A 57,671-nucleotide genomic window follows, 5' to 3' on the forward strand; every position below is an offset into this window, starting at 1 on the left:
GGTGCTCAAAGTCTTCCTGCTCAATAGCCTCTGCTACCTCATAGGCCTCTTCAATCGTAGAGGGGACAATACTGGCAAAGTCCTGTTTCAGGTCCCAAGGGCAACCGCCCTCAGGGCTGCGAAGCTGAGCCATCAAGTGGAGGAGGTCCTCCACAGAGTAATTCTTTTCCACGTTATTCCTTACTCAACGTTCAGCGCAGAATTCGCCGCTTTGCAGCTGCCACATTGGGTAGTTGATTGATCCGATGTAAAACCTGGCTCAACTCTTCAAAGTTGTGGATCTCAGCAGTCACGATCATTTCTACCGTATGCTTGTTCTTATTAGAGCGGGTTTGCATAGCGGTAATATTAATTTTCTGACTGTCCAGCATCACCGTGACATCCCGCAACAGGCCCTGGCGATCGTAGGCTTCGATCATAATTTCAACGGCGTAAAGTTCGCGGGGTTTTTCCGCCCAACTTACCTGGAGTACCCTTTCAGACTCCTCAACCTGCATACGCAGCATATTTGCGCAGTCTTTACGATGTATAGAAACCCCGCGCCCAAGGGTGATATACCCCATAATTTCATCGCCTGGAACAGGGTTACAACAGCCGGCAATGTGGGTGAGCAAATTACCCACTCCGTCGATATAGACATCAGCCTTGCCTTCTCCCCGGGCAACTGGAGCCGTCAGTGATGGTACCCGAGGCACATTGTCGACCTTCACCATTCGCTGGGCTGCGTTGAGAACCTGACCCACGCCTATATCACCGGCACCCACTGCCGCATAGAGGTCCTCTAGGGAATGCATATTGAGCTTGGCTGCCAACTTATCGAAATCGAAATCACTCAGCGCCAGCTGCTTAAATTCCCGGTCGAGAATACTGCGGCCATCGGCGATATTCTGATCCCGAGCCTGCTGCTTAAACCAGTGAATAATCTTGGCTCGGGCACGGGAGGTAGTGATATAGGCCATGCCCGAAGAGAGCCAATCGCGACTCGGCGCTTCGAGTTTTCCTGTGAGGATTTCAACCTGATTGGCTGTCTCCAACCGGTGGTTGAGCGGCACGATTCGGCCATCTACTTTAGCCCCGCGACAACGATGACCAATTTCTGTATGAATCTTGTAGGCAAAATCTAATGGTGTTGCACCCCGAGGCAGGTCTACAACATGACCACCGGGGGTAAATACATAAATACGTGAATCTGCCTCACTGGAGCGCAAATCATCTTGTAGTGGGTTACCTCCCACCTCTTCATGCCAGTCGAGCACCTGACGCAACCAGGATATTTTTTGCTCGTAGCTATCTTTACTCTCGCTCTTAAGATCAGTGCCCTTGTAACGCCAGTGAGCACAAACACCGTATTCCGCTTCTTCATGCATAGCAAAAGTTCGGATCTGAACCTCGAGCACCTTTCGCTCGGGGCCAATTACAGCCGTGTGCAGAGAGCGATAACCGTTTTCTTTGGGGGAGGCGATATAATCATCGAATTCATTCGGTATGTTGCGCCAGAGGTTGTGCACTATACCCAGAACCGCATAGCAATCCCTTACTGTTGGGACAAGAATACGCACTGCGCGAATATCATAGACCTGGGAGAAGCCGATATTTTTTCGGCGCATTTTCCGCCAGATACTATAGATATGCTTTGCTCGCCCGTAAACATCACCTTCAATATGGGCGCGCTCGAGTTCAGAGCGCAATAGCTCCAATACCTCATCGATATACTGCTGCCGAGCCAGTCTTTTCTCATCCAGCAAGCGAGCAATCTGCTTGTAATCTTCCGGCTCAAGATAGCGAAAAGATAGATCTTCCAATTCCCATTTGATATGACCAATTCCCAGGCGGTGGGCCAGGGGTGCATAAACATCGGCCACTTCACGAGCAACTCTTTGGCGTTTAGCCGGCTCTGAGTTTTTTGCAGCACGAATGGCACAAGTGCGCTCAGCGAGTTTGATCAAAGCGACTCGCACGTCGTCGACCAATGCCACCAACATACGCCGGATATTCTCTGAATGTTCCTCTACCGCACCACTCGGGCTTTCTTCTCCGGTATCTGCGCTGCGACTGCGAATCGCAGCCATACGCAAAACGCCACGAATCAGCTTGGCAACTCGCTCACCAAATTCTTTTTCCACAGCTTCCAGTGGCAGGCGTTTCTCACGTACGGCACGGTACAGCACCGCCGCGACAAGTGCTTCCGAGTCTATTTGTAAGTCGGCGAGAATCTCAGCCATCTCAAGGCCAGTAGCAAAACTGCTAGCGCCCTCAGCCCAGATATTTTCTGCCTCAATTGCGCGCTGTTCTGCTTCGGCACTCACCTCAGCTGCGCGCCGCAAAGTTACTATCGCAGAACCATCCAGGCCCGCGAGTTTCTGTACATGGCGCAACCAGGATTCAAGGTCGAGTTCACCTTCTCCACCATAGGAATGATGCTTTCTTACTTGAACCATGTTTTAACAAGAGTCATTTGTGTTATTGGCATAATTTTGTCGTTACCTGGCTTAGCAGCACATTTACTCAGTGCTCATGCTGGATTAAGCGCTTCTCTATCATAGGTTTGAACTCACCAAAGTCCATGATTTTCTGTATACATTTCAATAAGCTGCGCGAAATTCAGCAGTTTTTCGTACCAATTTGAGTGGGAGGGTATAAGTCTTGTGCAGCTTGTTGACCTTTTAACCAACAGTAAACCTGCAAAACCAATGCCTATAGAAAACCAAAATTGTGATATTGGGGAAATCGATAGAAGTGAACAGGTTGCATTTATTACTTAAAAGTGAATTTTTCCACCTCTACGTGAACATGAAACAAGGCTTTACCGAACTTTACAAACTATCAGTTTTTTGTATTTACCAGCTTAGTTATTGCTTTTTGTAACTGGCAATGCACATATAGCAAGAGGATTAGAGGCTCTCCCCAAAAAAAGGGGCAAAAGAGATGATTGTAAATTGATTGGCGAATCACTTTAAAGAGCTGCGAATCTCACAACGTTTTTGCGAGTAGACATCAGGAACAATGCTGGAATTAAAGTACTTTATTTCCAGCATTGATCAATAAAATAAGATAAATTAGAGAATAAAAGTAAGAACTATTTTGGGGCGGCAAAAAGTCCTGAAGATAAATAACGATCTCCACGATCACAGACAATTGCAACAATCGTCGCTTTTTCTAGCTGCGCAGACAGCCTTAAAGCACCGGCTACCGCTCCTCCAGAGGAAACGCCACAAAAGATACCCTCTTCTTTCGCCAGCCTGCGAGTCATATCCTCAGCTTCTCGCTGGTCCATATCCATGACCATATCCACTTGCTCAGGAACAAAAATCTTAGGTAAGTATGCCTCCGGCCAACGGCGAATCCCCGGAATACTGGAGCCTTCAGTTGGCTGCAATCCAACGATTTGAATATCGGGATTTTGCTCCTTCAAGTAACGCCCGCATCCCATAATGGTACCGGTTGTACCCATTGAGGAGACAAAGTGAGTCACCGTTCCAGAGGTCTGCTGCCAAATCTCCGGACCGGTTCCCTCATAGTGAGCCAGGGGATTATCGCTATTGGCAAACTGGTTCAGTACCAATCCTTTCTTATCCTCCTGCATTTGCAAAGCTAAGTCCCGCGCACCCTCCATACCTTCTTCAGCGCTAACCAATATCAACTCAGCGCCATAAGCTGTCATTGAAGCCTTGCGCTCCTCGGTAGCACTGTCGGGCATAATCAATATCATTTGATAGCCCTTAATCGCTGCAGCCATTGCCAGGGCAATTCCCGTATTACCGCTGGTCGCTTCTATCAGGGTATCTCCCGGAGAAATATATCCTGCAGCTTCCGCATGGTTGATCATTGAAAGTGCCGGGCGGTCTTTTACCGAACCCGCAGGGTTATTGCCTTCCAGCTTGAGCAAAACAGTATTACTGGTATCACCTGGCAGGCGCTGTAGTTTAACCAGCGGGGTATTGCCTACGCAGTCAGCAATTGTTGGATAATCCATAATGCAATAAATTCCAGAAAAATCTCGCGGGATCCAAGTGTACAGCAAGCGGTACTACGCACTAAATACCGTCTACTTTGGTCTACTCCCTACCCTGGTTATTAAGGGAGTTATACCTGAAGCGGTATTATTCAGATGGCTATGCCGCGCTATCTAATCTTGGCAAAGTGAATCTTTGAGCCTCTAAAACGCGCATATTGTGACAAAAAAGAAGCGTTTTCTGATAAGTGAATGAGTGCGCTCAGATGTACATAACGGTAAAATGAGGGAAAAATAATCGTACAAGGCCCCTCTTAACATGGCCCCAGGCAACCCTATTCTCTCAATCGAGGAACCAGAGCAACCTCGATCCTTACGAACCCTGGTATTTCGCCTTACTGTAGCACCCGCACTAATTCTGTCCTTGCTCCTCGCTCTCGTTTTCACCCTGCAGCAAATGCACGATCGTCGCCAATTACTATTAAGCCACGGTCGAGCCAGCGCCGAACAGCTAGCTGAACTAATTGAGATGAGCGGGGGCCATCCAGCTGAACTTAGAATGGAATGGCTGCGTAAAAGTTTGCTGGCGCTAATGCTGGAAAAAGATATGGTCAGATCTGTTCATGTCTACTCCACCGAACCCAGCCCCAAGCTAGCCCTCAACCCCAGCACCAGACTCAGCTTGCTGGCCAGTGTCGGGCCGCGTCCACGCACCCCCATTAGCAGAGACACCCTTAACAAGCGCGAACCCTTTATTTTTGAAGATGATGAGACCCTTCAGGTTTTACAACCATTGAAAGGCGATATCACCACCTGCTGGATAAGTATTGAGCTACATCGCCCCTATTTCCTGGTGGGAACTTACCAAGTTTTACTCGTAGGCTTGGTGGGGTTGATTCTCTGTACCCTAGCCGCGCTGGCCTGGTCGGTCATCATGTCTGAGCGCTTTGCTCACAGCCTGATTAGAATGGGACATACTCTGGAGGCGATTGGCAGAGGTGAGTTTGATCGACGCACCCATGAAACGGAGAATCGAGAACTCGCTCAACTGGGAAACCAAATTAACGAGATGGCTGAAAACCTGTCCAGTTACCAACAGGAATACAAAGCCAACTTGCTCCAGTCTATGGATGACCTGCGCCAATCGCTGGACAGTATGGAAGAACAAAATATTGAGCTGGACTTAGCACGTAAAAGGGCGCAGGAAGCAAGCAGGATTAAATCGACGTTCCTAGCCAATACCAGTCACGAGATTCGCACACCTTTAAATGGAATTATCGGTTTTACCAACCTATTGTTAAAAACTGGAATTGATGAGCTACAGCAGGATTACCTGCAAACCATTTTACGTTCATCGGAAAACCTGTTGACTACCATCAACGACATCCTGGACTTTTCCCGCATTGAGTCCGGCAACCTGGTCCTTGACCATATCCCTATGGACCTTGGCTTACTACTTGAAGAGACCCTGCAAATACTGGCCCCAAACGCCTATGAGCACCATCTGGAACTGGTGCCCTTGATCGATTCTCAACTCCCTCCCACTTTAATCGGAGACCCGTTGCGAATTAAGCAAATACTTACAAACTTGGTGGGTAACGCGGTGCGCAGCTCGGCAAATGGCAATATCCCCGTGCGCTTGTCAGTACATAGCATTAATAACTCAGAACTTGTACTCCGTATTTCGGTTACCGGCCTGGGTAACCGTCTTGACGAGGCTGGTCGCCGTGAAATTGAGAACATCCTCACCAGCAAGTCCCCACAGCTCACCCAACAAATCAGCGCAAATGGTTTAGGGATGTCTATAGCCCGCAGCCTAGTTGAGAGGATGAGCGGCTGCACAGGTATTGAAGAAACAGCCAATGACGGCAGCACCTGTTGGGTGCAAATTTCCCTCCAGGCTGAACGCAATCGAGGCATGTATCCGCGTATTCAATATCCTGGCTGCCGAATTTTACTTGCAGACCCCAACCCAGTTACACGGACCCAGGTAGCTCAGCTACTCAGCCAATGGCAAGTGGAGCCCATAGAACTCGGCGATACTGATACTCTGCAACCGGCAATCGAGCAAATGTGGCGGCACGATGCCCTACCGGATGCGGTTATTATCGATACAGCTACTGCCAAAGGTGATTTTGATAATTTCAGTAGCAAAGTGCAGTCGCTGGTTGATACCTATCAGTGCCGCGTGATCGTACTGGGCCCACCCGCTGAATTGCGTCGCTGCTACGACCAACTACGCACCCGCACTCTCACTTTCCTTAGCAAACCCGTCACCCGAGACAATTTGCTGCGATCCCTGAAACGAGCAGTACCACAGCAGGGGCAGCAGCGGGTTAGTGGCGGGGTACAGGCACTACCGTGGCCCGCACCACCGCGCGTGCTGGCAGTGGATGACCACGCGGCAAACCGCCGACTGGTCGGCGAACTTCTGCGAGCACAAGATGTAGAAGTCGTTATTGCAGCAAGCGGCGAAGAAGCTCTACAGCTCTGGCAGCAGGGAGCTTTCGACCTGGTGTTTATGGATATTCAAATGCCCGAAATGGATGGTATCGAAGCTACACGTCTGATTCGTGAGCAGGAGACCGGCCGCCGTACTCCAATCATTGCCCTCACCGCCCACGCCGGCGCCGAAGAAAAAGCACGCCTGCTGTCTGCGGGACTGGACGACTACTTAAGCAAGCCTGTTAGCGAGGCCCAGCTCTCCCATATGATCAAGCGCTGGCTTAAGATCATCACTCCCCAGGCCGCAGAAAAAGTGAAGATTGAGGAGATGCGCCTGGTAGACATTGGCGAATGCCTGACCCTCGCCAACGGCGATGCCAAGCTGGCCAGGGACATGCTGCGCATGTTGATTGACGGTCTCAGTTCAGATGAGAGAGAACTGGAAAGGTTGTACAACCTTGGGGATTACAAGGGCATGTTCGAACTCACTCATCGCATGCACGGTGGCTGCTGCTATTGCGGAGTTTCACGCTTGAGAGAATCAACTTGCGTGTTACAAGAGGCATTGCGCACTATCCAAGGGTCCGATGCCCAAGCCTTTGACCAGCGCAAACTCAATGCTGTTCTCAGGGAGATCCGGGCCCTGCGCGAGTGGGCTTCTGAACAAGACTTGGATGCGCTCTTTGGCCTGGAGGTAGTTGCCTAGCAGGATTCAAATACCACGAATGCCACGGCCGAATCTTTTTCATCGGACAGGCTGAGGTGGATTCTGTCCACACCAAGTTTTTCGGCCCTCTCCTCAGCTGCGCCCGCCAGTACTACCTGCGGTGCAGCTCCCTTGCGGCGACGGACATCAATGTCCTGCCAGGAAACCCCTTCACCAATCCCAGTGCCCAAGGCCTTGGCTACAGCCTCCTTCGCCGCAAATCGCTTACACAAATATGCAGCGCGGATGGGCTCAGCCATAGAATAAAAGTCCTTCCTTTCCGCACTGCTAAGAACACGCTCAACAAAGCGATCACCAAAGCGCTGCCACGCAACCTCAATACGGTCGTAGTTACAAATATCGGTGCCAATACTAACTATCATTTTTTTCCGTAAACCTGTCGAAAAAGCTCTCTGCTCTGCAAAGGCTTATCCCCCAATACTTTCCTCAACAATAATCGTGTAAGGCGCTTTGCAGGTGCTAAAGCCTCACCTGACCAGACACCCCCATTCATAGCGCTGTCCATCCCCAATAGTTCGGCACCTGAAAAAAAATACTCTCCCAGACTCTCATCATTGGAGCGGTGAACAGGCATTAAACCCCACTCATCATCCAGGCGATAAACCCCGCCTTCATTTACAAGGTCTCCTTGCGGGCCGCAAATATTGAGGGATGGGCAGGTACCTAGCTCCAGGAGCAGTTGTAACTCAAAGCAACGAAGCGGACCTTCCAGTTCAGCATTGGAGAGTCCCTCCAGCTGGGACAGAGATTCCAGCAGGCTCTGATAAGCTGCAAACAGCGTGTAATGCGCCTCGCCCTCGGGAAGGAGCCTTACCATCAGTTCATTGGCATAAAGGCCCGCATAAACCGCTCGGCTTTTGAGCCATAGTGGTACACCAACATTTTCGACTGGACCGAGCATTTTAAGTGAACCCGCTCCCATCAATGTGACAAGCAACGGGGTGAAGGGCTGCAACGCTTGTTGGCGGCGCTGCTTGTCACGACGGGCCCCACGGGCGACACAGCCCAGCCGGCCGTAATCGGGCGTGAAAAGCTCCAGGATCAAACTGGAGTCTTTATAGGGCCGCGAATGGAGGATATATGCGGGTTGAGGCGGTTGAGGCGTTTTCATAGGTCCAGGGGAAATTGCCCTGATGATTACTCGTCTCTGTAACCGAGACTGCGCAGAGCCCGCTCATCATCAGACCAGCCAGATTTCACCTTCACCCACAAATTGAGCATTATCTTGCTATCAAACAAGCGCTCCATATCTTCTCTAGCCTGGCTGCCAATCTGTTTGATTCGCTCGCCCTTATTTCCAATGATGATACGTTTTTGGCCCGCCCGCTCAACCAAAATAGCAGCGCTGATATGCAAGACCTTACCCTCTTGGGCAAACTCCTCTACCTCCACAGTAACTTGGTAGGGAACCTCGGCACCCAATTGACGCATAATCTTTTCGCGAACAATTTCTGCTGCGAGAAAGCGCGAGCTGCGGTCGGTCACTTGATCTTCGGGGAAGAAATGCTGCCCCTCAGGCAAGTGCTTCAGAATAACCTCTTCCAGAGTATCCAGATTTACGTTGCGCAAGGCTGATATGGGAACAATTTCAGCTTTTGGATGCTCCTCAGCCAGGGCTTGTAGCTGGGGCAGTAGATCAGCTTTATCCTCGAGCTGATCCACCTTGTTCACGGCGATAATTAATGGGCATTTAATACCGCGCAGCTTCTCTGCCACCAACTGGTCTGCCTCACTCCAACGAGTGCGCTCTACAACAAACACCACTACATCCACATCCCGCGCAGCACTGGCGGCAGCTCGATTCATATAGCGGTTGATCGCTTTCTCTTGGTCGGAATGCAGGCCCGGAGTATCGACAAAAATAATCTGGTTTGGACCTTCGGTTTTAATACCGAGCATATTGTGACGAGTCGTCTGCGGCTTGCGCGAAGTAATCGCAAGCTTCTGCCCTAGCAAGTGGTTCAACAGTGTGGATTTTCCCACGTTGGGGCGGCCGACAATCGCGACATAGCCACAGCGAGAAGGTTGTTCGCTCAAGAATTTTCTCCGAAAGAGTTGGAGGTCTCCGGGAAGCCCGGAGCCAGAAGTGCCCCCAGTGATATCGAGGGCTGTCAGCGCGATGCGGGACACTAATCCGGCACAACGCCTCTATTGTAAGGTTAGTCCTGCCCGGTGAGGAGCTTGTAGGCTTCAACCGCCGCCGTCTTTTCAGCATTGCGACGACTGCTGGCTTCTCCCTTCACCGGCTGTGTAAGTCCACTGACACGACATTCCACTACGAAATGCTGGGCGTGCTCAGCACCAGAGACATCCACAACTTTATATTCAGGCAATGGTTTTTTACGTGCCTGTAACCACTCCTGCAAGCGGGTTTTAGGGTCCTTCATAGTCTCCAATGATAGCCCCTGCAAGCGCAGAGCAAACCATTCGAGTACCCGGGCTCGAGCTGCTTCCAAGCCAGCGTCCAGATAGATGGCGCCAATCAAGGCCTCCACAGCATCAGCGAGAATCGACGCCCGGCGAAAGCCGCCACTTTTCATTTCACCTTCACCAAGGCGCAAGCAATCTCCAATCTCCAGCTCCCGAGCCAGTTTTGCCAGCGTTTCTCCGCTAACTAATTGGGCCCTCAAACGGCTCAACTGCCCCTCGCGTCCATTGGGGAACTGCTCATAAAGGGCCGCGCCGATGGTGAACCCAAGGATAGAATCGCCCAGAAACTCCAAGCGCTCATTATTACGGCTGCCATGGGATCGGTGAGTAAGCGCCAACTCTAGCAGCTCAGCCTGATCAAAATCATGGCCGAGGCGCTTGCAAAGGCGTTCCAGTAAAAGATCAGTCACGTTTGCGGAATTGCTCCAAATCGATCAGCGCATCACAGCAAAGTTCTGGCTTTGCCGTGTCGAGCTGCTTATTAAACTTCATCACAACATCAACGTTGTACATCAATGGCTGGCGCAACTCGTAATTGATACTTACCACAGTACTCTTGGCCCCTCGAACTACTTGCACCGACTTGGTCGGCTCACCCCGAACATTATTTATCAGGAAAAAACGGCCCAATTCTTTCTTGATTTGACCACTAGTCATATTTTCAAGGTTGGGGTTCTGACCAAGGGTTTTTAACCCCTCATTAACGTAGCGAGCATCTACATAGGCCGGAGCCATCTTAGATACGCAAGTCAGAGCAAATCCCAATAGTGCCAGTGCCAGCAACCATCCCCAATAACCCATTCCCCGCTGCCCCTGCATTGAGAGGTTGAGCTTATTACCCATTACTTTGCCCTCTACCCTTTATAAATCACCGGACCACCGCCCGGTTGGTTTCATTATTGGATTGAGCCTACACGCTTAAAGCTGGGCAAACTGAGTAGCTTGTCCCAGTGCATCCAAATGGCGAAAGCTTTGCCAACGATATCTTTCTCTGGAACAAAACCCCACTCCCGGCTATCCAGGCTGTTATCGCGGTTGTCGCCCATCATGAAGTAATGCCCTTCAGGCACTACACCACTGAAATTGCTGTACTGCCTGGGATGGACACTTTTCTGCATCTCGTGGCGATAACCATCGAGATCTTCCCACATAACCTCAGTTTGTGGATTGCTCGGAGGAATAGCTCGGATCAATTCTTGGCGAGCCAGCTCACCGTTCACATAGAGCACATTGTTTTTCAGCTCTATTCTGTCACCGGGCAATCCGATCACCCGCTTGATGTAATAGGTATCGTTGTTGTGAGGTGGGAAAAACACCATAACATCGCCACGCTTGGGCTCGCCTACATCCATAACCTTGGTACGGGAAACTGGCAAGCGTACGCCGTAGGCATATTTGTTAACCAGGATAAAATCCCCGACTTCCAGCGTTGGAATCATTGAGCCCGAGGGAATTTGAAAGGGCTCAACGAGGAAAGAGCGCAGAACAAATACGATCGCCAGAATTGGGAAAAAAGACTTCGCATACTCAACGACGATTGGGTCGGCTTGCTGGTCCCCAACTTTCTTTTTCCGTTGACGGGCGAAAAACAGGCTGTCGACCAACCAGATTCCGCCACTAATCACAACTAACCAAAGCAGAATCAGAGGTAAATTGATATCCATTACTTTTCTCTACTATTCCTTATTTTTGTCGTGGCGCAGAGTCTAAACTCTACTGATCCACCTTCAGCACCGCCAAGAATGCTTCCTGAGGTACTTCAACACGACCCAGCTGCTTCATTCTGCGCTTGCCCGCTTTCTGTTTCTCAAGCAGCTTTTTCTTACGGGTAACATCACCACCGTAACATTTGGCCGTCACATTTTTACGCAACGCCTTCACCGTGGTTCTGGAGACTACTTGGCCACCAATGGCCGCCTGGATAGCCACATCAAACATCTGGCGAGGAATCAGCTCCTTCATCTTCTCCGCCATAGCACGGCCTTTCTGCTGCGCGTTATCGCGGTGGACGATCAAGGCCAGGGCATCTACACGGTCACCATTAATCAGGATATCCAGGCGCACTAACTTAGCCGCTTCAAAACGGACAAAGCTGTAATCCAAAGAGGCAAAGCCACGGCTTACAGACTTGAGGCGGTCGAAGAAGTCCATGACCACTTCACTCATCGGCAGTTCATAGCGCAGGGACACCTGGGAACCCACATACTGCATATCCTTTTGGATACCCCGCTTCTCTACGCACAGAGTAATTACATTACCCAAATACTCCTGTGGCACAAGAATATTCACCTCGGCAATCGGTTCCCTCATCTCTTCAATGGAACCTACATCCGGCAGACGCGATGGGTTGTCCACCATCACAGTCTCGCCATCTGACTGCTCAACCTCGTAAACCACCGTCGGCGCGGTAGTGATCAGGTCCAGGTCGTACTCACGCTCCAGGCGCTCCTGGATAATTTCCATGTGCAGCATACCGAGGAAGCCGCAGCGAAAACCAAAGCCCAGTGCATCGGATGTTTCCGGCTCATAGAACAGGGAAGCATCGTTCAGGGAAAGTTTCTCCAGCGCGTCCCGGAAGGCCTCATAGTCATCAGAACTGACCGGGAATAGGCCGGCATAGACCTGGGGCTTAACTTTCTGGAAGCCCGGCAGCATATCGATGTCATCGGCGCCCTTGGCATGGGTCAGGGTATCGCCCACCGGGGCACCGTGAATATCCTTGATGCCTGCCACTACAAAGCCCACTTCACCAGCGCGAAGTACACCGGTTTCATGGCGCTTGGGCGTGAAAATACCGACGCTGTCCACAACGTGGGCGCGACCGATAGACTTGGTGACAATCTTTTCCTTGGTCTTCAGCGTGCCCTGGACAACACGCACCAGAGAAACAACGCCCAGGTAACTATCGAACCACGAGTCGATAATCAGCGCCTGCAGAGGAGCACCCACATCGCCTTCGGGCGGCGGCACCAAGCGCACCAGATCTTCCAACACATCTTCGACACCCAGGCCGGATTTGGCGCTGCAACGGGTCGCTTCGGCGGCATCAATACCGATAATGTCCTCGATCTCTTCAGCAACCTTTTCTGGGTCTGCTTGCGGCAAGTCCATCTTGTTCAGGACCGGGATAACTTCTAGTCCCTGCTCAATGGCCGTATAACAGTTGGCAACCGACTGGGCTTCAACGCCCTGAGCAGCATCAACCACTAACAGTGCGCCTTCACAAGCAGCCAGAGAGCGGGATACCTCATAGGAGAAGTCCACGTGCCCCGGGGTATCAATAAAGTTCAGCTGATAGGTCTTACCATCGCGCGCGTTATAGTCGAGCGTCACACTCTGCGCCTTGATGGTAATCCCACGCTCGCGCTCGAGCTCCATGCTGTCCAGCACCTGTTCAGCCATCTCCCGATCGGAGAGGCCACCACAGTCCTGGATAAAGCGGTCAGCCAGGGTAGATTTCCCGTGGTCGATATGGGCAATAATGGAGAAATTGCGGATATGAGAGAGATCTGTGGCCACTGCGGAATAAAAACCCTTGCAAAATCAAATGATTAGCTGGCTATAGTGCCAACTGTGTGGCGCAAGTCTAACAGAACTCATGGACAGAGGTGAGAGCTAGGTGGCCCAATGGGCCACCAATCGCTGGAAAGCGGCTAGCTTTCGATCTTAATTGTACGGAAAGTGGACTGCCCGGCGCGGAAGAAGCGAATCGGCAATAGCTCATCTTCCGGCAGATCCTTGACGACAGTTTTGTAGTCACTAATGTCGCCAACTTCTTCAAAACCAAGTTGCGCGATGATATCGCCACTGCGCAAACCTGCTTTGGCACCGGGCTTGCCTGGAATCACTTGCTTCACCAGCACCCCAGTTTCCACATTCCATCGCTGCTTCAGGATATCGGGAATTTCCTCAACCACGACACCCAGGCGCCCACCCACTCCAGAGCTGGGATTGGCTGCCACTTGCCTCGCTTCATCTTCAGAACCCGGCAGGGTGCCGACAGTAACACTCAGGCGCTCGGGTTTACGATTGCGGATCAACTCCACCTGGGCCTGTGTACCCGGTCGAATCTGGCCTACAACGTGCGGCAGGTCACCAAAAACTCCTATCTTCTGACCATGGAAGCGCAAAATGATATCACCGGGCATAATTCCCGCTTGAGCCGCGGGCGACCCAGGGCTCACCTGATCGATCAGGGCGCCGGCGGGCTTACCAAGGCCCATGGCTTCCGCCATATTGCGGTCGACATTACTGATTCCCACTCCGAGCCATCCGCGATCCACCCGCCCTTTTTCCTTTAACTGGGCAACCACATCCTGGGCAAGGCTCGCGGGAATAGCGAAGGAGAGCCCGATAGATCCGCCACTGCGGGTATAGATCTGAGAGTTGATACCCACTACTTCGCCATCCAGGTTAAACAGCGGGCCTCCGGAATTTCCGGGGTTAATTGCAACATCTGTCTGGATAAAAGGAACGTAATTCTCGCGGCTCTCATTGGGGATACTGCGCCCCATCGCACTGACGATCCCGGCGCTTGCGGAGTAGTCCAAGCCGAAGGGAGAGCCAATAGCGACAACCCATTCTCCCACCTGCAGCTCTTCGGAATCCCCCCAGCGTACTGACGACAGGTCCTCCGCGTCGATCTTTAACAGGGCCAGGTCGGAGCGCACATCCTTGCCGATAACCTGCGCCTCGTATTCGCGACGATCAGTCAATGTAACGGTTACCTGGTCTGCACCATCGACCACGTGATTATTGGTTACGATATAACCGTCTTCAGAGATGATAAAGCCGGACCCCATACTCGCTACCGGGCGCTGCTGGCGCTGGCGCGGCTCGAAAAGGTGGCGGAAGATATCGGGAATTTCCTGTTGAAGCTGCGGCTGGCTACTGCGACTAGTGCGGTTGCGATCAACCGTGTTGATTTTGACGACTGCCGGTGAGTTATCTTCGATTAACTCCGTAAGTTCGGGTAGTCCGCGGGCACTGGCAGCCCCGGAAACCAACAGACAAAGAACCAGTAGATATTGTGTACAACGTTTAACCATAGGTTTGTTACCCCTAGTGATCCCTTCTAATATGAAACCATTGGATTTTCGAGTCCTTTCAAGGGCGAACCTTGGCTTGTCCAGCCCCTTAGGGACTCTCAGTAACGACTTAGTGGCGATCTAGTCACCAAAGTTCTACAACAGACTGTAAAACTGTGTAAAGAGTTAACGATGTCCGAAATGCGCCCGCGCCCAGAACGCGGTCAGTTTCACCTGCCCACCGAGCTCTACGGCCAAAGTGTTTTGGGCGCCCCTTTACTCTATTTTCCCGCGCAAACCGGCACCCACCACGGCCTCATAATGGCCGGCACCCACGGAGATGAAGTCGCCGCAGTCGTCGCTCTATCCTGCGCGTTGCGGGCCCTCGCCACCAACTCATTGAGACATCACGTAATCCTCGCTGCCAATCCGGATGGCTGCCAGCTGGGCACCAGGGCCAACGCACGCGGCGTAGATCTCAACCGCAACTTTGCCACTGCAAATTGGGATGGCAGTGGCAATGTCTACCGGTGGAACAGTGCTGCAGAAAAACGCGATGTTCGGCTAAGTACAGGTGATAGCGCCGCCTCTGAACCCGAGACCTCTGCACTTTGCCAGCTGTTTGCAAAGCTGGGACCGACCTGGACCGTTTCCATTCACGAGCCCCTTGCCTGTGTCGAGGACCCCAGCAACAGCCCTCTGGGCATGCAGCTTGCCAGCGATTTCAAGCTGCCTCTGGTTGGGGATGTGGGTTACCAGACCCCAGGATCATTCGGCACCTGGTGCGCAGAACAAACACTGCCCTGTATTACCCTTGAACTCCCCCCAATATCAGCTGATGCGGCAAGTGAAGATTATCTGCAAGCGCTAATCGATCTGCTGACTTACGACCAATAAACTCTACCCGCCTTGAAACGCAGAGGGGGCTCCACATCGCTGGCCAGCCAGGTGGGCCCATCCAGGTCCAGAAAGCTCGCTCGACTGCCCAATGGCCAGGCTGCTCGGATAGCCCGAGAGGTACACAGCATGCATCCCAGCATAATTTCCAGGCCGAGATCAGTCGCTTCATCTGCGAGTGCCAGGGCCTCGGTAATTCCGCCAGTTTTGTCCAACTTGATATTGACCATCTCATAGCGTTTGAGCAACTTCGGCAGATCTTCCCGAGTATGGCAACTCTCGTCTGCACAAATCGTCAGCGGGTGCTCAAAGCTCTCCAGAAATTCATCTTCACTCGCAGGAAGCGGCTGCTCAAGCATCGCCACCCCCAACTCGCTTAAATCATGACATCTCTGTAACAAGGTCTCTTTTCGCCATGCCTCATTGGCATCAATCACCAACCTGGCATCCGGTGCTGCAGAGCGTACTGCCGACACCCTTTCTTGCACATGTTGGTCATCAAGTTTCAACTTGAGAACCTCAGCTCCCGCCGTCACAGCAATTTTCGCAGCACTTGCCATTGCCTCGGGACTATCAACAACTAATGTCTGTACGGTAGGGAGAAAATCCGGAGCCGGATGTAGACGCCCCGCTTTTTTAGCCTCCCAATCTGCCAGCGCACAATCCAATGCATTTCGCGCCGCTCCGGCAGGCATACGCAGCTGTAATTGCTCTCGGGTCAACCCATCGCTCACCTCTTTGAGCATTGGCTGTAACTGGTGCAAAACAGAGGCAGCACTTTCTCCATAGCGAGCATAAGGCGTGCACTCACCGACGCCAGAGATTTCACCATCACTAAGCTCCGCCACCACAACCTGAGCCTCAGTGCGAGCGCCACGAGAGATGACAAATGCAGTACGTAGAGGCCAGCGCTCATCAAAACAGCGAGCCCTCATTGGCAGAGCCTCCAGGCAATAAATGGAACTCTCAGTTTAGGTCAGGGAGATTAGGGTTAGCTGGCGAAGACGGAGGCGGCGGACTATTTCTTTTGGGAGGGCTCAATCTGCAGCAGTACCGGGGTGTAGGTGGGGTTTTGCGACTGGGACCTACTGTACCAGCGAACGCCCAAAGCACCGAAGACCAGACCGATCAAGGCCCCAATTACAGCACCGGGCTCAGCGAAGAGCGAATCCCCAATCAGTGCAACTAGCACCAGGGACATCAAGGGGACGAGGTAAACCAGCAAAGCGCTACTGGTCAGGGCATTCTCGGTAATACCAATTACCGCCACATCATCGAGGTGGATTTTATCAGCAGAAAAACCGTTGAGAGCTACTTTAACGCGGGTCGAAGAAGAAAACAGATCGCCCAGCAACCCAGTCCCACAGCTGCTTTTGGTAGAACAGCCATTACAGGCGCTACTCTGGGTGGTCTCCACCCAGATAGCATCGGACTCTATGGCCACTACCCGGCCACGCTCTTGCAGCACCTATATGCTCACTTAGCTCTTTGCGGTAATTGAGCTGGCGACACGGCGAGCTGTAGTTTCGGGAATTTCACCCACCACTGTCACAGTGTAAGCAACACCTTCAATTTCCAATCGGTCCATATAGGCTGTTGTGGCTCCGCGGATTGCGCGACCTTTAAAGCCCTCAAGTTCTGGACCGAGGCGCTGAACAAATACAGAGAACACTCCCAGCCCATCGCTAAACACCATCATATCGCCATCAGATAACGGCTTGACGGACACTACCCGGAAACCGTCGGGCAACCAGCCCACCTGCCAACGGCTCTGTGAAGCCGTACACTCATTCCGATTATCGATGCGCCGGGCATTATTCGAGACCGCCTGAAGTGCGGCATCCTCTACAGGGGCGAGATCCAGTTGTACAAACTGGTAACGTTCCAATACGCGGCCCTGAGTGCTAACCAGCATGGTCTTCAACGGCAGTCCAGTCTGTTTATCGAGACTCACTACCAGTCCCAGGCGATAGCGATCCCTCGGTCGCGCCTCAATCACAACAGCATCGCGATCCGCGATTCGCTCCTCACCCCGCAAGATAAATTGGTAGGCGCGCTGAGCCTGTTGTTGGCCCGCCGAGTTCCATGCTGTAGCACGATTTCTTGGCGAAGCACTGACATCGCAATTTCCGGCACTGCCGTGGCTGATCAACTCTCTAGGCTCACCACTGAGGTAGCGCACGCGCTCTACCTGCTCACCTTCTCGAACCGCGTGAACAACCTGCAAGGTCTCCAGGAGGCCCGCATGCTCAAAGGTCACCAGACCACTGTATTCAAGCTCAGTTACTGCCTTTGCCAACTTGGCTAGCCAATGCTCAACCTCGTTGTTACTCACCACACCCGGGCTTACCAGGCCGCTCTGCCCTGCAGGGTTGAGATTCGCCGGATTAAGATTAACTACACCAGATGTCACCGCCTCTTGCGCCGGCACGGTACCAGCAGCACCTTCCGGGGCTACAGTTGCAGGATCGGACAGTGCTGCGGCAGGACTTTCCACCTCAGCCGAGCCCCCGTCTGTCATAGCAACTTCCACTACAGCTGGGGCCGCTGCAGGAGCAGTACTCATATCGAGATTTATGGTGGTGGGGGCACTGGGTTCAACCCCTGTGCCGACCTGGGCAAATGACATGGGAGCCAACAGCGAGGAGGCCAACAGTAGACCGTTGGCCTTGAGAATCCCACAGAGGATTCGGCGCCCCCTGGTTTCGACTTTCGTCACACTACATTCCAACTTGTTCGCCGTAAGTGGCGCGAGCAAAAGGCACCATGCCCTGACTGCCCACATGAGCGGCTTGTTCTGAGTGCTGAATCATTACGCGATTCAGGTGGCGCATCAACTCGGGGGTTGGTGCCTGCTGTATTACAGCCTGCCCCACAACACCTGTGCGCTGCTCGGGTACAAAGCGGGGAGCCGCAGTGCTCACAGAGCGCGTAGAGGGAGCGGGCACATAAAAACCGGAAGGCTGCGGAGCAGACTGAACCACTGGTTGGGCTTCACGCTCAACCGATGCTACTGGCTGGCTCCCACCCTGGATGGTGTTCTGCGGAGAATCAGTCATTTGCTGCACACCCAAAATGGCAGCAAAGGCCACCGTCGCAGCAACAGCACCACGGGACAGCGGGCGCCACCAGCGATTGTTAACCAGATTGCCAGCAACCGCAGCTCCCCCATTGCCGTTTTGGGACAGGGGCTCCTCCTCATCGATAGCGGCAGAAATACTCGCTGCAAGACCGGTGTCTACCGGTGCGACCTGTTCGCGGCGCATAACACTCGCCGCGAGCTGGTAGCGCGACCAGCGCTCACCCAACTCTTCAGAGGCCGCGCTGGCCTTCAGAAGCCGTTGCAGCTCCAGTTCGCTGACTTCGCCATCCATGAGCGCCGAGAGCGACTCGTTAAGACGTTCCTGATGATTCCCGTGGGACATAGGGGTTAACCCTCTTGTGCAATCATTTATTTGGTGCCCACAAGCACCATATTTGGTTACATGTTATGACCGGAGTCTGAGCAGTTGGTTTCCCCGACTGGGAAAATTTTCCGCAATTTTAACCCCTGTCACCCAGTGTTTCCGGCTCGCCGGCCATCACGGCCTGGACTGTCCGGTCTATCGCCTCCCGTGCGCGAAATATTCTAGAGCGCACGGTTCCCACCGGGCATCCCATAACCTCGGCGATTTCCTCGTAGCTAAGTCCCTCAAGCTCCCTCAGCGTTACCGCTGAGCGCAGATCCTCTGGCAGTGCGCGAATGGCGCGATGCACCGCCGCTTCCAGCTGGTCGCGAAACATCTGGCTCTCAGGTGTCTCGTTATCGCGCAGCAGATCAGCACCCGAGTAAAACTCAGCATCTTCCAGTTCAACATCAGAAGATGGCGGCCGACGACTGCGGGAAACCAGGTGGTTCTTGGCGGTATTAATCGCAATCCGATACATCCATGTGTAAAAAGCGCTCTCGCCACGAAAATTGGCAAGAGCACGATAAGCCTTGATAAAAGCCTCTTGGGTTACATCCTGTACTTCACTGTGGTCCTTAATGAACCGACTCACTACAGCAACAATTTTGTGTTGGTACTTGAGCACAAGAAGATCAAAAGCACGTTTGTCCCCTTTTTGTACCCGTTCCACCAACTCACGGTCACTCGTTGACGCCTGATGCGCTGTCATCCCCAACTCCCATATCCAGCCACACTGCGGGCGCCACAAAACTTGACTGCGGGGCCACCGGCGCAGGCGTTTCTTTTACTGTGTTGATGACAATGACAATAGGACATAAGTTCCACGTCAAATCGACGAATAATCAGGAGGCGCTATACTACGCGACCCTTAAACATAATTGAAATCTATGAATGCCCAGGCAAACTACGACGTTCTCGTAATTGGAAGCGGTGCAGCAGGCCTTACACTGGCACTGCATCTCGCCTCCCAGTATCGCGTGGCCCTGCTCTCCAAGCAGAGATTGCAAGATGGCTCCACCTGGTTCGCCCAGGGAGGCATCGCCGCAGTGCTGGATGAGATGGATTCGGTTGAGTCGCATATTGCAGACACATTAGACGCGGGTGCAGGACTCTGCCACCCCGCTTCAGTACGCTTTACCGTAGAAGAGAGCACCGCTGCAATCCGCTGGTTGATTGATCAGGGAGTGGACTTCACCCGAGAAGAAGAGGGCTACCACCTCACCAAAGAGGGGGGGCACAGCCACCGGCGCATTATCCATAGCGCCGATGCCACCGGCCGAGCGGTGCACAGCACACTGATCACCAAGGTACTGAACAGCCCAAATATCGACTGTTTTGAGCACCACGTCGCCATCGACTTGATTCGCCAGCCCGATCCGCAGAAAGGCCGATTCCGCTGCGCTGGCGCCTATGTGCTTGATAAAAACACCGATGAAGTTGAGCTGGTACAGGCAAAAGCTGTCGTTCTGGCCACCGGTGGTGCCAGCAAAGCATACCTCTATACCAGTAACCCAGACGGTGCTAGTGGCGATGGGATCGCGATGGCTTGGCGCGCCGGTTGCCGCGTGGCGAATATGGAGTTCAATCAATTCCACCCCACTTGCCTTTATCACCCCAAGGCCAAGGCCTTACTGGTCACAGAGGCTTTGCGCGGCGAAGGGGCGGTGCTCAAACTTCCAGACGGCAGCCGGTTTATGGACCGCTTCGACAAGCGGGGTGAGTTGGCACCAAGGGATATCGTCGCCCGCGCTATCGACCACGAGATGAAGCGACTGGGAGCAGACTGCCTTTACCTGGACATCTCCCACAAAGATCCTCAGTTTGTGCGCGATCACTTCCCAACGGTCTATAGCAACTGCCTTCGCTACGGTATTGATATCACCCGCGAGCCTATTCCTGTCGTACCTGCAGCCCACTACACCTGCGGCGGCATTATGGTCGACCGCCATGGGCGCACAGATCTGGATCAGCTCTACGCCATTGGCGAAACCACCTTTACTGGCCTCCATGGCGCCAACCGCCTCGCCAGCAACTCGCTATTAGAATGTCTGGTTTATGCACGCTCCGCAGCCCTGCATATCGACGAGCACCTGGGGATGGTACAAGCCCCTCGCCCATCACCTGGTTGGGATGCATCGCGAGTCACTGATTCTGATGAAGATGTGGTGATCTCCCACAACTGGGATGAACTGCGCCGCTTTATGTGGGACTACGTAGGTATCGTGCGCACCCGCAAGCGACTCTTGCGCGCTCAACACCGGGTGAAACTGCTACAGAAAGAAATTCGAGAGTTCTACGCCAATTACCGTATCAGCAACGACCTGGTTGAGTTGCGCAACCTCTCGCTGGTGTCCGAACTGATTATTCGTTCCGCATTGGATCGTCGCGAGAGCCGTGGACTGCACTACTCCCTCGACTACCCCCAGCTGCGTGAACTTGCTATGGACACGATTTTGGTGCCAGAGAACTTTGCCGGCCAACGTCAGTTTATTTAGGCAGCCTATGGACTGGCCTGCTACTTCGATCCCGAACAGCTAACGAGAATAGCGCAGTGCTACTTGTAGCCTGCGCCAGTCCTGCGGCGCCAGCATATCCTTGGCCAGCACCAAACGGAACCGGCGCCCAGCTCTGTCACGCCCGTTAATCACCACCAACCAGGACCACAACACCAGCTCATTTACAAACTGGAATTCGCGACTATCTGCCCCATCAGGGCGCCAAAACCACCTTCGCTCACGGGTCGATAAATGGCCTCTCCCAGCTCTTACCCGGCGCCACTCTATCCCCGCGTAAACCACAGCGAAAAAGCTCGCCAGCACAGATAACACTAAAGGCAAGTTACACAGCCAAATAAGCAGAATCGCCAGGAAGGTGATCAGCAAAAGGAGCAAATGCAAAAGAAAGGAAGGCGCAACGACGCAACTTAAGCGGGCGCTGCGCTCATAAAGCGGGGGTGTCGAGCTATTCCTGGAGTCCGGTGTTGTCACGGATGATCTGCACTATACGCTTCAAGTCCGGGTCAGCCGGATCTTCCCGACGCAAGAACCAGGCGAACAGATCCTGATCCTGCTCATCGAGCAGGCGGATATAGCGCTGCTGATCCTCTGGCTCCAGGGTCTCGTAAACATTATCCAGAAACGGCAGCAACACCAGATCCAATTCCAACATGCCACGGCGGCTGGCCCAAAACAGGCGGTTGCGATCCATACTTCTTTCCAACCAGCTAAAAAGCGCAGTATACCCCCTGCCCCACCAAACTTGAAAAGGGCGCGAAGGACCCCCAAATTATGCCCCGAATACAAATGCAGGTGGCAGGATTATGGATCAGCAACAGTGGCAGGATTTTCTCAGCAACGAGGGCGCCATTTGGGAGGGCAGCAAAGCTCACTTCCCTCTCACCAGTCGCGAAGACCCTCAGAGTTTGCACCTGCTGGACCTGGGCCCAATCGGAGCTATTTCCATTACTGGGCCCGACAGCCAGAAGTTCTTACAGGGGCAGCTCACCTGTGACTTGATCAACCTTCCCGATGAACACAGCACCCTGGGAGCTCACTGCAGCCCCAAGGGGCGTATGATCAGTGCTTTTAGTGCACTGAAACTTTCGCAAAGTGAGTTCATCTTCCGACTGCCAAAGGATTTGGCCCCCATCGCCCAGCAAGCGCTAGCCAAGTACGCCGTCTTTTTCAAAACAGAGCTGCGAGACATCAGTGATGAAACCCACTGGTTAGGCCTGCAGGGGCGCGATGTGGCAGAGCGCACCTCCAAACTGCTGGGCTTCGAGCAACCCTCTGTCGGCGAGGTGAAGCTATTTGACTTCGAAGGAGAGCGCTGCATTGCCCAATGTATTACCGACCTGCAGCTAGCCATCCTGGTACCCACCAGCAAGGTCCAGCAACTGTGGCAAAAGCTATCACCAGAGTGTGAAGCTACCGGCTATGACTGTTGGCAAATGCGCCAAATTGAAGCCGGCATCCCCCAGGTGGACGCAGCCACTACAGAGATGTTTATCCCGCAGATGACCAACCTGCACCTGCTCGGTGGCGTGAGCTTTAAAAAAGGCTGCTATACCGGCCAGGAAGTAATTGCCCGTATGCAATTCCGCGGCGCCGCCAAACGTCGCCTTTACCGGGCAAGCTGCGCTTCGGGGGATCTCCCTGAATCGGGCATGGAGATCTTTGGAAATGGGAAGCAAAGCATTGGCAATCTGGTAGAAGCCTGCCATAGCAAAGAAGGCGTTCAGCTACTCGCCGTACTCACCATCGCCAAAGTGGCCGCAGGTGAAACCTTACACCTGAAAGATGGCCGCACTTTGGATATCGAGGAACTTCCCTACGATGCAGACGCCGATCCGCTAGCCTAAACCGGAAAAGTACTTTTAATCAAAAAGGCGGCTTTTTAGTCGCCTTTTTTGTTTATGATTTAACAACCAGAAAAAACCTCTGGAAAGTAAAAAGGTTTGCACCACTCAAAACGCAGCTTACTACCGCTACTATATTTATGGATATTTCCCTGGGCTTCAAAATTTCAGCTAAATAAAGCAGTAGAGGGAGGCAATATTGAAAGAGTTAGACCAACTAATTGTCGTTCTTGAATGCTGCATTATTCTGGCAGGCTTTGCTGCAATAGTTGGCACACTCCAACCCAGAAAAGGCAGAAATCTTGGCAAAGGAAGAATTGTATCCCTCGCGATGATTATTTATATCAGTTTGATCAACGCATTACTGGCTGCCTTCACCCTGACTCTATCCAATTTTGATCTCGCTGATCGCACCCTGTGGTCAGTAAGCAGTTTTGCCATGAGTGTGGCTACGTCGTTTTCTATCGGCTACCTATGGATAAAGAAACGACTCAAATCTGTTTCAATTGTTGCCAAGGTTACCTATTTCCTTCTTTTCGGCATTGCCGGCTCAGTAGTTATTATCAATATCATGAATGCGCTAGGGATCGTTTTCAACAAGGAGTATGGACCGTATTTTTTATCCTTTGTTTGCAACCTATTTGTCGTCGGTTATGCATTTTCAAGACTGCTTATGCGCCCATTATGGGTAGCTGTTAAAGAAAATGAACTAGGCCGAACCGACAAGGAGAAAACGGCGGCGTCCAGCTGATTTTCAGCTAAAAGTGTGGCGTCAACCATTGGACACCTACACCTAACAACAATTATTAACCATATAGCAAGCGGGTTAAAATAAAGCTAATTGTGAGACGGGAAACAACTTACCAGTTCTCCATTTCACTCATATACTGTTATCAACTTTCCTATTTAACCTTTCTGCTTGGGACAATAGCGGAAGATGGAAAAACTGTCGGTACAAATCGATCAATTACTTGTCATTATTGAAATATCCATAGTGCTGGCAGGGTTTGCGGCAATGGTTGCCACTTTTCAGTCAAGGAGAATAGAGAGTATCTCTAGGGGTCATGTGGTGTCCCTGGCCATGATTGTCTATATCAGCCTATTCAGCGCACTGCTCGCCGCCTTTTCTTTGGCACTTTTGAACTTCCGTATCGATGCTGGCTATGTTTGGTCTACAAGCAGCTCCTTGATGGGAATAGCCACCACAGGCTTTATTGTCTATCTGTGGAAAAAAAGACACTTTAAATTTGTGTCTATTGTAATGAAAGTTACCTACTATGGGCTTTTCAGTATCGCTTCATCGGTAGTTATCGTCAGCACCCTCAACGCTACTGGCATATTTTTCGAAAGAGAGTTTGGCCCTTATTTTTTAGCCTATATCTGTAACTTGTTTTTTGTCGGCTTTGCGTTTGCCCGGCTGTTAATGCGACCTCTTTGGAAGGCCGTTGAAACCAAAAAGAGGCACCCTGTGAAGGGCCGCTAATCCAAAACAGAGAAGATTATTGAGCAATTAATATATCACCACTCAACTAGAAATACTTTCTGATTTACTCAAGCCCTATATCCACAGTCAATTCCAGCACGATTTTAGCGCCATTTTTTTACGCTCAAATGATTTTTACCTATAAATACTAATTTTCTCTATTTACAATCCGGGAGAGCTGAAAACTCTTCTTTTTTTGACTCGTACCACTTCTGCATCAATTCAGGATCCTTCATCAGTTCCTGCATTTTCTTCATAGCCAGTAAGTGCTATGCATCATTTTTTCGATACATCTCAATTCCGTGCATCTTGCTAAGCTCCGCCACCTCTTCAAAGTTATCCCCGCGAAACTCCACATCGCAGGCACCCCCCAACTCCTTGCAGGTCATCATTTTCATAGCAATATCACCTTAGATTTCATAAGTTATATTTTATCTGACAGATAAATAACTTCAAAAGAGCCAAAAATAGATAATAGCTCTTATTGGCTTTCAAGCCTCTAAAGACTCCCATCACAAAATACTGTCAAAGCAGAAAGTTGACGCATATAACCACTAAAAAATAGAAAGATTTTTTATCTGGAAGCCAAGAGAAGGATAACAGGAATAGAATTTTTGGCTCTCTGGATAAATACAAACCCGGATAGATAACACCTATCCGGGTCAAGCCACTAAATCTCCACAGCAACCCGCTTCAATTGACCCGCCTCTGGCAAAGCCCACTCAATAGGCTTTTCTCCACGCTGTTGCAACCAGTGATTTGCCTGGGAAAAAGGACGGGTACCAAAGAAACCCCGGTGCGCAGATAGAGGAGAGGGGTGTGGAGCACGCAACACTAAATGCTTATTGCGGTCGATAAAGCCTCCCTTCTTTTGGGCATAGCTCCCCCAAAGAACAAAGACTAACCCTTCACGCTGTTCCGCTAGCTTGTGAATCGCCGCATCCGTAAATTGCTCCCAACCCTGCCCTTGGTGGGCGCCGGCCTTGCTGTCCTCAACAGTAAGGGTGGCATTTAGCAAAAGCACGCCCTGCTCTGCCCATGGTTGCAGGCAACCGTGGTGTGCAGGAGGAATACCCATATCGGAGTGCAACTCTTTATAAATATTTTGCAGCGATGGGGGAATGCGTACTCCGGGCATCACAGAAAAGCACAGGCCATGGGCTTGGCCAACGCCATGGTATGGGTCCTGACCCAGGATAACGACTTTTACCTGATCAAAAGGTGTGGAGTTAAAGGCATTAAAGATCTGGCCACCGGCTGGGTAGATCTTCTTGCCGGCAGCCTTCTCCCCCTTTAAAAACTGACGCAATTGGGTCATATAGGGTTGGTCAAACTCCCCGCCCAAAACATCGTACCAAGAGGGGTGGATCTTTATTTTGTCCGGAACCGGCATTCTTAAACCTTCAATATCTTTTTAACATAGTGTTGTAACTCGGGCACAACTTCCTCCTCAAACCAGGGCCTGCGACGCAACCACAGGGTGTTGCGCGGGCTTGGATGCGGCAAGGGAAAGTATCCCGCTGGCAGTGCATCGCGGTAATGTCGAACATTCTCGGTAATACTGCCATACCAGTGCGGGAGGTAATGGCGCTGGGCGTATTGTCCCACCAACAGCGACAGTTGCAAGTTGGGTAATTGTGCCATTAGGCGCTGATGCCAGGTGGCGGCACACTCGGGTCGCGGCGGCAGGTCACCGCCCTTGCCGCGCCCAGGGTAACAGAAGCCCATGGGAATAATGGCAATCTGGGACTCGTCGTAAAAGGTGCTCCTATCAATCGCCAGCCAATCTCGCAAGCGATCTCCTGAGGGATCATTCCAGGGAATACTGGTCGCGTGGACCTTGGTGCCCGGGGCTTGGCCGACGATCAATAGGCGTGCAGACGCTGCAGCCCTCAAAACTGGATTCGGCCCTAGAGGAAGCTGTTCTTCACAGAGGCGACAAGCCCGTATTTCCTCCAGCAGTGCCGGTAACTTCTCAACTACCACCTACTATATGTCCCTATTGTTTACCGTCGGGGAAAGCCAAATGTAACAACCGCGCGCGGCGATCCTGGGGATCACGGGCACGACTGATATTATTGTTATTGAAAACCACAAATACCCCCTGGTTATTTACAGCAACTCCAGACCCCATCCCCCCCAACCGCGACACTTCATAGGCGTGCTCCGGGGATTCTTCAATCTCACGGTAAACCAAGCACCATTCAGCTTGCAAGCTCGGCAGAGCTCTTCTACATACCGCATATGCGTTGCTTTCAAGAGTAAAAAGAGCGCCGTCATGATAATCAAGTCCTCTCAGATTCTCCGGGTGGTCTCCAAAATCCAGCCCCACTACAGAAGGCAAGGAGAAAACTTGGAACTCTCCTTTATTTCCCACCTTTAACAATCCCCTGGGTTCCCGCTCTAAAGCTACCCACAAGTCATCGCCAACCTCAACTATTCCCTCCCCGCCATTATTGTATCTCAGCGAATACCCCAGGTGTTCTATTGCTGATGACCACTTGTTATTAATCCAGCGTGAACTCCCATCTGTGTCCACTTCTGCTATTCGATTGTGGCGTTCACTCAATAAAAATGTACCGTCGTCTCTACAACATATTCCACCAAAACGCATTGCGGTTTTAGGCCGCAATAAATCCATAACAAAGTGAGAAACATTATCGGCTACTCCCCTTTTGGGCGGAGGCAGGCCGCTAACTTTCAGGTATTTTTCTAATGTCGCACTCTGACCGTGTAAATTGATTCTATATATTTTTTCCGATTCTTTAGGAGAGATCGTTATTAATTGGCCACAAAAACTCAAACCAGATAGACCTACACTCGAGCTATTATCTATCCAGTAATCAGCAATATCTTTAGCCAAAAAAATCTCAGCAGCCATTCCCACGGATGCTAAAAATATGAAATTAATTGCGAGGAAAACTGTCTTGATCATTACATCCCCCTTTAAACACAACCCAACTATTCGAACCCCAATAATAGAAAGTCTCTATTGGTATTTAGTCAGATTGATCTGGTAGAGCCAGATGTAATAAGAGTGCTCTGCGATCCTGAGGGTCGTGAATACGGCTGATATTATCATTGTCAAACACAATAAAAACGCCCCGCTCTCCAATAGCCAAACCATCTCCCTTGCCACCGGTCCGCGATACCTCATAGCCGAGTTCAGAGGAGTTTTCATGTTCCCAGTAATCCAGGCACCACTCAGCTTTCAAGCTGGGTAATTCCCTGCGACAAACTGCATAGGCATTCGGTTCCAGGGTCCACAAAGCGCCATCATAGTAATAGAGGCCTGCCATATTTTCCGACTCATCACGAAAATCCAGCCCTTTTACTGGCGGCGGAGTAAAAATCTGTACACTTCCCTTGGGGCCGAGTTTTACCAGGGCACGGGGATCCCGCTCTATAGCCATCCAAAAGTCATCGCCCACCTTCTGTAGCCCTACACCGGAGAGGTTGTACCCGTGCATATAGCCTTGGGCTTTAGCCGTGGCCGACCACATATTTTCTAACCAATGCCCCTTTCCCTCCATATTTATTTCGGCTATCCGGTTGTAACGTTCACTCAACAAATAGAATTTATCATCGGCACAGGTGATGGCTTCAAAATCCATCGCTGCGGCTGGGCGGGTAAGTTCCAGTAGAAAATACCATAAATTAGTAGGCCTATCTTTTTTCGGAACCCGGAGCCCAGCCAGCTTGATATAAGGCTCCAAGGTTGCACTCCTATCTCCCAATACTATCTGGTAGATCTCCCTGGATTGCTTATCCGACACCGTAACCATTTTTCCATCGCAAAAACTCAGTCCAGATATGCTTAACCCGGCACTATCATCCACCCAGTAATGAGCTATTTTTTTGGCGGGAATAATTTCAGCTGCCAGCCCCAAGGATGACAAGAGTGCACATACGATAGTTAAAAAAATACGCTTAATCACGATCCTTCCAATTTATCGCCAAAGTGATTTAAGAACCGGGAGATTCCCTGCGGCCAACAGACACTACCAAGCTGTAAGGTCCCAATAGCTATTGGTACACAGCATAGTTACCCCAATTGCTCTAAACAATTTTAGCGCTAGTGACTAGAAGATATTTTAAAAATGGAGGGGCTTGTTGAACGGGAAAGAACTAAAGGGATGGGATTAGCGCCGACTCCCGGAAAGTACGGCGCCAGACAGAGTCAATTATTGCAGCCTACTGGCCTCATCTGGCATTGCCAGATGCAACAGCAGCGCGCGCTTGTCGTCAGGCGCCTGGGCACGGCCGATATTATTGTTGTCGAGGATAACGAAAATACCCTGCTCTCCGACTGCCAGCCCCTCGCCCTTTCCATAGCGGGTTTCTTCATAAACCCGCTCGGGAGATTCTTCAAGGGCGCGATAATCCAGGCACCACTCGGCTTCCAGGCTAGGAAGTGCCCTGCGGCACACAGCGTGGGCGTTGCGCTCCAAGGTAAAGAGTGCGCCGTCGTGGTAATCCAACCCCGCCAAGTCCTCTGAACGGCCAGCAAAGTCCAGGCCATCTACTTGAGGCAGAGTCAGTGTGCTGGCCTCGCCATCTGCATTAAGCCTCAACAAACCACGGGGTTCGCGCTCCATGGCTACCCAGAAAGTATCGTCGGCTTTCACCAACCCCTCGCTGGAAGCATTGGTCTTCTGTAGAAACCCCTGGGACCTGGCTAATGCGGACCAGCTATGCTCCTGCCAGCGTGCATTTCCCTCGATATCTACGATGGCAATACGATTGTAATGCTCACTGACCAGATAGACCTGGCCATCGCTACAGGTAACACCTTCAAAGTCCAGATCTTCTGCCGGGCGGAACAACTCCTTGAAGCCTTCCCAAGCGCTGACAGGCTCATCCTGCTCCGGTATCCCAAGGCCGCTTAAGCGAAGATGTGATACCAGGCCGGCACTGCCATCGCGAAGTTCAAGCGTGTAGATCTCTTCAGAATTCTTATCGGAGACTGCCAGCAGATCTCCAGAACAGAAACTTAAGCCGGAAATATCCAGGCCTGCACTACTATCCACCCAGTAGCTGGCCAGCAACCTAGCCGGGGTAATTTCTGCGGCTATTGCCAGTGGCGACAACAGCACCGATAGAACACTGAAGAGAGTACGCTTGATCACTGCAAAACCAATTAATCGCGGAAGTTATTAAACTGCAATGGCTGTTCCAGCTCTTTACCGCGCAACAAGGCGATCACCTGCTGCAAGTCATCGCGCTTTTTGCCAGTAACACGCACCTGCTCACCCTGAATGGCAGCCTGCACCTTGAGCTTTTCATCTTTGATCAGCTTAACAATCTTTTTTGACAGTTCTTTGTCAAGGCCATTTTTCAGGGTCACGTCCAATTTGACCTGCTTGCCAGATTGCTCTTTATCACCTACATCCATCGCCAGTGGATCGATATCGCATTTGATCAGTGCGCCGCGCAGCATATCCACCATCTGGTCTACCTGCATGTCCACTTCAGCGCGAACTACCAGGGAGAACTCACTCATCTCCACTTCCGCATCCACACCTTTAAAGTCGAAGCGGTTGGTAATAGTGCGATTCACCTGATCCACAGCGTTGGTGAGTTGGTGCTTATCCACTTCAGATACAATGTCAAAAGAAGGCATTAAGTTGTCTGCTCCTATTTCCAGGTTTCCGGAGTAATCTCCGCGTTGTTGTCACTATCAGCGAGCCAGATATGACCATCCTGAATGGTTGCACTCAGGTCCATATTGCGCTCAGCCATAGCCGCCAATTGCTCAGTGGCATCAGCGGCTAAATGGTAGACGGTAAGGTTATCAAAGCGCTCCAATTGGCTGGCCTGTTTCTGCCACCAGATTGGTGCTGCACGGCGCCCGTAACTGTATACGATAACGCGCTTCGAGCGGTTGCAGGCTTTGCGAATTCGTTCCTCAGTGGGCAGCCCCACTTCGATCCAGAGATCGATTTCACCGCTCAGGTTTTTTTGCCAGAGATCCGCTTCCTCATCGGAGGACAATCCCCGGGTAAACTCCAGCGTTTCCGCCGCATTGTGAGCAAAAGCCAGTAGGCGCACCATCATACGCTCATCTGTTTCCGAAGGATGTCGCGCCAAAGTGAGCGGATGTTCGGCGTAATAATCCCTGTCCATATCGGATATCTGGACTTTGGCCTTAAATATTGTTGCTTTTAACGCCATTTTGGCTCCATGGTGATGCCTTCTCCAGCGCCGGGAGTCAGGCGGACTATTCTTGATGGGTTCACGTGAGAATAAGGATATTCCGCATGACCTCTGCGCTCCCCAGCGGCTGGCCCTTTTGGCAGAGCTCACTGCTACTGCTGCTGGCAACCACCCTCAGCGGCTGTGGTGTCAACAATATCCCAACCTATGACGAGCAGGTTAAAGCCACCTGGGCCCAGGTTCAAAACCAATACCAGCGCCGTGCCGATCTGGTTCCCAATCTGGTGCAAACCGTAAAAGCTTACGCATCCCACGAACGGGAAACCCTACAAGCCGTCACTGAGGCTAGGGCCAAAGTCAGCTCTCTCCAGGTTGACGGCAACCTTCTCAATGACCCAGCCAAGCTGCAACAGTTCGAAGCAGCACAAGGCCAGTTAACCAGCGCGCTATCCCGCCTTATGTTGGTGGTAGAGCGATACCCCGACCTAAAAGCCAACCAGAACTTCCTCACACTGCAATCTCAGTTAGAGGGCACCGAAAACCGCATCAGTGTCGCGCGCCGGGATTATATCCAGGCTGTAGAGCGCTACAACCGCGAGATTCGCACTTTTCCAGGAAGAATCTGGCATACCGTGCTCTACAGGGATATGCCGCTTCGAGAAACTTTCGAAGCCACCAGTGAAGATGCCGATAAGGCACCTGAGGTTAAGGAGCCTCTGAATAACTCTATGATACCTCTGGCATGCAGAGCGGTTCACAATCAAGGCGCGGCTTCGCAGGAATGTCTAGATCTTTCAAGAAGTCGTAACGCGGAGTGTGAATCGCTCTGCAAGCCCCGAAGGGCGGGCCTTGAAGGCCACAGCTGCTGCGTTGCAGCTCTTGCAAAGGGCTACGGCCATTCGCGGCGAGCTGCGCCTAACATCTGCAGCCTTCAAGACCCGCAGAGGCATTACGGAGTTATTTAGAGGCTCCTCAACTTCCAATAGACAGGCGCCATCGACCCCAAAATGAACCGCCCCAGTCTTACCATAACCACCCTGATCGCTCTGGTCTGTGCCTTAACAGCCTGGGCCGATGTACAGTTTCCAGCGCTGTCCGGCCGGGTAGTAGATCAGGGAGAGTTGTTAAAGGCCGATGAGAGATACCAACTTACTGAGTTGATACAGCAGTATGAGCGCGACAGTGACAATCAGCTGGTTGTCGCCACCATCCCCGAGCTTCAGGGCATCACTATAGAGGAGTATGCCAACCAACTGGCACGCAAGTGGAAGCTAGGAAAAAAAGACAAAGACAATGGAGTGCTTTTCCTAATTGCGCCCAATGATAGAAAGGTCCGTATCGAAGTAGGCTACGGCCTGGAAGGAGCCCTAACCGATGCACTGGCGGCAAATATTATCCAAACCAAAGTACTGCCAGAGTTTCGTAATGGCGATTTTAGCGGCGGAATCAATGCAGGGGTTCGATCAATTATCGCCGCGACGAAAAATGAATATGTCGCTGAACCCGTAGAAACCAAAGAGGGACGCCGAATTGCTGTACTGGTCGGCCTGTTCCTTCTGCTGGTCATGCTACACCTCTTCGGCAGTGCCGCACTGGGTTCACCTGCACAGAGCCGCATTTTTAAGCGGGGGCGCTACGGCGGCTACTATGGTGGAGGTGGATTTGGCGGAGGTCTATCCGGCGGCAGCTCTGGGGGCGGGTTTAGCGGGGGCGGCGGAGGTTTTGGCGGAGGGGGCGCATCGGGAGGATGGTAATGCTCACCGATACTTATCAACGCCAGGTAGCAGAGGCAATCAAGGAAGTAGAGTCCCGCACCGACGCTGAAGTCATGGCTGTGGTCGCCAAGGAAGCGGACAACTACCTTTATATCTCTACCTTATGGGCCGCATTCCTAACACTGTTAGTATCCCCTCTGATCGAATTTCTGCCGTTCTGGATCAACCTTCAACAGGCGGTGACGCTTCAGTGGATTGTATTTATTGTCCTGGCAGTAATATTCCGCTGGCGCCCCATCACCATGCGCTTGGTACCAAAGAAAATAAAATTCTGGCGAGCTTCAAACTTAGCTCGCAGGCAATTTCTGGAGCAGGATTTACACGCAACCAAGGATCGACTCGGGCTACTGATATTTGTTTCAGAAGCCGAACACTATGTAGAAATACTGGCCGACAGAGGCATTGCTCAATACATCACCAATGACAACTGGCAGAGAGTAGTGGAAAATTTTGTGCAACAAATGAAGCGGGGAAAAGCAGGAGAGGCATTACTGGTTTGTATTGAGCAATGCGGAGATCTACTTCACGAAGCGATACCCACCAGCACCATTAAAGATGAACTACCGAATCATCTAGTCGTCATCAATTAAATCCCCGTATCCCCCAAAACTGGCAACACCAACTTACTCAAGTTTCAAAACGAAACTCCACGCCATACCAATCTACTCTCCTATTGTGACTTGAATCATCAACTAAGCTGCCTAAAGACATAAAACCCATAAGTAAACTCTATACAAGAAGATGATTCCGACTAAAACCCTATCGCAGCTTTTCAGTATTACTCTTCTGTTACTGGCATCCGGATTCAGTGACGCTCTCTGGTCTCAAGAACTACAAAAGAAAAATACGACTTCGGCAATCGGGGACGCTTACTTGCCCGGCACTCGTATAGCCTCCCCTCACCCAAAGCAAACCACGACCCGCTTCCCGCCAGCATTGAGCAACAGTGATAAATTAACTTTTCATGTCGAGCATTTGCGGAGCAACCACATTGGCGATCTCGACGCCCTCAGAGTGGAATGGGCCATCAGTAACTGGCAAGTGAAATTTCCGACCTGGGACCCCAGCAGTACCAAGCCGGGGTCCGAAAAGTTACCAGCTGCCCCTACTGAGGTTGTATTCGTACCTACTATTTATGGCGGAAAAGTAATTTATACAAAGCTGACTGGGAAAATCTATGGGGAAGTCAATATAGCCTTCGGTACTGATCTTGAAGTACCAGACTAAATTAACCCCCCTTCAAAAACGAATAATGTGCAACTGATCAACTCTGCTCAAGCAACACATGACTCCCAAAACGAAATTTTATTTATCATTCAAAAAAATACTAATCAGCCTGGTCCTGATATTATTCAGCAGTGCATTATCAACAACCAGCAAGGCTGATTTCATCAGTTTAAGTGGCGCTGAGACCGCCAACAACATCGCGGAGATCGATATACAAAAAAATATCCTAAACATTAGATTCGAGATATCAGCAAACGATGCCAAACTATTTTGGCCAGGAATTGAAGATACAGCAGACATTTATCGACTGGCACAATCAGCAAAAACCCAGCAATCTTTCGATTTTCAAGTACTCTCTGGAAATAAGAGCATTAAGCACAAACTCATCTCAATTCGAGTAGCCCAGAGAAAACCTAGAATTTCCCCTTTTGCTGGGCAAACCGATCCCCGCACCGGCATAAAAATGCCGGATTTCCCGGCAGATAAAAAGATTCTTTTAACTCAGCTGAAATATCCAATCGGTGGACTTTCAGTCCTGCAACTAAAACCACCCATCGGTAGTGATAAGCTGGCATCCGTGACAATTGGCTTTACCAGTCGCCACGGGCAAACACCTATCAGCGGCTTTCACTACCTATCCCAAGCTGAACCACTCATTATCGACTGGAAAGACCCATGGAATACACATTTTAAGAACACTAATATTAGTCGGCATAATCGCTACCCTCTAATGTCTTTCCTCTACGTAGAGCCCCGCCAGATACGTCATGAGATACTCGTGCGCACCAAGGACTTACTGGAGTGGACTAATCACCCTTTCGATGCCTGGCAACTATTAACACCAGAAAGTAAGGCCTTCCTGCACCACACAGTACGCAGCTATCTAAATAATAAAAATCCAACTTCTATTGATCAGTCGCCCTCACAGCCGAATAGCATTGAGACTGTTTTTCTTCGCGCAAATAATAGCGGGTACTCACAGATTTCAGAGAATGACACTATTGAAATAGGCTCAGTGATGATTGGCTACCGGGAAAAATTTTCCATCGATGCACTGCCCCAGAGTGTTACCGTAGACTGGAATCTATTTACCGATACGATCAACTCCGTTCCCACCCTTATTCAGGACCCCACAGGTCCATTCCCCACCCATGTAATTCCTTCATTTCCTGATATTCAGTGGCACAACTACCTATACGATTACCGCCCTCCAAATAGCGATCCACTCGTAATAGAAACCCCTAGCCTAGCGGTCCCTATGGCTATCCTATTTTCATTTCTTATTATTACGATAATTGTATTGACGCTATCCACCAAACACTCAATTTTAGGCCGCAAGGGTTCAACTATTATCTATACCGCCATAATAATCTCAGCTGTCGCTTTGTACCTCAATCTTCCAGAAGAATACCGGGTAAACCTCCCTGGAACCGCTAAAAAACGAGACTTGGGCCAAGTAACAGAACAGCTACTGTTAAAAGTTGCTGCCGCATTTAAAGAGCCTCTACCGATCAATCTGGAATTAAAGCTAAAAAACCTGATTACCAAGGAAGGATTCGAAAGTACCTATTCAAATCTGGCACAAATTTATCGCCCCCAAACAACAAGTGGTGGCTTGGGATCAATCAGTACTATTACAAATCTTAAAGTCGAGTACTCCAGCCAAATTAACCTGAATGGCAACAAAGGATTCCGGTTAATTACAAGTTGGCAGGCGGTAGTAGAGGACCGAAGCTGGGGACACTTTGAACAAAGACCGCAAGAGACCCGGGCCAATATCGCAATTATCCAGTCTGATAACCACTGGAAAATCGCTGGATTTACTCCTCTATCCGTACGGTAAGAATAAAATAGAGAAATAGCTAGAGCCATGAAAAACAGCACACTCAAGTTGCCCGCGATGATTGTTCTATATCTCCTCATATCCAGCATCAGCGGGCAAGCACAAGCGCATTTCCTTCTCAACCTCAATGTACGGATTTTCCATATAGAGCACACAGCCAGTGGTGCCAACCTATATATGAGAGTGCCTATGCCCTATTTACTGGCAGATAAAACAGGACTGGGGCGCGACCCCTATACAGGCAAACTCCCACAACCCGCCCCATATACCAAAAACTCCTTGGATCAAGGTGACTTGGTCCACTATGTTGACTTTCAACAGCTGGAGCTAGCGCCTCTAGGACTCGGTAATATTGCAGAGAGCGCCACTTTTCTCCGCAATACTGACATGCAAATAAAAGGCGATGTAAAAGCCGTGCGCTTGTATCGGATAGGAAGTGAACCGGACTTTGCAACGCTGGAGGAGGCACAGCAGGCATTTTTAAAGCAATATTTACCTGAAGATACCAATCAAAGGTTGTATGTGGGTGACACCTTGGTTGATATTCAGATCTACTACCCTCTGGAAGCTCCCCTTGGGGAATATCAACTATCCAGCTCTCTTAACCCAGGCCTCCCCAACCAGGAAGACACCGCCAACCTGGTACTGGATTACAATCCAGGTAGGACCCAGGTCTTTCGCTCACGCGGTCTTATGCAAGAGCCACTACTGATTACCCACTCCTCAATAGACGCTGTGAAGACTTTTCTGGCGGAGGGCATCGCCCATATCCTGAAGGGGTTGGACCACGTGTTGTTTGTACTCTGCCTAAGCCTCGGTGCACTCAGCCTACCGCTACTCTTATGGCGCGCTACCGGCTTTACCATCGGTCACAGTATCACCCTGTCAGCCGGATTCTTTGGCTTTGTTCCCACAGTCAGCTGGTTCGTACCTATGGTAGAAACCGGTATCGCCCTATCCATAATCTATATGGCCTGGATATCACTACACAGGGAAGACACTAAGATCACAGGCAGCGAAAGTACAATTTTTATCGGAACCTGCATGCTCGGCCTACTCCACGGCCTGGGTTTTTCATTTGTATTACATGAAATACTCCAAGTTGATTCCCCGAATATCTGGCAAAGCCTCTTGGCCTTCAACCTGGGGGTAGAAGCCGGGCAAGTACTCATAATTCTTGCCATATGGCCCCTTGCCTATTTAGCCAGGCTGTGGAAAAAGGAATGGGAAATCCGGATACGTTATTCTGTTGCTGGACTCTGCAGCGCAATTGCTTTTATTTGGACATTAGATAGAGGATATGAGCTTGTTTCGGCAATTTTCTGAACAGGAGAATGAGTTATCTCTCTGGCTATTACAGCCGAGATAATACACCTAAAAATTCCTTGTATTCTCAAGCTCCAGAGACAAAACTCACTCCAAAATTAACCTCCCTGTCACTACACACGTAATAGTGAGTAAAAATACAAAGCGCAATAAATCAGGACGTTAAATAATTTAAGATCCAAACCCCTTGGGATGCTGCTTCCCGGCGTCACCTATTACTTCCCAAGAAGCCTTTGAATCAACCCATAAGTGATGAACCACTTTTAGATTTTCGTTACCATCCACCAAACTTCCTGCAGGAATGTAAGTATTTAAAGAATCATTCTCTCCGGGCAGAGTCGAACCGCAAGTAGCGCAAAAATTTGTATGCCAATCATGCCCGGGCTTAGACCAATACTTAAGGTTCTCCTTACCTTTAACCCAACTAAACTTCTCGGTAGGCACAATAGCTACAGTAATAGCGCCACTCCCTGTGGAACGACGACAGATTGAACAGTGGCACATATATAAATCTGTGAGGGATTCTTGTATCTCATAAGCTATCTCTCCACAATTGCATTCACCTTTAGTCAAAAAGACACTCCTTTATTATTAATATAAAGTCTCGAAAACTGAGATATCTATATCACCTTTTATAATTTCTACACTGCTAAAGCAATATAATTTGGCTGTAGAAATAAGCTGATAACTCGTCCTTTTTAAATAAGGCATAGCCACTCCTAGATACATGACTTTGATCATCAGTGAAACGTCGGAGTACATCTCCCTCCTCATACAACAACCACATACACTCTATTTCAGGGCCCAAACCTGCTGTATTTTTAAGATAGTCAATTAAAATTGGTAAGTAATGCTCATCTGGGCCACTTAGCTTATAGTCCCAATTTGCAACTTTTGTAATTTTTTTAGCGTATTGAATAAGGTTTTCTTGAGCAACATCTTTTAAATTAGACTCCTCATGGAATTGAATATTTGAAAAATCCCCAAAATATTCACTGCTAAATTCAGAATTTGTACAGTTTTCAACTTCAGCTGCATTGATACCTAAGCAGATCATAAAGCAGCACACAAAAAGGATGGTTTTCATCATAATTTCACAGTTTATTTTTATAAAAGTTATGCCGTATCCAAAAGTATAAAATAAAGCATGAGTAAATAGTTACTTCCTGCAGAATTAACCTTACAAGTTGGGTTTATCGATATAGCCAATTGCGAACTTCCAGAAGCCCATACCCCAACACTCCAAGAAAGATTACCCAAAACAAGGAGACTCCCTTTTCAAGAACTGAGAACATTGGCAGGACTGGATTATAATATACAGTTCGCATTCGCCCTATCGTTGAGAGAGAGCCTATTTTCATCCAGGCTCCACTATATGACGATTTACCTACCGTATATTTGTATCTAAATAAAACAAAGTTTGTATTCCCTCCATTATTCTTCGCATAAGAACCAAACCTTCCGACCGGGTCAGTATACCCATTTTGATATAGTGTAATCTCCTTTATATTGACGTATACAGGCTTGACCTCCACATAAAACACAGAAACTAAACCTAAAATAAATAGGCAACCTGAAACTGTAAGGAGAACACGACTAAAATACTTAAGGAATCCATTCATACATTTTAAATCAACTCAAGTAATACAAGACAATCTCTATCATTGATAAATTTTAACCTACCATGGGGCCCCAATCTACTAACACTAACGATCTCCCGGACTAATTTTAACTCCGGCAATAGCTACATGTTCTACAACAAATATCTCAGGCTGAACTTCGGTTCCAAATAGAGAAATGGCTATCAGAAAGAACAGGTATTTTGTGGCGTGCATATTTATTGCGTATTCTAGTTGCACAAACCTTAATCCAACCTGATTTCTATCAACATTGTTTCAAGTTTTCGGTAGTTTGTGGCTAATAGAGGCTAACACATAAAGGTGAACGCTCACATACTTGGTGTGGTGCTCACCTTCTCACTTGGTGAAAGGATTCTATACAACTTAACAGGTTGCTGCGGGATCAACCGGGGCTTCATGTATCGTGAAGACCGGAAATATCGTTAAAGAATTTAAATTTAGCAAAATAATGATAGATACAGAGAACTAGGCGTAGCTTAGTGTAAATTTTATTTAGGTCTAAGGGCCTCAATAAACTTCGCATCTACCCACATTATTTCAAAATTCGGTGGAGTACAACGCCGACAGTAGAAAAGGTATTTCCCATCAGGTGTTACATATCCACCACCATCTTCCCCTTCTGTATTGATATTATCACCGAAGTTAATAGCCGCACCCCATGAGCCATCTTGTTGGCGAAAACTGATGTACATATCGCTATCACCATATCCACCCTCTCTTTCACTATCCCAGATAATATAGGACTCATCAGGGGCAATAAACGGATGAGCAGTCCACTTGCCTGTATTTATCTGCTCTCCAAAAGGTTTTGGCGCTTCACGCTTACCATCTAACAGACGCGAATATCGAAGAATACCATCTCCATTTGAACCCACTTCATCAAATACAAAGGTTCCTTTTGAAGAAGCCGTAAGGCGCATGATACGAAAGTCTTCAAATAGTGGCCCCAGGCTTTTAGGTTCTGACCAACCATTGTCAGTGCGCGCTCTATATCGATTTCTAGAATACATTGTTTGACCATCAGGTGAGATAGAGCCACCCCAGGCCACTTCCGATTCATACCAACGATTACCCTCAAGCTTGAATACAACTTTCGAAGACTCACCACTTTGGTGATATCTTCTTGTAACGTAGTACTCCTGCATATCAGGCGTGAAGTAGCCACCCCAATCCCGATACTCTTTCGAGGGATTAGGAGCGAATAACTTTGGAGTCAACCCAGGAGGTTTCTGTCCAAGATAGGGCCCTTCAAGAGCTGCCTGTGTATCCTGACTATAACTGTTAACACCCAGGGCTAGCAGTGAGAGTAGAGCCATTGAAATACAAAGGTTCCTCATGACATATCCTTGCTTAAATATGAAGTAATAAGCAATCAATGTATCTATTCAGGCTTTATAACACCTGACGTCCATATGAATTTTGCCTGATTCTTGTGGGAAGAGGTGTGATCCGCCAGCTATTTGTATGAAATATGCTCAAAAGTGGCTCTACAGCGAGGGTTCGGACCTCCCTTTTGCCCTCCATATATACTGACCTTGCGGCTCATTTTGTATTGCCAATCCACACCGAGCCCCCAATTACAGAGAGAGTTATCGGGAAACGACGATCTTAAACCTATAGAAATACTCCCTCAGATATTCACCTATTCGCTGTAAGTAAATCCACAAGTCTGCCCAAAAGAATAGATGCTGATGGAAACTATGAAGTAACGAGTACTATTTTCTAATATCAATCGAATGATCAATTTTTATTCTGCGGGATTAAGAATGAGCATACTTTAGCCCCAATAGCTGCTGCATTTTCTACCAGATAGACATCAATCTGGTAGAAAGTGCAGCTCAATTAGATACATTGCCTGAAATACACTTTCTTAGATCTCTACCGATTGAAGATAAGATATAGTCAAGCATATTGATTATCGTTAAGAAGTCGTAATTATCATAGATTGATTTATTCTAGATTATATACAGCTAGCACCAAGTTCCTGAACAGCTTTCAACCAGGAGCCCCGTTGATTCTTATCAGACAAAATCATTGAACCAAATAAATTGACCTCTGCTTTTGAAAAACCACAGTATTGAAGAGTAAATCGATCAAGCTGCTCTAATACTGGCTTTGCTTGTTCTTCTAAATATTCTGTAGGGGCATCCATTGTCAAAATTATTCTTGATGTTTTGCCTTTAAGAAGCTGTATCGGTTCTGTACTACCACTCTCAAATTTAAAGGTAATTCCGGGAAGAAAAGATCGATCAATCAAGCCTTTGAGCTTTCCTGGCAATCCGCCCCACCAAATAGGCGACACCACAACAATATGCTGTGCCCATTTAAGAGCCTCTTGAAATTCAGATAGACAATCCTCCAATACTTGATAGTCATCGTACCCAAACTCTAAATTCGAATTGAAGTCCATTTCCGACAGGTTATATCGTCGAACATTAGTCTGTCTCTTTGCTTCAGACTCATAGACATCGCTCAACTGCTTAACAAAACTGTTCTTCTTTGGATTGCCATTTATAAGTAGGATATTTTTCATCTCGTCATACTATTGCTTAAAGACATGATGAAAAGTCTACCGTCTCCCCTTAAGGGGAGGGTCAAGGCTTTTATGACAGGAATCTATAGACGCAATACATTGATCAACCTTTTCAGCTTTATTAGAAAGTGATTCCAATTCAGCCTCAATTTTTCTTTTTACTTTCTTCAGAAAGACACTGATTCGAGCCCAATCAACCTCTCCATTATGGTATCGAATAACATCCTTCAACTCAGCCAAAGTCACTCCAAGTGCTTTAGCTTCTGAGATCAAAGTAAGAATTTCAACATCTTCTGCCGTATAGACTCTATATCTGCCCTGCCTTTTAGGAACGGCAATGAGGCCTTTTTCCTCATAAAATCTTATCGCCTTTACAGTGAGATTCGTCCTTCTTGACACCTCTCCAATAAACATACAGACCTCCTACCTATGCACAATTTCCCAATGAGATTACAGCCTATGAAAAATATTCATCACATAAAAGGAGCCTTTCATGAGTTTGGGACCTTCGCCAGCTCTTACGGGCACCTAGTAGAAACCCATAAGAGCCGGGACTCACTTCTTACATTCTCATGCTTTCGGCACAAACATTACGTTGAAGAACGTAAATACGCAATACCGCAAATTAAGAAGAAAAGGCCCTCTAATTTCCTGTAATAAATTCAGACGGGGAACCTAACTACGTAAATAAACTACTACTAATGGCAGTAACACCTCTATGCCGCCTCATACGCATCTGGCAAGTATGGCTAGTATCTGGACTACCTCTTACTTGATTTTCAATGGTCAGTGAGAATGTCTATTCAGAGAAACCTTAGAGACTGGTAGATTTTAATTAGAGGTACTCTACTGTATACCAAAAAGCTCTAGCTAAGTAAGTCTGGAGTTGTACCGCTCGCTTTAAGCATGTGGCCTATCCCCATGTCTTTTTGTTTCAGGTTAACAAATAGCTTTGAAGTAAAAACACCAAAGGGCATTTGAGCTACACCAGTCTCTGTACCGGTCGGCGTAACAATGGCATAACTAGGTGTTTTATAAGGCTTAACCTTTTTACCTTTGGCTTGATTAATGATAACGCTCGCTAAGATGCCTCCTTGAACGTTTGCTATATAGCCGTGCTTATTTTTATCCAGAGTAGAGCAATCACCTATCGCATAAAGGTTAGAATAACCCCTAACCCGCATATATTCGTCCACTTTAATTAATCCCATCTTATCTAACACACCGGGTAATTCTGTTTTTAGAAACTCCGTATTTGGCGACATACCTACACATTCATAAACCAGGTCTGCCTTGAAGGTTTCTTGAGTATTTATAGAACGGTAAATTGCACCTTCCTTAACTAGCCGGGTATTGAGGTGTACGCTAACGCCTTTAGCCGTAAGCTGCTCTAGCGCCTTGTTCTGAGCTTTAGGCTTAAGATGGCCAAGTAGTACATCTTTAGAATGCACCAAAGTCACGGTTTTATTGGGAAAAGCGCTGCTAATTTCCCCAGCCAGCTCCACGCCAACGGTACCGCCTCCTACAATCAAAACTGACTGAGATTTCGCCAGTATTTTTTGCTCATTCCGCATTTCTTGCTCACGCTCGGAAATCGTATAAGCTGATGTGGATTTAGCTATCGGCAAGGTTGGGTAGCGACTGCCTGTCGCGATAACTGCCTGTTTAAAGTGGATCTCTAATCCATTTGATGACTTTGCTATCCGGTCATCCATGGAAACCACATCTGCTTGAACAAAATCGCTCTGAATAAAGTCACGATAATATTTACGTGGATTAGCAGTCAGTAAGTTAGGCGCTATCGCATTACGTAATGTGGCAAAGGTCACTTCAAAATGGTCCTTTCGGTCAACCAATACCACCTGCATACCCTGCTTAGCTAACTTTTGGGCCACAGAAACACCAGCAAAGCCTCCGCCAACGATTAACACGTCTGTCCGTTTGATCATAACTCACCTCAATATCGTTCAACTGTTCGGATAAAGCGCGGCCGTTCGCAATGCCTCACGAACAGGTCACTTCTTGATAGGGAGATAAGGTTAAAGTTAGACTTAGACTAATGATATTAACTATAATCTAAGTTCTTGTTAGCTTTTACCTAACAAGTTGATTTAGCTGATATCGGGTGATGATACCGCGCAGGCATGAAGTAAAAAGGTGCACGCAGACTCCCAGCTTCTGCTGGTAGAAGAAAAACAAATAGCTGGTTTACGTAAAAGCTGCTCATTCAAAATGATCAGCGGTGTTGATGCTGTCCAGTTTGCAAGCACTGGCAAATGGTATCGAGTGCAGATTACTCATGTTGTCAGCACAACAGAAAAGATGCTTCATAAAAGAAAGCCAGTTAATGGCTATTTTCAGTTTGAGATCCTCAAATATGCTGCATCAGAAACTTACCTATATTTTCTCTTAACTCACGCCACTATGACTTTGGAACAATTACGATATTTTAAGGCGATAGTTGAAGGGGGCTCGCTAAAAGCTGCTGCCCAGACACTTCACCGAACACAGCCCACTATAAGCGCCGCCATCAAGAAATTAGAGGCGGACCTCAATCTACAGCTATTTGATCGGGACCAATACAGGAGCACACTCACAGCTGACGGCAAAGCCCTGTATGAACAATCCAAATATGTACTAGCTGAAGCCCACTCGTTTGAGAGCTTAGCTAAACAGCTAGTCGCAGGAGAAGAACTGGAAGTAGGTATTGCGTTTACTTCCGCCATACCAGTCGGCCCAATACTCAGCGCAATCCGTCAGTGCAAAATTGAGTACCCAAAAACACGCTTGGAGGTCTATTCCGAAAATGGCCTTGGGCCACTGGACTTATTGAAGGGAGGCCAGGTTTCCATAGCTATCATTCCGTGGACTGAAACTTACGACCAGCTTGAATCCATTCATCTAATGAATATGAAATTCATTTCTGTGATCGCTGGCGACTCTCCCCTACTTACCCAATACGAGGAAATCCCAAGGCAGATTATGCTACACCATCCCCAGGTGATCATCAGTGGTAGGAAGTCATCCACTAAAACCTACGGGGTGCTTGAAGGGGGCGATCAATGGAGAGTCAACGATTTTCCGACTAAAAAAGAAATTATTCTTCAAGGTATGGGTTGGGGTACGCTACCAGAACATATGATAGAAGCGGAGCTTGAACAGGGCTTATTATCGCCCATAGCAGTGGAAGGGATACCAAAACCGCAAGAACTGGAAGTGCGGGTGGCTAGACAAGCATCTGATCCGATGGGTCCCGTAGCAAGTTACCTTTGGCAATTATTCCTAAACCTTCAAGGCTTTCATTAGAAAACACTTACGATATTTCTACCAAAATTTTTCAGATTCTTTATGTTTAAAATATAGATTCTAAGAATTTGAAGCTGACCTACCAGGTGTTTGTACTTTACGAGAGAAACTCTTTGGTTGAGCTTCATCACACTAGCACATAGGTAAATAAAAGGCGCTTAAATTATCCTATTAGAAACAATTAAGTTTGTTTCCATATCAAAGATGCGTAAAATCGATAGATCTCTATTAGTATTTTGTTATTTTTGGTTCGGCTTGATTCGGCTCTCACCTAAAGAGAAGTACCAGAATTTCCTAAACGATCCATTCCTTCAAAAGGAGAACGGTAGCGAGATATAAGAATAAGTAAAAGGCGCTGACCCAAGGTGCTACCAACACCCGGGGCCAGCTAACCAAATTGATACAGACACTATCAAAAGTCGAGTAGACCAAAGGAACTTCCCCTTCAGCCTCTCACAGAACCGTACGTGAACCTCTCAATTCATACGGCTCTTCGTATTCAGCACATTTTCAATCTTCCCATTCTCCAGTGTGCAAACAAGCCACGCATTTGTTGACGAACCTTTCCAATAAAGACCCAACTCTTGAAACAGCTTCGCTTCAGATGCTTAAACTTCTTCCTGGCCCAACGCATCAGCGTTTGGTCAAGATACTTCTGAAGTCGATAAACACCATATTTCCGCCCAAAGTGACCGTAGTAGTTCAGCCATCCTTGTATTGCTGGATTAAGTGCTTGTGCCATCTCCGACAGTGATCGATCCACCCAGTTAATCACACGCCATTGCCTAACCTTATCCTTGATCCTCTTGAAAGCTTTTGGGCTCATTGATGGACCAAAGGCAGTGAAGGTTTGTCCATGGCGATTCTTTGCTTTCCTGGGACCAAATCGATAACCCAGAAAGTCAAAATGGATCACAGGGTGGTTGTCTTTGCGGTTGCTGTTCTTGCAATAAACCTTGCGGGTTTTCTCTGGATGAGCTTCAAGCCCGCAGGTAGTCAGGCGTGCTTTTAGAGCCGCCAGTAAGCGATCCGCCTCTCGAGGATTACGACAATGGTAAACAGCATCATCCGCGTAACGCTCAAAAGGAATATCTCTGTGCGTTCTCACCATCCAGGCGTCCAGCGCGTAGTGCAAAAACAAGTTTGCCAGTAGCGGGCTGATTACACCCCCTTGTGGAGTACCTTGTGTTCGCTCTTCAAGCTGTCCGTCCCGATGTTGTACTGGAGCCGTTAACCAGCGCTGTACATAGAGTCTGACCCACCGATGATTATTATGTTTATCTAATGCCCTCAGCAGGAGTTCGTGATTAATATTGTCAAAGAAACCTTTGATATCTAAATCAACTACCCAGATTCTATCCCAGCATCGTTGTCGAGCTCGACGCACTGCGTCTATAGCAGATCTGCCTGGCCGATAGCCGTAGGAGTCGGGGTGAAATACCTTCTCCAATTCTGGCTCCAGCAGTTGCTTAGCCACCATTTGTGCAATGCGATCTTCGATTGTGGGGATACCCAGTGGTCGCAGGCTGCCATCGAGTTTCGGAATATCCACTCGTTTGACGGCTGATGGAAAATAGCTGCCAGATGACATCCGATTCCATAGCTTGTACAGGTTTTTGGCGAGATTCGATTCATATTGCTCTATCGTTATCTCATCAATCCCCGCTCCGCCGCCATTGGCCTTGATCTGCTTCCACGCTTCCCAAACCGCTCGCTTGGGAATATTGAATGGCTTTGCGCTAATCGTTAATTCCTCCCCATCTGGGTTGATTACACGGTTAGTCGCCGAATACGACAACCCCTTCGCTCCACGTCCATTACAGCCGCTTCTCCACTACTACGGGTTGTTCCGCCCCTGTGACCAGTCTTGGTACTCAACGTCTTGCAGGGCCTCTACTTGACGCTCTTCCTTAACACCTGGACGACAGGTTCTCCTGTTCCACCCAAAAGCCTGTTGTGTGTTCACGCCACCTCTATGCCGGATGCCACTCGGTCGGTAAACAGGTAACCTCCAAGCTTATCCCCGCACTTAGCCAGTGCACGGGTTTTGACATCATCTTGGTAATACGCTTTCGACACCTCATCAGTGGTTCATTTGCATTCGTCTCTACACAACATACCTGACGTATCTCGTACGCCTTTTCCTCAAGCGCTTCTAACCAAAGCTCTTTACTCCGATCACCTTGAGGGGGTTTGTTATCACTTCCTGCAAAGCGATAACGGAGGGCCGACCTCCATCTCCTGGATAGCACGTATTTTTTTTTATTTATAAAAAAAAAAAAAAAAATACTCAGGACGCACTGGCTATATGCATCATACGCTAGATACCCGCTCGTCTTCAATAAAGTGGTGTACATTCAGCAGCTTGAGGCGTGTCCCCAAGCTCTGGGAGCGTTGCGCTCGCCTTTTCTTCTTCTATGCTTATCGTTCTCGTGCGCCCCCTCTTCTAGCCGCTTCTTTCAATACTCACCCAAGAGAACGCTCTTTCTTGTAGCCTATATCAGTAGGAAATGAATATGTTGATATTGAAACGCCGAATAGGTGAAAACCTACGAATCGGCACCAAAGTTTCGGTTAAGGTATTAGAGGTTAAAGGCAATCAAGTGAAGATGGGGATACATGCCCCCAAGTCCGTACCCGTTCATCGAGAAGAAATATATAGGCGCATCCAAAAGGAATAGATGGTGAACTGCCGAAGCCGTTGAGAAGCAAGTGTTCGGTCTTCCCAGCGGCTTTCCAATTAGTTTATGACCTTTGGAAAGGCCTCGGTTAGCTAAATACTTGCACAAACTAACCAATAACAACTGTCTCTATGTGATATTTGTCAAACTCCAATACGAACTGCACTCAACTGAAACCTTTACAGATGGGGTCATTGAAGGGCGTATTACATACTATCTGCTTGTATTTAGCATAAGCTTCTGCATTATAATTTCTGGAATGGGGATTCATAAAGCCATGAAGGTAAGTGGAATGATGAACCTCCACTTGCTCTTTCTGCTTCAAAGTCTGTATGACCTCTGATACAGAAAAATGAGGCTCCATCGCCGGGAATATCAAGCGCGTAGGAAATATAGGATCAACTTTGACGTAATGGCGAACTTGTGAACTATAAAATAAAATTGCCCCTGAAACATTACTCAAAGCTTGATGATCAGATAATCTCCATATGGCCGATGCACCAATACTAAAACCTACTAAACTCACATAACCAAATGATGCGCTGATTCGTTCTGATAATTTTTCAACGTATTTATCGAACCCAACCTTTGATGTAAAGTGTGAATACGCCTCAACTTCACAATCGAAATTCATCAATCCTGAATTATACGGATCAACTATCTCCACACTACCAGGAAGATCAGCTGCAAATCGCTCTAACGCTTTTGTACGACCAAAAATATCTGAAACCAAAATCCAAGCCATAGTTTATTTTTTTCATATAACAAGAAAGAAACGATACACCGACCAGTTATAGTTTAATCTATACATATTTATCGAGTTCGATACAGTATGTCGTAAAACATCGACCCAACAGCTCAGTTTTATGCACTGTTTTGGATATTCTTTTCAAAGCCCTGTATTCTGGCCTACTATCAAGCAAATGACACACTATTTCCTTATGCCCTAACCCCTTAGCCCAACCGATCATTGTTTTGAATACTGAGAGTCCAGAACCCCAAAACTGTTGAGATATGACAACAGCCATCTCAAAGCCGTTATCGTCAGGTTGAATACCACACCACCCAGCTAATACTCCACCGATGTAAATTAGTCGAACACGGCACCCAGGCAGGGAGTCTACTTCTAATTTAACTTTGATCCACTCATTAATACTCTGGGCATCAAAGTATTCATGTTTAATTAAGTGCTCCCTAAGTGAATCCTCATTGAGTACAGCTAACAGCTTATCTCGATTCACTTGGGTTAGCTCCTTAAACTCTATTCTGCTCATATTAAAGTGATTTTGGTCTTCTCGTTTTGGGGCGACTTTAAAGACGAAACAATTTTTGCTTGCTTTATAAGTTACCCAAGATTAATTACGACCGAAAGGTAGATGCCTATTCAATAAGGAAAGTTTCTTTATCCATTTGAAGAAAAGAATGCAGCCACCGTGTAAAAAAACACAAATAGGACATCAACTTCATCGTTCTATTAGCCGCTACGGTTTGCTCTCTTGTACTTTTCCTGGCACTCGCGGCGCTGCTTAGTAACTTCATACAATACAATTCCAGAAGTTGTTCCGAGATTCAGGCTTTCAATCATTCCAAACATTGGAATGGATACGCAGAAAGCACTATTTTCTACTGCAAGATCACTTATACCTCTGGATTGAAAAATCATCCACATATAGATAAGAGTAAACATCATCAAAAGCAGGAGTGAAAGCTTACCGAGCACAGATTTTATGACCATGTGTCTTACCATTTACTCTACTGCATCAGCGTAATCGCTTATCATAAAAAATAGCACTGTGAAGGAGATTACTTGGATTCATGATCGAGGAGCAAAATTGTGCTTATAGCTTATCCAATACTTCTTCGTAACTCTCGCGCTCAATGTATCCAGAAAGAGTGCTCACAACCTTCTCGCTCCAGAATTTTCAGTTTCTAGCCAAAGTAAATCAGTGCCAGGCAACTCCTCGGCAATTGAGAAATCTCCCCCCCCCAAAAACCGACAAATATTAAGGATCTTAAAAGCTGAAGAATCAATGCACTGAGCTATCTGCATAAAACAAAATGATACAAACTCAGAATAACAATCAATATGAGACAGCACGCAGGAAAAAATATATGCGCACCAATTAAAGCGGAAAATATTTTGTTAAAAGAGCCCCCGAAGGGGCTCGTAGATATCGTTGGTCTCGGGCCTAAGCCCTGACCTTGTTACCGAAGGTCCCCACCATCGGAAAGTTCGATACCTTTTTAGGCTATCGCCTTATAAAAATTGAGTCAACACCCTCCATTACAATCTCCCATTTAATCTGCTTTCACGGTAACCTAACCAGCCAATGCAGGTATTAGGGATAACGCTATGTATCAACTTGGACTTGATTTGGGCACTGCGTCTATCGGCGCTGCGGCAATTTCTTTAAAACAAGAAGGTCTGCCGCAGGATCTTATCTGGTGGGAATGCCAGCTGTTTTCGGAACCCCTGGAAAATGATAAGGGGCAACTCAAGCCCAAAAAGGCTGAGCGCAGGGGCGCCCGGCTACAGCGGCGGCAGATAGAGCGGCGGGCGGGTCGGCTTAAACACCTGGCCACCCTTAAACCCCTACTCGGCTTAACGCACACACCGGTACCAACTGCAAATGCCCAGGTTCACTATTTGCGAGCCAAGGCTGCGCGGGAGGAAATTGACCTGGAAAGTTTCCACCAGGTGTTAATGCATATCAGCAAACGTCGAGGTTATGGCGGCACCCTAAAGGTTCAATCGAAGCAGGCGGAAGCGGGCGAGGTCAAGAGCGGCAATCTTCGCCTTACTGAAGAGCTGGAGGCCTTATCGCAAAGTTTACAGGTTGCCCGCGCAACTATCGGTGAATACCTGCACCTCAGAAAGCAATTCAATTTGCCTACCAGACTAAAAGTTGCCAGCGAAGGCATCTATCACTGCCCGCAATATCCCGCTTTTCGCTCCGCGCTCAACCTGGACAGTGCCGGCGAAAGCCTGCCAAATATGTACACACTCAGGGAAGACCTTGTATTTGAGTTCAACCAGATCTGGGCTACCCAGCAGCAATATCATCCTGCACTGCGCAACCCGGAAATAAGGCAGTCTTTTTTTGATGTCCTTTTTTTTCAGCGCCCGCTGAAGTCCCCCGAGGATAAGGTGGCAAAATGCCCGCTGAGCGAGTTCCACTTGCGAGCGCCCCGGGCGCAGATGTCGGCACAACAGTTCCGTATTGAAAAACAACTGCTAGACCTGCGCTGGGGCAGAGGCAAGCATGCCTCACCTCTCACCAGAGAGCAGCGCTCAATAATAAGAGCACTGATGAATGAGTCCCGCGAGGTATCCTTTAGCCGTATCGAAAAATCATTGGAAAAGGCAGGGCAGAATCCTCCGGCCGGAAAATCCCTCAATATGGACAGGGCACAGCTGGGTGGGCGGGAATACTTAAGCGGGAACTCAACACTGGCCGCCTGGCGATCCCTCAAACTGGATGACTGCTGGGAAAAGCTGCAAACTATCACACAAATTCAGGTTATTAATTTTCTCGCAGATCTCGGTTCCCCAGAACAATTGGATAGCGACGATTGGCACCAGCGCTTTGTCGGTAAAAACAATCAGCCGAAAAGCTTCTCCGCTGAATTCCGATCATTTATCGACAAGCTCAGGACCCAGCCTAAGTTTGGCCGCCTGTCGGCAATGGGCTTTGACAGCGGGCGGGCCAGCTACTCGGTGAAGGCACTGACACAGTTAACAGAGTGGATCAGGCAACAGGAAGAGGAAAATCCGGGGGCCAAACTCAGCGAACACTCCGCTATTCAAGCCTGCTTTCTCGATACGGCGAAACCACCAATTGCCAGTGACCACCCTCTACTGGGAGCGCCTCCAGTTACAGGAAATGACACGGTTGATATTGCCCTGCGACAATTGCGCACCGTTATCAATCGAGCCATCACCAGACTCAACGGCAAGCCGGAACAGATTGTTATCGAGCTTGCCAGAGAAATGAAAAAAGGGCCCAAGGCACGCAATGAACAGGAGCGACAAAACAACCTGTTTGCCAAAGCGCGCAAGGCGGCTGCCGAAAAAATTGCCGAACACGGTATCACTGTAAGCTCCACCCGTATTCTCTGTTATCAACTGTGGGAGGAACAGGGCCATCAGTGTCCCTATTGTGAGAAGAGCATTGGTCTGGAACAGGCACTTTCCGGGGCCGAAACCAACTTGGAGCATATTTTGCCGCGCTCACTGACCAACGTCGGCCGGCGTCGCTCTGAACTGGTGCTGTCCCACCGCGCTTGCAACGATGAAAAAGGCAATCGCACCCCCTATCAGGCGTTTGGCCGCGACCCTGAACGCTGGCGGCTAATCGAGTCTCGCGCAGAGGCGCTGCAAAAGCGGAGCAAACAAAAGTACTACCGGAAGTCCGCGCTGCTGGTTATGAGAGACTATGAGCAAGAGGTGCTGACGGACGAGAGTATCGCCGGGTTTGCCGAACGACAGCTGCACGAGACCTCCTGGCTGGCTAAAGTGGCGGCGCAGTGGCTGTCTGAACTGGGCTGCCAGGTCTATGTGTCCCGGGGCCAGCTTACCGCCGATCTGCGCCATCGCTGGAAACTGAATACCGTTATTCCCCAGGCGCGGCTCGATAGCGGCCTGCCCATCGCCGATATGGACGGGAAGGAAATCTCCAGGGAAGAATTTGAGCGCCACCGCCAATATTGGGAGGGCCACACCGCAACGCAGGAAAGCTGGACTCCGCGACAGCCGGATAAACGCATCGATCACCGCCACCACTTGGTGGATGCCATTGTGATCGCCCTCACCTCCAGGAGCCTATTGCAGAAATACGCAAACGCCTGGCGGCGGGCGCAGGAAGCAAGTGGTAGAAAACCGCGTTTGGAACTCACCCCAGCCATTGCCAATATTCGCGAATTAACCCTCGCGGCTGTGAAAGCCTGCTGGCCGAAACACAAAACGGATCGATACCCGGATGCCTGCCTGTTTGAAGATACCGCCTACGGCTTGAGTGAAAAACAAACTCATGAGGGAGAGAGCGAAACGTGGCTGGTGAAGCGAAAACCGATTTCAGCAATGGCTCCCAAAGGGAAAACGGCCGAAAAAGTTATTGAAACAATCAACAAAGAAGTCGCCGGGGAGACAATTAAAGCGCACCTCATCAAAGTTTTTCAGCAGCGTATTGCCGCCGGGCAAACACCCCAGGAAGCCCTTGATTCACCGATTGAGTTTCAGGGTAATATTTTGCGCAAAGTCCGCTGCTACCATCAACACAGCCGCAATGGCCGGCGTATTGAACACCGCAGCCGCTCGGGCCTCCACCATAAATATTTAATCCCCGAGGGTTACGCCTATTTGGAAGCCAAGCGCCTGGAGAGCGGCGGTATCAGCTCCCCCACGCTAGTTCGCGCTGTTGAGGCCCTAGCCATTAAAGAGCAGCCGGTGCCGGAGGATTGTATTCGTGTTTATAAAGGCGATACCTGGCGAGAGAAGCAATCTGGCCGCCACTTTTTAGTTCGCGAGTTTAATGTTGATAAAAATATTCTACTAATATTAACCCCCGCAACGGAAACCAAACCCGTTAAGCAACTAAATAAACACTGGGGTAAAAAGAAAAAATCTGCAAACAAGTTTTTTGTGGAATTTGAGCCCGTGTAACTCGCCCCATAAACCAGCCCACAAAGGGAGTCCGGGTGTCAGAACAGCATATTTTACTGATTGAAAACCCCTGCTCCCTCAGCATCCACCTGGGCTGCCTGCGTATCTGTCGGGAAAACGAGGATGCCCTCCGGATTCCTCCGCAGGACATTGCAGTCATCTGCTTACACCACTTTGCAATCCGGATCAGCGTCGCCGTATTACAGGCACTAGCCGATGCGGGGGCTATTGTCATCATCACGGACAGCCGGCACCACCCCGCCGGGGCCCTACTGCCTGAATTCGGTCGTGGCCAAGCCACCCTGCGACTGCGCCAACAACTCGCCCTCGAGCAATCGGGAAAGACTGGAGCACTATGGAGGAAACTGGTGGCCGCCCGCTTGGGAACCCAAGCAAAAACCCTACAGAAACGGCAGCAAAAGTCTGTACAGCGCCTGCTTCGCTTATCCAAAAACGTTAAGGATGGAGACCCCGCCAACCTGGAGGGGCAAGGCGCTAAAATTTACTGGCGAGAGCTATTCGGCACCCCCTTTCAGCGGGAGAAGCACGGAGCCACAGACCCACTCAACGCCCGATTGAATTTTGGTTACACCATTATTCGCTCACTGATCGCCCGAGAACTAGCAATTGCGTCACTCAGGCCAGAGTTGGGGCTAGGGCATCACAGCCAGGAAAACCCATTTAACCTGGCGGACGACTTTTTAGAAGCTTACCGCTTTCTGGTTGAGGATACTGTTGCCAGTGAAGGCAATCCAGCCCCGCAACCGCTGGACGCGGAATCCAGGCGACAACTACTCGATCGTATTTATTCGGCTCCCATCCAACTACAGGGCAAAGATTTCCGCTTGCCGGCAGCAGTAAAACAAACCGTCAATAGCTTTATCCAACAACTGGAAGACCCAAATAAGAAGCCAGCACTGCTACTGCCAGATCACTCAGAAACGGCTTAAACAGTTTTACCGGGGAGGGATTTACGGCTGCGGCAAAGTTCCGTCAGGACCCACTATGTCAATCAATGGATGGAGAGTTATGTGGCTAATCACCGTATACGACTGCCCGGTTGGCACCGCCGAAGCCAGACATGACTACACGGTGTTTCGCAGAAAGCTGTTAAACTACGCCTTCTCGCAGGTGCAATATTCCCTGTATGTACGTCACTTTCCCACGCTCGCCAGCGCCGAGGCCATGATCGAGCGCTTAAAAAAGCAAATCCCGGCAGATGCCAAAGTGGCCTTTATGTTGATGACTGACAAACAATACAGTATGACCCGGGAGTTTCTTGGCCCAGAACCCAAACAGCAGCGCCCCAATGCCCCGCAACAGATACTCCTTATCTAGAAAAAAGCCCAACCAAATCAATAGGTTGGGCTCCTCCTAGCTTATCGAATTTTCCGATGGTGGGGAATCGGAACCACGCGGGTGAAATGGTCCATTTCCTCGTCAGCTTATCGAACTTTCCGATGGTGGGGAATCGGAACGAGGCCCGACGGATGCTACCGGCTAGAAAAAGCTTATCGAACTTTCCGATGGTGGGGAATCGGAACAATGCGGGTATCCAGGGTACCGCACAGTTGAGCTTATCGAACTTTCCTATGCGGGGTAATTAGATCAAGTCTGAACTACTACATTTAACTATACTCGTATTCCTGCCCTGAAAGAATTTAACCGGTATTTTTCTAGTTAGGCGAGGCCAGAAAACTGTAGCCAATATACTTAGAAGCCCCGTAATAACACCAAGAATCGCTAAACACTTCATCCTTGTGAATGAGAATTTCAATAATTCCTCATAATTCCAAACAATCCACTGCTTATTAAACTCATACTGTCCCACTTCTTCTTTTGAAAGGGATTCAATGTCAAGGTAACGATTTTCGATGACTTCCAAAGCCGTTGGTGTCCGTAGTTTTATCATAGGAAAACTCAAGGCTCCAACACCAACAAGAGCAAAGCAGCCCCCAAAAAAGCAGTGACCATCGAATTAGTTTCACAGTTCTACCAATAGTTTACATTGCCATCAAGGGCGACCGAAGCAGAGCCGGGACCATCCGGCTCTGCTAACAACTGGGCGAATTTGTTTGGCCTGACTATATGCTGCTCACCCACGGCTTCTGGACTTTGACATAGACTCAAATAAAATTATTAAAAAAGCGCCGCTTATTACAGGCAAAATAATCCCGGTAATAAAAAACATAATAGCAAATGAAAAATCACCGATATTAAAGCGCCTATATCCCTCCACGAACGGATACAAGAAGAATCCCATCAGCACACTATAGATAATGTACACAGGGACCTTGAGTAAAGTTCCGTCCCATAACTCTTCCAGACCGACGAAATAAATTGCCGGATAAAGCAGGCCAGCCAGAACAAAAATCAATATCAGATAAAGCCACTTACTCAAAGCTCATACCTCTTCGTTAAACCACCTGGCACCTCAAATAGGACACACATTAATCCATCCCCCACCGGCCCTTGCTATTTTGACTTGTTATGCATCATTTCTTTTTATCTTCAATCTGGCCAAACATTTAGCCTCTTTTGGTAGCATACCGCAGCTCCATCTAGTCGGTATTGGGTTGAAGTTTGTTAGTGCATTTCATACCAACCAGACCAGCTTGACTGAACCTTGTTGAACACTTCTTTGGGTTAATCATAGGAAAACAAATTCGTCGTGGTGTCTTTGCGTCAATAAAAGGTCTAGAGCAAAAGATAATGGAGTTCATAGATGTTCACAATGCTAACCTCGAGCCTTTTGCTTGGACCAAGAGTGCAGAGGCTATATTGAAGAAAGTTGAGCGCGCCAAGACTATACTGATTTGAGTGAACTGTTTGTTATAGAATACTCTCTACCCGTCCCTCGATAATCCTCAAAAATATTTCTTGTACGCAATTACCACCTACTCGGAAGCCAATGTGCCGACTACTAACTAATACCATGCAAATTTTGCCTGTTTTTTGATCTTTCAATCTATGGGAATCCAAGATTGTTGTTGATTAATAGTCATTGATTACTTACAGTCCAGTTAAATCCTGATAGATACATGTAACAGTCAAACTGAGGCAGTATTTTATGGCTCGTAAATTCCATCCCGGCCCACCAGACACTGAAGTGGAGCTAGACTCACTTTCCGATCAAGAGTTACATCTAAGCTTAAGGCTCACAATTCAGGACCAAAAATTAGCCGATGAAACCTATAAACTCCTCAATATATGTATGGGGGAGGACATAGCGGGTATAAGCGAATTTGTAAGAACAGGCGTATCAGGAAAGTTCGTAACTGACTGGCTGCAAGCCCGACATAATTCTCGATTTATTTCCAGAAGAGAAACGATCAGGCGAATTTCAAATCAATTGCGAGAAAATATGGAGGCCAATAAAATATATGCGCCTGGCCCCAATTTTGACGCTCACCATATTGTAGGACTTACCGATGAAAGAGCGGAAACTGCTCGTGCCGTTTTAACTATGTTTGGTATAGATATCAATCACCCAACCAATGGAGTTTACCTGCCAAGTGATAGTAAATATATCCCACATCCTGACATGCCCAACATACAAAAAAGCCACAGAGAAACGCATACGAGACTATACCACAAAACCGTTTTACGCCGATTAAACGCAACCGTGAGTAAGGGCGGAGGAAAGAAAGATATCATTAAAACATTAAGCGCGATTGCAACAGAGCTTGAAAAAGGGGTTTTCCCAATATGATTTATACACTAGAAGAAGACTTAAGCAGAGAACATACCGTTAATGTTCATTTAGCCAAGGAGAACCCTTCCTTACTTATAAAACTAATGCAAAACAAAGGCAAACCTATTAAAGATAAATGGCCTGCCACCCCTCCGCCCATCAGATATATTACAAGCGACATAGACGTGGAAGCTCTTAAAAAAGTTTATATCCCTGATATTGTGTCTCTCGGTTTAAATTTTTGCCTAAGACCATTTGCATACAATAAACTCAAAAATGACCTAGAACCATATTCAGAGTTTCTACCATTAAGCCATATTTTTGAAGAAGAAACCTGGCATCTACTCCACTGCACTAATGAGATCGATGCTATCGTCAAAGAGAAAAGCCGATATGAGATAGAGGAAGACGGGCAGGTTGGCCTTATTGAACATGCCTATCTTGATGAATCAAAAGTTAAAGGGCAACTTTTATTTTCAGTAAAAGGGTACGAAGGAGTCTACACGCATGGCGACACACTCAAAAACCTTTTAAACGAACACACGATAAGCGGTATTACGTTTCGGAAATATCAATAGGCTAGAATTGAAATTAGAAAGATTCCAAATGACTCTGTAGTGTCTCTGCGTAGTAGTCTAATACTCCCGAACACTCCCCCAAGCTGGCAAAGCTACCAAGCAAGGTGAAGTATGACAACAAAAGATACATGCTGGCAGAGGCAAGAAAGACACTGCACCCCTTTCCGAACAAGAGTATTCGATTTCTAAGGCCGGAGAGACTGCAGGAATCACTACCTACAACCTGAGACACTGAATAAAGGAGTTTAAGCAGGAAGAGAGCGGAGCAAACTCAGGCTCCGCTGGATGAGAGGGCTCTAGTAATCTGCATGATCTATATGGGCTTCAATCCTATCCGGGCCAGTATTGCCGAAGTGCCACAAGAGCCTCTACCAATTGTATTGCTTGCCGATGAAGATTTATCGAATGGAGAAATTGTTGAATGCTTCCTCTTTAGTGCCCATAAAATTGCTCGATGGCGAAACCGGTTCGAAGAATCTGTTT

General features: G+C 48.8%; 57 protein-coding genes (2 of these 57 running past the window's edge). 20 read left to right on the forward strand and 37 right to left on the reverse strand.

Annotated elements, in window-relative coordinates; translation table 11 throughout:
• From mazG to cysM, 3 genes are all read right to left on the reverse strand, one after another.
• On the reverse strand, positions 1–172 hold the beginning of the coding sequence (gene mazG, locus ACJJIW_RS21495) for a nucleoside triphosphate pyrophosphohydrolase (RefSeq protein ID WP_282931971.1). Its footprint begins 656 nt before the window's first position; only the first 172 of its 828 coding nucleotides appear in the window; its start codon is at positions 170–172; the stop codon falls past the left edge of the window.
• 19 nt (positions 173–191) lie between these two features.
• Positions 192–2,438: a GTP diphosphokinase gene (gene relA, locus ACJJIW_RS21500; protein WP_282931970.1), complete on the reverse strand. Its 2,247-nt coding sequence runs from the start codon at positions 2,436–2,438 to the stop codon at positions 192–194.
• Between the two features lie 638 nt (positions 2,439–3,076).
• On the reverse strand, positions 3,077–3,973 hold the full coding sequence (cysM, locus tag ACJJIW_RS21505; protein WP_282931969.1) for a cysteine synthase CysM: 897 nt from the start codon (positions 3,971–3,973) through the stop codon (positions 3,077–3,079).
• Positions 3,974–4,271: 298 nt separating this feature from the next.
• Between cysM and ACJJIW_RS21510 the strand changes: the two genes are divergently transcribed.
• Positions 4,272–7,103, forward strand: coding sequence for a response regulator (locus tag ACJJIW_RS21510; protein WP_444936313.1), 2,832 nt, complete (start codon positions 4,272–4,274; stop codon positions 7,101–7,103).
• On the opposite strand, the gene acpS is transcribed toward ACJJIW_RS21510, so the two are convergent.
• From acpS to ACJJIW_RS21550, 8 genes are all read right to left on the reverse strand, one after another.
• Positions 7,100–7,486, reverse strand: coding sequence for a holo-ACP synthase (acpS, locus tag ACJJIW_RS21515; RefSeq protein ID WP_444893235.1), 387 nt, complete (start codon positions 7,484–7,486; stop codon positions 7,100–7,102). The genes ACJJIW_RS21510 and acpS overlap by 4 nt on opposite strands.
• Entirely contained in the window at positions 7,483–8,169 is a 687-nt protein-coding gene (gene recO / locus ACJJIW_RS21520; RefSeq protein WP_444936314.1) for a DNA repair protein RecO, read from the reverse strand. The genes acpS and recO overlap by 4 nt, the downstream gene beginning before the upstream one ends.
• A gap of 92 nt (positions 8,170–8,261) precedes the next feature.
• Entirely contained in the window at positions 8,262–9,161 is a 900-nt protein-coding gene (gene era / locus ACJJIW_RS21525; RefSeq protein WP_444893233.1) for a GTPase Era, read from the reverse strand.
• Positions 9,162–9,283: 122 nt separating this feature from the next.
• A complete protein-coding gene (rnc, locus tag ACJJIW_RS21530) occupies positions 9,284–9,964 on the reverse strand; it encodes a ribonuclease III (protein WP_444893232.1) in 681 nt (226 codons plus the stop codon).
• Positions 9,957–10,397, reverse strand: coding sequence for a DUF4845 domain-containing protein (locus tag ACJJIW_RS21535; protein ID WP_444936315.1), 441 nt, complete (start codon positions 10,395–10,397; stop codon positions 9,957–9,959). Before ACJJIW_RS21535 ends, rnc begins: the two co-directional genes overlap by 8 nt.
• A gap of 53 nt (positions 10,398–10,450) precedes the next feature.
• Entirely contained in the window at positions 10,451–11,218 is a 768-nt protein-coding gene (lepB, locus tag ACJJIW_RS21540; protein ID WP_282931962.1) for a signal peptidase I, read from the reverse strand.
• 49 nt (positions 11,219–11,267) lie between these two features.
• Complete coding sequence (gene lepA, locus ACJJIW_RS21545; RefSeq protein WP_282931961.1) at positions 11,268–13,073, reverse strand: translation elongation factor 4; 1,806 nt, start codon at positions 13,071–13,073, stop codon at positions 11,268–11,270.
• 134 nt (positions 13,074–13,207) lie between these two features.
• On the reverse strand, positions 13,208–14,602 hold the full coding sequence (locus ACJJIW_RS21550) for a Do family serine endopeptidase (RefSeq protein WP_413662747.1): 1,395 nt from the start codon (positions 14,600–14,602) through the stop codon (positions 13,208–13,210).
• A 171-nt stretch (positions 14,603–14,773) separates the two neighbouring features.
• Between ACJJIW_RS21550 and mpaA the strand changes: the two genes are divergently transcribed.
• Complete coding sequence (gene mpaA / locus ACJJIW_RS21555; RefSeq protein WP_444893229.1) at positions 14,774–15,478, forward strand: murein tripeptide amidase MpaA; 705 nt, start codon at positions 14,774–14,776, stop codon at positions 15,476–15,478.
• Here mpaA and ycjG read toward each other — a convergent pair.
• The 5 genes from ycjG to rpoE all read right to left on the reverse strand — a co-directional run bounded on the left by ycjG (position 15,466) and on the right by rpoE (position 19,636).
• A complete protein-coding gene (gene ycjG / locus ACJJIW_RS21560; RefSeq protein WP_444893228.1) occupies positions 15,466–16,413 on the reverse strand; it encodes an L-Ala-D/L-Glu epimerase in 948 nt (315 codons plus the stop codon). The genes mpaA and ycjG overlap by 13 nt on opposite strands.
• A gap of 83 nt (positions 16,414–16,496) precedes the next feature.
• Complete coding sequence (locus ACJJIW_RS21565) at positions 16,497–16,946, reverse strand: SoxR reducing system RseC family protein (protein WP_282931957.1); 450 nt, start codon at positions 16,944–16,946, stop codon at positions 16,497–16,499.
• A gap of 12 nt (positions 16,947–16,958) precedes the next feature.
• On the reverse strand, positions 16,959–18,197 hold the full coding sequence (locus ACJJIW_RS21570; protein WP_444936316.1) for a MucB/RseB family sigma factor regulatory protein: 1,239 nt from the start codon (positions 18,195–18,197) through the stop codon (positions 16,959–16,961).
• Position 18,198: 1 nt separating this feature from the next.
• Entirely contained in the window at positions 18,199–18,903 is a 705-nt protein-coding gene (locus ACJJIW_RS21575; RefSeq protein ID WP_282931955.1) for a sigma-E factor negative regulatory protein, read from the reverse strand.
• 118 nt (positions 18,904–19,021) lie between these two features.
• Positions 19,022–19,636 carry an RNA polymerase sigma factor RpoE gene (gene rpoE, locus ACJJIW_RS21580; RefSeq protein ID WP_282931954.1) on the reverse strand — a complete coding sequence of 205 codons (615 nt, stop codon included), beginning with the start codon at positions 19,634–19,636 and terminating at the stop codon, positions 19,022–19,024.
• A gap of 178 nt (positions 19,637–19,814) precedes the next feature.
• Between rpoE and nadB the strand changes: the two genes are divergently transcribed.
• Complete coding sequence (gene nadB / locus ACJJIW_RS21585) at positions 19,815–21,422, forward strand: L-aspartate oxidase (protein WP_444893225.1); 1,608 nt, start codon at positions 19,815–19,817, stop codon at positions 21,420–21,422.
• Positions 21,423–21,461: 39 nt separating this feature from the next.
• On the opposite strand, the gene ACJJIW_RS21590 is transcribed toward nadB, so the two are convergent.
• Entirely contained in the window at positions 21,462–21,914 is a 453-nt protein-coding gene (locus ACJJIW_RS21590) for a protein YgfX (RefSeq protein ID WP_444936317.1), read from the reverse strand.
• A complete protein-coding gene (locus ACJJIW_RS21595) occupies positions 21,889–22,134 on the reverse strand; it encodes an FAD assembly factor SdhE (protein WP_282931952.1) in 246 nt (81 codons plus the stop codon). The genes ACJJIW_RS21590 and ACJJIW_RS21595 overlap by 26 nt, the downstream gene beginning before the upstream one ends.
• 112 nt (positions 22,135–22,246) lie before the next feature.
• On the opposite strand from ACJJIW_RS21595, the gene ygfZ reads away from it, so the two are divergent.
• The 3 genes from ygfZ (at position 22,247) to ACJJIW_RS21610 (ending at position 24,767) form a co-directional block, all read left to right on the forward strand.
• The gene (ygfZ, locus tag ACJJIW_RS21600) at positions 22,247–23,287 is read left to right on the forward strand and encodes a CAF17-like 4Fe-4S cluster assembly/insertion protein YgfZ (RefSeq protein ID WP_444936318.1); all 1,041 of its coding nucleotides are present in this window, start codon (positions 22,247–22,249) and stop codon (positions 23,285–23,287) included.
• Between the two features lie 196 nt (positions 23,288–23,483).
• A complete protein-coding gene (locus ACJJIW_RS21605; RefSeq protein ID WP_444936319.1) occupies positions 23,484–24,035 on the forward strand; it encodes a hypothetical protein in 552 nt (183 codons plus the stop codon).
• Between the two features lie 186 nt (positions 24,036–24,221).
• Positions 24,222–24,767, forward strand: coding sequence for a hypothetical protein (locus ACJJIW_RS21610; RefSeq protein WP_444936320.1), 546 nt, complete (start codon positions 24,222–24,224; stop codon positions 24,765–24,767).
• 269 nt (positions 24,768–25,036) lie between these two features.
• Here ACJJIW_RS21610 and ACJJIW_RS21615 read toward each other — a convergent pair whose 3' ends face one another.
• The 8 genes from ACJJIW_RS21615 to ACJJIW_RS21650 all read right to left on the reverse strand — a co-directional run bounded on the left by ACJJIW_RS21615 (position 25,037) and on the right by ACJJIW_RS21650 (position 30,941).
• Positions 25,037–25,165, reverse strand: coding sequence for a hypothetical protein (locus ACJJIW_RS21615; RefSeq protein WP_444936321.1), 129 nt, complete (start codon positions 25,163–25,165; stop codon positions 25,037–25,039).
• A gap of 272 nt (positions 25,166–25,437) precedes the next feature.
• Positions 25,438–26,160 (reverse strand): uracil-DNA glycosylase, encoded by a 723-nt coding sequence (gene ung, locus ACJJIW_RS21620; RefSeq protein WP_444936322.1) that lies wholly within the window; start codon positions 26,158–26,160, stop codon positions 25,438–25,440.
• 2 nt (positions 26,161–26,162) lie between these two features.
• The gene (locus ACJJIW_RS21625) at positions 26,163–26,753 is read right to left on the reverse strand and encodes a uracil-DNA glycosylase family protein (RefSeq protein WP_444936323.1); all 591 of its coding nucleotides are present in this window, start codon (positions 26,751–26,753) and stop codon (positions 26,163–26,165) included.
• Positions 26,754–26,766: 13 nt separating this feature from the next.
• Positions 26,767–27,702, reverse strand: coding sequence for an SdiA-regulated/phytase-like domain-containing protein (locus ACJJIW_RS21630; protein ID WP_444936324.1), 936 nt, complete (start codon positions 27,700–27,702; stop codon positions 26,767–26,769).
• A gap of 64 nt (positions 27,703–27,766) precedes the next feature.
• Positions 27,767–28,705: a hypothetical protein gene (locus tag ACJJIW_RS21635; RefSeq protein ID WP_444898016.1), complete on the reverse strand. Its 939-nt coding sequence runs from the start codon at positions 28,703–28,705 to the stop codon at positions 27,767–27,769.
• A gap of 246 nt (positions 28,706–28,951) precedes the next feature.
• Entirely contained in the window at positions 28,952–29,896 is a 945-nt protein-coding gene (locus ACJJIW_RS21640; protein ID WP_444936325.1) for an esterase-like activity of phytase family protein, read from the reverse strand.
• 11 nt (positions 29,897–29,907) lie between these two features.
• Positions 29,908–30,390, reverse strand: coding sequence for a YajQ family cyclic di-GMP-binding protein (locus ACJJIW_RS21645; protein ID WP_108733959.1), 483 nt, complete (start codon positions 30,388–30,390; stop codon positions 29,908–29,910).
• A gap of 14 nt (positions 30,391–30,404) precedes the next feature.
• Entirely contained in the window at positions 30,405–30,941 is a 537-nt protein-coding gene (locus ACJJIW_RS21650) for a YaeQ family protein (RefSeq protein ID WP_282931942.1), read from the reverse strand.
• 86 nt (positions 30,942–31,027) lie between these two features.
• On the opposite strand from ACJJIW_RS21650, the gene ACJJIW_RS21655 reads away from it, so the two are divergent.
• The 6 genes from ACJJIW_RS21655 (at position 31,028) to ACJJIW_RS21680 (ending at position 37,094) form a co-directional block, all read left to right on the forward strand.
• Positions 31,028–31,888 (forward strand): LemA family protein, encoded by an 861-nt coding sequence (locus ACJJIW_RS21655; protein WP_444936326.1) that lies wholly within the window; start codon positions 31,028–31,030, stop codon positions 31,886–31,888.
• 42 nt (positions 31,889–31,930) lie between these two features.
• On the forward strand, positions 31,931–32,677 hold the full coding sequence (locus tag ACJJIW_RS21660; RefSeq protein ID WP_282931940.1) for a TPM domain-containing protein: 747 nt from the start codon (positions 31,931–31,933) through the stop codon (positions 32,675–32,677).
• The gene (locus ACJJIW_RS21665; RefSeq protein WP_444936327.1) at positions 32,677–33,288 is read left to right on the forward strand and encodes a TPM domain-containing protein; all 612 of its coding nucleotides are present in this window, start codon (positions 32,677–32,679) and stop codon (positions 33,286–33,288) included. The genes ACJJIW_RS21660 and ACJJIW_RS21665 overlap by 1 nt, the downstream gene beginning before the upstream one ends.
• A gap of 151 nt (positions 33,289–33,439) precedes the next feature.
• On the forward strand, positions 33,440–33,925 hold the full coding sequence (locus tag ACJJIW_RS21670; RefSeq protein WP_282931938.1) for a hypothetical protein: 486 nt from the start codon (positions 33,440–33,442) through the stop codon (positions 33,923–33,925).
• 58 nt (positions 33,926–33,983) lie between these two features.
• Positions 33,984–35,768 carry a hypothetical protein gene (locus ACJJIW_RS21675; RefSeq protein WP_444936328.1) on the forward strand — a complete coding sequence of 595 codons (1,785 nt, stop codon included), beginning with the start codon at positions 33,984–33,986 and terminating at the stop codon, positions 35,766–35,768.
• A gap of 27 nt (positions 35,769–35,795) precedes the next feature.
• A complete protein-coding gene (locus ACJJIW_RS21680) occupies positions 35,796–37,094 on the forward strand; it encodes a HupE/UreJ family protein (RefSeq protein ID WP_444936329.1) in 1,299 nt (432 codons plus the stop codon).
• A 171-nt stretch (positions 37,095–37,265) separates the two neighbouring features.
• Here ACJJIW_RS21680 and ACJJIW_RS21685 read toward each other — a convergent pair whose 3' ends face one another.
• From ACJJIW_RS21685 to ACJJIW_RS21710, 6 genes are all read right to left on the reverse strand, one after another.
• Complete coding sequence (locus tag ACJJIW_RS21685) at positions 37,266–37,667, reverse strand: GFA family protein (RefSeq protein WP_413662774.1); 402 nt, start codon at positions 37,665–37,667, stop codon at positions 37,266–37,268.
• A 76-nt stretch (positions 37,668–37,743) separates the two neighbouring features.
• Positions 37,744–38,184, reverse strand: a complete 441-nt coding sequence (locus ACJJIW_RS21690; protein ID WP_444936330.1) for a hypothetical protein — start codon at positions 38,182–38,184, stop codon at positions 37,744–37,746.
• Positions 38,185–39,222: 1,038 nt separating this feature from the next.
• Positions 39,223–40,071 (reverse strand): TolB-like translocation protein, encoded by an 849-nt coding sequence (locus tag ACJJIW_RS21695; protein ID WP_444936331.1) that lies wholly within the window; start codon positions 40,069–40,071, stop codon positions 39,223–39,225.
• A 623-nt stretch (positions 40,072–40,694) separates the two neighbouring features.
• Positions 40,695–41,267 (reverse strand): NAD(P)H-dependent oxidoreductase, encoded by a 573-nt coding sequence (locus ACJJIW_RS21700; protein ID WP_444936332.1) that lies wholly within the window; start codon positions 41,265–41,267, stop codon positions 40,695–40,697.
• A 36-nt stretch (positions 41,268–41,303) separates the two neighbouring features.
• The gene (locus ACJJIW_RS21705) at positions 41,304–41,681 is read right to left on the reverse strand and encodes a MerR family transcriptional regulator (RefSeq protein WP_444907669.1); all 378 of its coding nucleotides are present in this window, start codon (positions 41,679–41,681) and stop codon (positions 41,304–41,306) included.
• A gap of 452 nt (positions 41,682–42,133) precedes the next feature.
• On the reverse strand, positions 42,134–43,216 hold the full coding sequence (locus tag ACJJIW_RS21710; RefSeq protein ID WP_444936333.1) for an NAD(P)/FAD-dependent oxidoreductase: 1,083 nt from the start codon (positions 43,214–43,216) through the stop codon (positions 42,134–42,136).
• Between the two features lie 208 nt (positions 43,217–43,424).
• On the opposite strand from ACJJIW_RS21710, the gene ACJJIW_RS21715 reads away from it, so the two are divergent.
• Positions 43,425–44,573 (forward strand): LysR family transcriptional regulator, encoded by a 1,149-nt coding sequence (locus ACJJIW_RS21715; protein ID WP_444936334.1) that lies wholly within the window; start codon positions 43,425–43,427, stop codon positions 44,571–44,573.
• A gap of 499 nt (positions 44,574–45,072) precedes the next feature.
• Here ACJJIW_RS21715 and ltrA read toward each other — a convergent pair whose 3' ends face one another.
• The gene (gene ltrA, locus ACJJIW_RS21720) at positions 45,073–46,371 is read right to left on the reverse strand and encodes a group II intron reverse transcriptase/maturase (protein WP_444935414.1); all 1,299 of its coding nucleotides are present in this window, start codon (positions 46,369–46,371) and stop codon (positions 45,073–45,075) included.
• Between the two features lie 718 nt (positions 46,372–47,089).
• Here ltrA and csrA point away from each other — a divergent pair.
• Complete coding sequence (csrA, locus tag ACJJIW_RS21725) at positions 47,090–47,254, forward strand: carbon storage regulator CsrA (protein WP_282933640.1); 165 nt, start codon at positions 47,090–47,092, stop codon at positions 47,252–47,254.
• A 166-nt stretch (positions 47,255–47,420) separates the two neighbouring features.
• Here the strand turns inward: csrA and ACJJIW_RS21730 are convergent, their stop codons facing one another.
• From ACJJIW_RS21730 to ACJJIW_RS21740, 3 genes are all read right to left on the reverse strand, one after another.
• A complete protein-coding gene (locus ACJJIW_RS21730; RefSeq protein ID WP_444936335.1) occupies positions 47,421–47,999 on the reverse strand; it encodes a dienelactone hydrolase family protein in 579 nt (192 codons plus the stop codon).
• A 58-nt stretch (positions 48,000–48,057) separates the two neighbouring features.
• Positions 48,058–48,495 (reverse strand): N-acetyltransferase, encoded by a 438-nt coding sequence (locus ACJJIW_RS21735; protein ID WP_444936336.1) that lies wholly within the window; start codon positions 48,493–48,495, stop codon positions 48,058–48,060.
• Between the two features lie 233 nt (positions 48,496–48,728).
• Entirely contained in the window at positions 48,729–48,989 is a 261-nt protein-coding gene (locus ACJJIW_RS21740; protein WP_444936337.1) for a TrmH family RNA methyltransferase, read from the reverse strand.
• A gap of 618 nt (positions 48,990–49,607) precedes the next feature.
• On the opposite strand from ACJJIW_RS21740, the gene cas9 reads away from it, so the two are divergent.
• From cas9 to cas2, 3 genes are read left to right on the forward strand one after another with little or no spacing between them, the layout of a single operon-like run.
• Positions 49,608–52,916 (forward strand): type II CRISPR RNA-guided endonuclease Cas9, encoded by a 3,309-nt coding sequence (cas9, locus tag ACJJIW_RS21745; protein ID WP_444936338.1) that lies wholly within the window; start codon positions 49,608–49,610, stop codon positions 52,914–52,916.
• A 35-nt stretch (positions 52,917–52,951) separates the two neighbouring features.
• The gene (gene cas1 / locus ACJJIW_RS21750) at positions 52,952–53,866 is read left to right on the forward strand and encodes a type II CRISPR-associated endonuclease Cas1 (protein ID WP_444936339.1); all 915 of its coding nucleotides are present in this window, start codon (positions 52,952–52,954) and stop codon (positions 53,864–53,866) included.
• A gap of 55 nt (positions 53,867–53,921) precedes the next feature.
• Positions 53,922–54,254 (forward strand): CRISPR-associated endonuclease Cas2, encoded by a 333-nt coding sequence (gene cas2 / locus ACJJIW_RS21755; protein WP_444936340.1) that lies wholly within the window; start codon positions 53,922–53,924, stop codon positions 54,252–54,254.
• A 757-nt stretch (positions 54,255–55,011) separates the two neighbouring features.
• Here the strand turns inward: cas2 and ACJJIW_RS21760 are convergent.
• A complete protein-coding gene (locus tag ACJJIW_RS21760) occupies positions 55,012–55,317 on the reverse strand; it encodes a hypothetical protein (RefSeq protein WP_444936341.1) in 306 nt (101 codons plus the stop codon).
• Between the two features lie 669 nt (positions 55,318–55,986).
• Between ACJJIW_RS21760 and ACJJIW_RS21765 the strand changes: the two genes are divergently transcribed.
• From ACJJIW_RS21765 to ACJJIW_RS21775, 3 genes are all read left to right on the forward strand, one after another.
• Positions 55,987–56,628, forward strand: a complete 642-nt coding sequence (locus tag ACJJIW_RS21765; protein WP_444936342.1) for an AHH domain-containing protein — start codon at positions 55,987–55,989, stop codon at positions 56,626–56,628.
• Positions 56,625–57,188 (forward strand): hypothetical protein, encoded by a 564-nt coding sequence (locus tag ACJJIW_RS21770; RefSeq protein ID WP_444936343.1) that lies wholly within the window; start codon positions 56,625–56,627, stop codon positions 57,186–57,188. Before ACJJIW_RS21765 ends, ACJJIW_RS21770 begins: the two co-directional genes overlap by 4 nt.
• A gap of 308 nt (positions 57,189–57,496) precedes the next feature.
• Positions 57,497–57,671, forward strand: the start of a protein-coding gene (locus tag ACJJIW_RS21775) for a hypothetical protein (RefSeq protein WP_444936344.1). The gene runs 176 nt beyond the window's last position; the window shows 175 of its 351 coding nt (coding positions 1–175); its start codon is at positions 57,497–57,499; its stop codon lies beyond the right edge, outside the window.

Source organism: Microbulbifer maximicatervae (SeqCode), from assembly GCF_052467815.1.

Coding starts and splice junctions, on each gene's coding strand:
- ACJJIW_RS21695 (WP_444936331.1), bottom strand. CDS start 40,071: ATGAGGAACCTTTGTATTTCAATGGCTCTACTCTCACTGCTAGCCCTG.
- ACJJIW_RS21700 (WP_444936332.1), bottom strand. CDS start 41,267: ATGAAAAATATCCTACTTATAAATGGCAATCCAAAGAAGAACAGTTTT.
- ACJJIW_RS21680 (WP_444936329.1), top strand. CDS start 35,796: ATGAAAAACAGCACACTCAAGTTGCCCGCGATGATTGTTCTATATCTC.
- ACJJIW_RS21535 (WP_444936315.1), bottom strand. CDS start 10,397: ATGGGTAATAAGCTCAACCTCTCAATGCAGGGGCAGCGGGGAATGGGT.
- ACJJIW_RS21630 (WP_444936324.1), bottom strand. CDS start 27,702: ATGATCAAGACAGTTTTCCTCGCAATTAATTTCATATTTTTAGCATCC.
- ACJJIW_RS21650 (WP_282931942.1), bottom strand. CDS start 30,941: ATGGCGTTAAAAGCAACAATATTTAAGGCCAAAGTCCAGATATCCGAT.
- ygfZ (WP_444936318.1), top strand. CDS start 22,247: ATGGATCAGCAACAGTGGCAGGATTTTCTCAGCAACGAGGGCGCCATT.
- ACJJIW_RS21765 (WP_444936342.1), top strand. CDS start 55,987: ATGGCTCGTAAATTCCATCCCGGCCCACCAGACACTGAAGTGGAGCTA.
- ACJJIW_RS21595 (WP_282931952.1), bottom strand. CDS start 22,134: ATGGATCGCAACCGCCTGTTTTGGGCCAGCCGCCGTGGCATGTTGGAA.
- ACJJIW_RS21655 (WP_444936326.1), top strand. CDS start 31,028: ATGACCTCTGCGCTCCCCAGCGGCTGGCCCTTTTGGCAGAGCTCACTG.
- cas2 (WP_444936340.1), top strand. CDS start 53,922: ATGTCAATCAATGGATGGAGAGTTATGTGGCTAATCACCGTATACGAC.
- cysM (WP_282931969.1), bottom strand. CDS start 3,973: ATGGATTATCCAACAATTGCTGACTGCGTAGGCAATACCCCGCTGGTT.
- rpoE (WP_282931954.1), bottom strand. CDS start 19,636: ATGACAGCGCATCAGGCGTCAACGAGTGACCGTGAGTTGGTGGAACGG.
- ACJJIW_RS21670 (WP_282931938.1), top strand. CDS start 33,440: ATGATTCCGACTAAAACCCTATCGCAGCTTTTCAGTATTACTCTTCTG.
- nadB (WP_444893225.1), top strand. CDS start 19,815: ATGAATGCCCAGGCAAACTACGACGTTCTCGTAATTGGAAGCGGTGCA.
- ACJJIW_RS21615 (WP_444936321.1), bottom strand. CDS start 25,165: ATGAAAATGATGACCTGCAAGGAGTTGGGGGGTGCCTGCGATGTGGAG.
- ACJJIW_RS21510 (WP_444936313.1), top strand. CDS start 4,272: ATGGCCCCAGGCAACCCTATTCTCTCAATCGAGGAACCAGAGCAACCT.
- ung (WP_444936322.1), bottom strand. CDS start 26,160: ATGCCGGTTCCGGACAAAATAAAGATCCACCCCTCTTGGTACGATGTT.
- ACJJIW_RS21550 (WP_413662747.1), bottom strand. CDS start 14,602: ATGGTTAAACGTTGTACACAATATCTACTGGTTCTTTGTCTGTTGGTT.
- ACJJIW_RS21675 (WP_444936328.1), top strand. CDS start 33,984: ATGACTCCCAAAACGAAATTTTATTTATCATTCAAAAAAATACTAATC.
- lepB (WP_282931962.1), bottom strand. CDS start 11,218: ATGGATATCAATTTACCTCTGATTCTGCTTTGGTTAGTTGTGATTAGT.
- ACJJIW_RS21660 (WP_282931940.1), top strand. CDS start 31,931: ATGAACCGCCCCAGTCTTACCATAACCACCCTGATCGCTCTGGTCTGT.
- ACJJIW_RS21705 (WP_444907669.1), bottom strand. CDS start 41,681: ATGTTTATTGGAGAGGTGTCAAGAAGGACGAATCTCACTGTAAAGGCG.
- acpS (WP_444893235.1), bottom strand. CDS start 7,486: ATGATAGTTAGTATTGGCACCGATATTTGTAACTACGACCGTATTGAG.
- ACJJIW_RS21770 (WP_444936343.1), top strand. CDS start 56,625: ATGATTTATACACTAGAAGAAGACTTAAGCAGAGAACATACCGTTAAT.
- mpaA (WP_444893229.1), top strand. CDS start 14,774: ATGTCCGAAATGCGCCCGCGCCCAGAACGCGGTCAGTTTCACCTGCCC.
- ACJJIW_RS21690 (WP_444936330.1), bottom strand. CDS start 38,184: ATGATGAAAACCATCCTTTTTGTGTGCTGCTTTATGATCTGCTTAGGT.
- ACJJIW_RS21740 (WP_444936337.1), bottom strand. CDS start 48,989: ATGGTCATAAAATCTGTGCTCGGTAAGCTTTCACTCCTGCTTTTGATG.
- ACJJIW_RS21610 (WP_444936320.1), top strand. CDS start 24,222: ATGGAAAAACTGTCGGTACAAATCGATCAATTACTTGTCATTATTGAA.
- csrA (WP_282933640.1), top strand. CDS start 47,090: ATGTTGATATTGAAACGCCGAATAGGTGAAAACCTACGAATCGGCACC.
- ycjG (WP_444893228.1), bottom strand. CDS start 16,413: ATGAGGGCTCGCTGTTTTGATGAGCGCTGGCCTCTACGTACTGCATTT.
- ACJJIW_RS21575 (WP_282931955.1), bottom strand. CDS start 18,903: ATGTCCCACGGGAATCATCAGGAACGTCTTAACGAGTCGCTCTCGGCG.
- ACJJIW_RS21730 (WP_444936335.1), bottom strand. CDS start 47,999: ATGGCTTGGATTTTGGTTTCAGATATTTTTGGTCGTACAAAAGCGTTA.
- ACJJIW_RS21710 (WP_444936333.1), bottom strand. CDS start 43,216: ATGATCAAACGGACAGACGTGTTAATCGTTGGCGGAGGCTTTGCTGGT.
- cas9 (WP_444936338.1), top strand. CDS start 49,608: ATGTATCAACTTGGACTTGATTTGGGCACTGCGTCTATCGGCGCTGCG.
- relA (WP_282931970.1), bottom strand. CDS start 2,438: ATGGTTCAAGTAAGAAAGCATCATTCCTATGGTGGAGAAGGTGAACTC.
- ACJJIW_RS21645 (WP_108733959.1), bottom strand. CDS start 30,390: ATGCCTTCTTTTGACATTGTATCTGAAGTGGATAAGCACCAACTCACC.
- ACJJIW_RS21665 (WP_444936327.1), top strand. CDS start 32,677: ATGCTCACCGATACTTATCAACGCCAGGTAGCAGAGGCAATCAAGGAA.